This window comes from Streptomyces sp. NPDC050842 (genome assembly GCF_044456565.1).
In the GTDB taxonomy this organism is placed as follows: domain Bacteria; phylum Actinomycetota; class Actinomycetes; order Streptomycetales; family Streptomycetaceae; genus Streptomyces.
In genome coordinates this window covers 222955-276586 of the sequence record NZ_JBITGA010000001.1, presented here as the reverse complement: position 1 = coordinate 276586, position 53632 = coordinate 222955, and the positions used below count along the sequence as shown (strand labels likewise).

At 72.8% G+C, this 53632-nt stretch carries 56 protein-coding genes and 4 pseudogenes (2 of these 60 running past the window's edge); 26 read left to right on the top strand and 34 right to left on the bottom strand.

The genetic code is table 11. The annotated features are described in order from the left end of the window. Positions 1-99: the start of a hypothetical protein gene (locus tag ACIBG6_RS01320; RefSeq protein ID WP_399220401.1), read on the bottom strand. The gene continues 2349 nt to the left of window position 1, outside the view; only the first 99 of its 2448 coding nucleotides appear in the window; it begins with the start codon at positions 97-99; the stop codon falls past the left edge of the window. Positions 100-233: 134 nt separating this feature from the next. Between ACIBG6_RS01320 and ACIBG6_RS01315 the strand changes: the two genes are divergently transcribed. Next, positions 234-1061, top strand: a complete 828-nt coding sequence (locus ACIBG6_RS01315; protein WP_399220400.1) for a DeoR/GlpR family DNA-binding transcription regulator — start codon at positions 234-236, stop codon at positions 1059-1061. Continuing rightward, positions 1058-1495 (top strand): SRPBCC family protein, encoded by a 438-nt coding sequence (locus ACIBG6_RS01310; RefSeq protein ID WP_399220399.1) that lies wholly within the window; start codon positions 1058-1060, stop codon positions 1493-1495. Before ACIBG6_RS01315 ends, ACIBG6_RS01310 begins: the two co-directional genes overlap by 4 nt. Positions 1496-1556: 61 nt before the next feature. Here the strand turns inward: ACIBG6_RS01310 and bla are convergent. Next, positions 1557-2484, bottom strand: a pseudogene (bla, locus tag ACIBG6_RS01305) (class A beta-lactamase). 132 nt (positions 2485-2616) lie between these two features. Between bla and ACIBG6_RS01300 the strand changes: the two are divergent. Beyond that, entirely contained in the window at positions 2617-3117 is a 501-nt protein-coding gene (locus ACIBG6_RS01300; RefSeq protein WP_399220398.1) for an SRPBCC family protein, read from the top strand. Here the strand turns inward: ACIBG6_RS01300 and ACIBG6_RS01295 are convergent. Next, positions 3077-4252, bottom strand: a complete 1176-nt coding sequence (locus ACIBG6_RS01295; RefSeq protein ID WP_399220397.1) for a PLP-dependent cysteine synthase family protein — start codon at positions 4250-4252, stop codon at positions 3077-3079. The two genes, ACIBG6_RS01300 and ACIBG6_RS01295, sit on opposite strands and share 41 nt — an antisense overlap. Positions 4253-4424: 172 nt before the next feature. Here ACIBG6_RS01295 and ACIBG6_RS01290 point away from each other — a divergent pair, with 172 nt between their 5' ends. Then, positions 4425-4730, top strand: coding sequence for a hypothetical protein (locus ACIBG6_RS01290; protein ID WP_317593481.1), 306 nt, complete (start codon positions 4425-4427; stop codon positions 4728-4730). A gap of 177 nt (positions 4731-4907) precedes the next feature. Then, positions 4908-5540: an ATP-binding protein gene (locus ACIBG6_RS01285; protein WP_399220396.1), complete on the top strand. Its 633-nt coding sequence runs from the start codon at positions 4908-4910 to the stop codon at positions 5538-5540. A 107-nt stretch (positions 5541-5647) separates the two neighbouring features. Here ACIBG6_RS01285 and ACIBG6_RS01280 read toward each other — a convergent pair whose 3' ends face one another. The 6 genes and pseudogenes from ACIBG6_RS01280 to ACIBG6_RS01255 form a co-directional block, all read right to left on the bottom strand. After that, positions 5648-6748 (bottom strand): ABC transporter permease, encoded by a 1101-nt coding sequence (locus tag ACIBG6_RS01280; protein ID WP_399221152.1) that lies wholly within the window; start codon positions 6746-6748, stop codon positions 5648-5650. A gap of 201 nt (positions 6749-6949) precedes the next feature. Then, positions 6950-7378: an FtsX-like permease family protein gene (locus tag ACIBG6_RS01275; RefSeq protein WP_399221151.1), complete on the bottom strand. Its 429-nt coding sequence runs from the start codon at positions 7376-7378 to the stop codon at positions 6950-6952. A 114-nt stretch (positions 7379-7492) separates the two neighbouring features. Then, positions 7493-7863, bottom strand: a pseudogene (locus ACIBG6_RS01270) (ATP-binding cassette domain-containing protein); the annotation flags it as partial. After that, positions 7860-8159 (bottom strand): SHOCT domain-containing protein, encoded by a 300-nt coding sequence (locus ACIBG6_RS01265; protein ID WP_399220395.1) that lies wholly within the window; start codon positions 8157-8159, stop codon positions 7860-7862. The gene ACIBG6_RS01265 and the pseudogene ACIBG6_RS01270, both read right to left, overlap by 4 nt. Before the next feature lie 190 nt (positions 8160-8349). After that, positions 8350-8766: a hypothetical protein gene (locus ACIBG6_RS01260; protein ID WP_399220394.1), complete on the bottom strand. Its 417-nt coding sequence runs from the start codon at positions 8764-8766 to the stop codon at positions 8350-8352. Between the two features lie 82 nt (positions 8767-8848). After that, on the bottom strand, positions 8849-10264 hold the full coding sequence (locus ACIBG6_RS01255; RefSeq protein WP_399220393.1) for an IS4 family transposase: 1416 nt from the start codon (positions 10262-10264) through the stop codon (positions 8849-8851). Positions 10265-10370: 106 nt separating this feature from the next. Between ACIBG6_RS01255 and ACIBG6_RS01250 the strand changes: the two genes are divergently transcribed. Together ACIBG6_RS01250 and ACIBG6_RS01245 are read left to right on the top strand one after the other, a co-directional pair. Further along, the gene (locus ACIBG6_RS01250) at positions 10371-10955 is read left to right on the top strand and encodes a TetR/AcrR family transcriptional regulator (protein WP_399220392.1); all 585 of its coding nucleotides are present in this window, start codon (positions 10371-10373) and stop codon (positions 10953-10955) included. Positions 10956-10985: 30 nt separating this feature from the next. Continuing rightward, complete coding sequence (locus tag ACIBG6_RS01245) at positions 10986-11591, top strand: DUF4865 family protein (protein ID WP_399220390.1); 606 nt, start codon at positions 10986-10988, stop codon at positions 11589-11591. A gap of 7 nt (positions 11592-11598) precedes the next feature. On the opposite strand, the gene ACIBG6_RS01240 is transcribed toward ACIBG6_RS01245, so the two are convergent. Further along, complete coding sequence (locus tag ACIBG6_RS01240; RefSeq protein WP_399220389.1) at positions 11599-12369, bottom strand: SAM-dependent methyltransferase; 771 nt, start codon at positions 12367-12369, stop codon at positions 11599-11601. A gap of 186 nt (positions 12370-12555) precedes the next feature. On the opposite strand from ACIBG6_RS01240, the pseudogene ACIBG6_RS01235 reads away from it, so the two are divergent. Then, positions 12556-12834: pseudogene (locus tag ACIBG6_RS01235) on the top strand (5'-nucleotidase C-terminal domain-containing protein); the annotation flags it as partial. 24 nt (positions 12835-12858) lie between these two features. On the opposite strand, the gene ACIBG6_RS01230 reads toward ACIBG6_RS01235, so the two are convergent. Continuing rightward, the gene (locus ACIBG6_RS01230; RefSeq protein ID WP_399220388.1) at positions 12859-14085 is read right to left on the bottom strand and encodes an ROK family protein; all 1227 of its coding nucleotides are present in this window, start codon (positions 14083-14085) and stop codon (positions 12859-12861) included. A gap of 256 nt (positions 14086-14341) precedes the next feature. Next, positions 14342-14575, bottom strand: a complete 234-nt coding sequence (locus tag ACIBG6_RS01225; protein WP_399220387.1) for a hypothetical protein — start codon at positions 14573-14575, stop codon at positions 14342-14344. Between the two features lie 404 nt (positions 14576-14979). On the opposite strand from ACIBG6_RS01225, the gene ACIBG6_RS01220 reads away from it, so the two are divergent. Further along, entirely contained in the window at positions 14980-16215 is a 1236-nt protein-coding gene (locus tag ACIBG6_RS01220; RefSeq protein ID WP_399220385.1) for an MFS transporter, read from the top strand. Between the two features lie 60 nt (positions 16216-16275). After that, a complete protein-coding gene (locus tag ACIBG6_RS01215; protein ID WP_399221150.1) occupies positions 16276-17031 on the top strand; it encodes a maleylpyruvate isomerase family mycothiol-dependent enzyme in 756 nt (251 codons plus the stop codon). 30 nt (positions 17032-17061) lie between these two features. Here the strand turns inward: ACIBG6_RS01215 and ACIBG6_RS01210 are convergent, their stop codons facing one another. Next, positions 17062-17460 carry a MarR family transcriptional regulator gene (locus ACIBG6_RS01210; RefSeq protein ID WP_317593492.1) on the bottom strand — a complete coding sequence of 133 codons (399 nt, stop codon included), beginning with the start codon at positions 17458-17460 and terminating at the stop codon, positions 17062-17064. A gap of 87 nt (positions 17461-17547) precedes the next feature. Between ACIBG6_RS01210 and ACIBG6_RS01205 the strand changes: the two genes are divergently transcribed. Continuing rightward, the gene (locus tag ACIBG6_RS01205) at positions 17548-19041 is read left to right on the top strand and encodes an MFS transporter (protein WP_399220384.1); all 1494 of its coding nucleotides are present in this window, start codon (positions 17548-17550) and stop codon (positions 19039-19041) included. 53 nt (positions 19042-19094) lie between these two features. Here ACIBG6_RS01205 and ACIBG6_RS01200 read toward each other — a convergent pair whose 3' ends face one another. From ACIBG6_RS01200 to ACIBG6_RS01190, 3 genes are all read right to left on the bottom strand, one after another. Then, positions 19095-19760 (bottom strand): response regulator, encoded by a 666-nt coding sequence (locus ACIBG6_RS01200; RefSeq protein ID WP_399220383.1) that lies wholly within the window; start codon positions 19758-19760, stop codon positions 19095-19097. Continuing rightward, entirely contained in the window at positions 19757-20998 is a 1242-nt protein-coding gene (locus tag ACIBG6_RS01195; RefSeq protein ID WP_399220382.1) for a sensor histidine kinase, read from the bottom strand. Before ACIBG6_RS01195 ends, ACIBG6_RS01200 begins: the two co-directional genes overlap by 4 nt. 202 nt (positions 20999-21200) lie before the next feature. Next, a complete protein-coding gene (locus ACIBG6_RS01190; protein WP_399220381.1) occupies positions 21201-21896 on the bottom strand; it encodes a TetR/AcrR family transcriptional regulator in 696 nt (231 codons plus the stop codon). Positions 21897-22034: 138 nt separating this feature from the next. Here ACIBG6_RS01190 and ACIBG6_RS01185 point away from each other — a divergent pair, with 138 nt between their 5' ends. Further along, entirely contained in the window at positions 22035-22514 is a 480-nt protein-coding gene (locus tag ACIBG6_RS01185) for a nitroreductase family deazaflavin-dependent oxidoreductase (RefSeq protein WP_399220380.1), read from the top strand. An 82-nt stretch (positions 22515-22596) separates the two neighbouring features. Here the strand turns inward: ACIBG6_RS01185 and ACIBG6_RS01180 are convergent, their stop codons facing one another. Then, positions 22597-24033, bottom strand: a complete 1437-nt coding sequence (locus tag ACIBG6_RS01180) for a geranylgeranyl reductase family protein (RefSeq protein ID WP_399221149.1) — start codon at positions 24031-24033, stop codon at positions 22597-22599. Between the two features lie 317 nt (positions 24034-24350). On the opposite strand from ACIBG6_RS01180, the gene ACIBG6_RS01175 reads away from it, so the two are divergent. The 3 genes from ACIBG6_RS01175 (at position 24351) to ACIBG6_RS01165 (ending at position 26994) form a co-directional block, all read left to right on the top strand. Then, on the top strand, positions 24351-25715 hold the full coding sequence (locus tag ACIBG6_RS01175) for a dipeptidase (protein WP_399220378.1): 1365 nt from the start codon (positions 24351-24353) through the stop codon (positions 25713-25715). A 74-nt stretch (positions 25716-25789) separates the two neighbouring features. Then, positions 25790-26482, top strand: coding sequence for an MBL fold metallo-hydrolase (locus tag ACIBG6_RS01170; protein ID WP_399220377.1), 693 nt, complete (start codon positions 25790-25792; stop codon positions 26480-26482). A gap of 8 nt (positions 26483-26490) precedes the next feature. Then, a complete protein-coding gene (locus tag ACIBG6_RS01165; protein WP_399220376.1) occupies positions 26491-26994 on the top strand; it encodes a MarR family winged helix-turn-helix transcriptional regulator in 504 nt (167 codons plus the stop codon). A 101-nt stretch (positions 26995-27095) separates the two neighbouring features. Here ACIBG6_RS01165 and ACIBG6_RS01160 read toward each other — a convergent pair. Together ACIBG6_RS01160 and ACIBG6_RS01155 are read right to left on the bottom strand one after the other, a co-directional pair. Next, positions 27096-28127, bottom strand: a pseudogene (locus ACIBG6_RS01160) (NUDIX domain-containing protein); the annotation flags it as partial. Between the two features lie 99 nt (positions 28128-28226). Then, a complete protein-coding gene (locus ACIBG6_RS01155) occupies positions 28227-29210 on the bottom strand; it encodes an ROK family protein (RefSeq protein WP_399221148.1) in 984 nt (327 codons plus the stop codon). Between the two features lie 155 nt (positions 29211-29365). On the opposite strand from ACIBG6_RS01155, the gene ACIBG6_RS01150 reads away from it, so the two are divergent. Then, positions 29366-30400 carry a LacI family DNA-binding transcriptional regulator gene (locus ACIBG6_RS01150; RefSeq protein ID WP_399220375.1) on the top strand — a complete coding sequence of 345 codons (1035 nt, stop codon included), beginning with the start codon at positions 29366-29368 and terminating at the stop codon, positions 30398-30400. A gap of 143 nt (positions 30401-30543) precedes the next feature. Here ACIBG6_RS01150 and ACIBG6_RS01145 read toward each other — a convergent pair whose 3' ends face one another. From ACIBG6_RS01145 to ACIBG6_RS01125, 5 genes are all read right to left on the bottom strand, one after another. Further along, a complete protein-coding gene (locus tag ACIBG6_RS01145; RefSeq protein ID WP_399220374.1) occupies positions 30544-31833 on the bottom strand; it encodes a DUF6986 family protein in 1290 nt (429 codons plus the stop codon). Between the two features lie 153 nt (positions 31834-31986). After that, positions 31987-32949 (bottom strand): electron transfer flavoprotein subunit alpha/FixB family protein, encoded by a 963-nt coding sequence (locus ACIBG6_RS01140; protein WP_399220373.1) that lies wholly within the window; start codon positions 32947-32949, stop codon positions 31987-31989. A 100-nt stretch (positions 32950-33049) separates the two neighbouring features. After that, entirely contained in the window at positions 33050-33835 is a 786-nt protein-coding gene (locus tag ACIBG6_RS01135) for an electron transfer flavoprotein subunit beta/FixA family protein (RefSeq protein ID WP_399220372.1), read from the bottom strand. A gap of 200 nt (positions 33836-34035) precedes the next feature. Beyond that, entirely contained in the window at positions 34036-34566 is a 531-nt protein-coding gene (locus tag ACIBG6_RS01130; RefSeq protein WP_399220371.1) for a flavin reductase family protein, read from the bottom strand. 197 nt (positions 34567-34763) lie between these two features. Then, positions 34764-35090: a TlpA family protein disulfide reductase gene (locus ACIBG6_RS01125; protein ID WP_399220370.1), complete on the bottom strand. Its 327-nt coding sequence runs from the start codon at positions 35088-35090 to the stop codon at positions 34764-34766. A gap of 229 nt (positions 35091-35319) precedes the next feature. Between ACIBG6_RS01125 and ACIBG6_RS01120 the strand changes: the two genes are divergently transcribed. Next, on the top strand, positions 35320-36042 hold the full coding sequence (locus ACIBG6_RS01120; protein ID WP_399220369.1) for a lysophospholipid acyltransferase family protein: 723 nt from the start codon (positions 35320-35322) through the stop codon (positions 36040-36042). 21 nt (positions 36043-36063) lie between these two features. Here ACIBG6_RS01120 and ACIBG6_RS01115 read toward each other — a convergent pair whose 3' ends face one another. The 5 genes from ACIBG6_RS01115 to ACIBG6_RS01095 form a co-directional block, all read right to left on the bottom strand. Next, the gene (locus tag ACIBG6_RS01115) at positions 36064-36663 is read right to left on the bottom strand and encodes a transglutaminase family protein (protein WP_399220368.1); all 600 of its coding nucleotides are present in this window, start codon (positions 36661-36663) and stop codon (positions 36064-36066) included. An 86-nt stretch (positions 36664-36749) separates the two neighbouring features. Further along, positions 36750-37832: a threonine aldolase family protein gene (locus ACIBG6_RS01110; RefSeq protein ID WP_399221147.1), complete on the bottom strand. Its 1083-nt coding sequence runs from the start codon at positions 37830-37832 to the stop codon at positions 36750-36752. Further along, positions 37829-38590, bottom strand: coding sequence for an SDR family NAD(P)-dependent oxidoreductase (locus ACIBG6_RS01105; protein ID WP_399220367.1), 762 nt, complete (start codon positions 38588-38590; stop codon positions 37829-37831). The genes ACIBG6_RS01110 and ACIBG6_RS01105 overlap by 4 nt, the downstream gene beginning before the upstream one ends. Positions 38591-38634: 44 nt before the next feature. Then, entirely contained in the window at positions 38635-40041 is a 1407-nt protein-coding gene (locus tag ACIBG6_RS01100) for a DUF6421 family protein (protein ID WP_399220366.1), read from the bottom strand. A gap of 169 nt (positions 40042-40210) precedes the next feature. After that, entirely contained in the window at positions 40211-40774 is a 564-nt protein-coding gene (locus ACIBG6_RS01095) for a GNAT family N-acetyltransferase (protein WP_399220365.1), read from the bottom strand. A gap of 159 nt (positions 40775-40933) precedes the next feature. Here ACIBG6_RS01095 and ACIBG6_RS01090 point away from each other — a divergent pair, with 159 nt between their 5' ends. From ACIBG6_RS01090 to ACIBG6_RS01075, 4 genes are all read left to right on the top strand, one after another. After that, entirely contained in the window at positions 40934-41500 is a 567-nt protein-coding gene (locus ACIBG6_RS01090; RefSeq protein ID WP_399220364.1) for a DUF5134 domain-containing protein, read from the top strand. Positions 41501-41602: 102 nt separating this feature from the next. After that, positions 41603-42538, top strand: coding sequence for a M56 family metallopeptidase (locus ACIBG6_RS01085; RefSeq protein WP_399220363.1), 936 nt, complete (start codon positions 41603-41605; stop codon positions 42536-42538). 114 nt (positions 42539-42652) lie between these two features. Further along, entirely contained in the window at positions 42653-43285 is a 633-nt protein-coding gene (locus tag ACIBG6_RS01080; protein ID WP_399220362.1) for a phosphatase PAP2 family protein, read from the top strand. A gap of 129 nt (positions 43286-43414) precedes the next feature. Beyond that, positions 43415-44077, top strand: a complete 663-nt coding sequence (locus ACIBG6_RS01075) for a TetR/AcrR family transcriptional regulator (protein WP_399220360.1) — start codon at positions 43415-43417, stop codon at positions 44075-44077. Here ACIBG6_RS01075 and ACIBG6_RS01070 read toward each other — a convergent pair. Then, positions 44056-45486: an LVIVD repeat-containing protein gene (locus ACIBG6_RS01070; protein WP_384140646.1), complete on the bottom strand. Its 1431-nt coding sequence runs from the start codon at positions 45484-45486 to the stop codon at positions 44056-44058. The two genes, ACIBG6_RS01075 and ACIBG6_RS01070, sit on opposite strands and share 22 nt — an antisense overlap. A 272-nt stretch (positions 45487-45758) precedes the next feature. On the opposite strand from ACIBG6_RS01070, the gene ACIBG6_RS01065 reads away from it, so the two are divergent. After that, a complete protein-coding gene (locus ACIBG6_RS01065) occupies positions 45759-46409 on the top strand; it encodes a DUF305 domain-containing protein (RefSeq protein WP_399220359.1) in 651 nt (216 codons plus the stop codon). A gap of 22 nt (positions 46410-46431) precedes the next feature. On the opposite strand, the gene ACIBG6_RS01060 is transcribed toward ACIBG6_RS01065, so the two are convergent. Further along, the gene (locus ACIBG6_RS01060) at positions 46432-46791 is read right to left on the bottom strand and encodes an ArsR/SmtB family transcription factor (RefSeq protein ID WP_399220358.1); all 360 of its coding nucleotides are present in this window, start codon (positions 46789-46791) and stop codon (positions 46432-46434) included. 121 nt (positions 46792-46912) lie between these two features. Here ACIBG6_RS01060 and ACIBG6_RS01055 point away from each other — a divergent pair, with 121 nt between their 5' ends. Together ACIBG6_RS01055 and ACIBG6_RS01050 are read left to right on the top strand one after the other, a co-directional pair. Next, positions 46913-47995 carry an NADH:flavin oxidoreductase/NADH oxidase gene (locus ACIBG6_RS01055; RefSeq protein ID WP_399220357.1) on the top strand — a complete coding sequence of 361 codons (1083 nt, stop codon included), beginning with the start codon at positions 46913-46915 and terminating at the stop codon, positions 47993-47995. 145 nt (positions 47996-48140) lie between these two features. After that, entirely contained in the window at positions 48141-49223 is a 1083-nt protein-coding gene (locus ACIBG6_RS01050) for a WD40/YVTN/BNR-like repeat-containing protein (RefSeq protein ID WP_399220356.1), read from the top strand. 69 nt (positions 49224-49292) lie between these two features. Here the strand turns inward: ACIBG6_RS01050 and ACIBG6_RS01045 are convergent, their stop codons facing one another. Next, positions 49293-49970, bottom strand: a complete 678-nt coding sequence (locus ACIBG6_RS01045) for a uracil-DNA glycosylase (RefSeq protein ID WP_383381986.1) — start codon at positions 49968-49970, stop codon at positions 49293-49295. 140 nt (positions 49971-50110) lie between these two features. Between ACIBG6_RS01045 and ACIBG6_RS01040 the strand changes: the two genes are divergently transcribed. Both ACIBG6_RS01040 and ACIBG6_RS01035 read left to right on the top strand, forming a co-directional pair. After that, the gene (locus ACIBG6_RS01040; RefSeq protein WP_399220355.1) at positions 50111-51172 is read left to right on the top strand and encodes an N-acetylglucosamine kinase; all 1062 of its coding nucleotides are present in this window, start codon (positions 50111-50113) and stop codon (positions 51170-51172) included. A gap of 103 nt (positions 51173-51275) precedes the next feature. Continuing rightward, complete coding sequence (locus ACIBG6_RS01035; protein ID WP_399220354.1) at positions 51276-52199, top strand: sirohydrochlorin chelatase; 924 nt, start codon at positions 51276-51278, stop codon at positions 52197-52199. Positions 52200-52346: 147 nt separating this feature from the next. Here ACIBG6_RS01035 and ACIBG6_RS01030 read toward each other — a convergent pair whose 3' ends face one another. Beyond that, on the bottom strand, positions 52347-53402 hold the full coding sequence (locus tag ACIBG6_RS01030; protein WP_399220353.1) for a lactonase family protein: 1056 nt from the start codon (positions 53400-53402) through the stop codon (positions 52347-52349). 123 nt (positions 53403-53525) lie between these two features. After that, positions 53526-53632: the final stretch of an FUSC family protein gene (locus tag ACIBG6_RS01025; RefSeq protein WP_399221146.1), read on the bottom strand. The gene runs 1387 nt beyond the window's last position; the window shows 107 of its 1494 coding nt (coding positions 1388-1494); the start codon falls outside the window, past its right edge — the gene reads right to left on this strand; the stop codon is at positions 53526-53528.

The window sequence follows — 53632 nt, the reverse complement described above, 5'->3', positions numbered from 1 at the left end:
GTCGTCGAGCATGGACTGCGGGGTGGCTCCGCCGACTCCGTGGACGAGGAGTTCGAGCGCCGCGCCCCCGGTCTCCGGGGCGGGTGTGGCAGGGGACACTTAGGGGACTTCCTCTCTGGGTGGGAGGATGCGACGTCGGAAACAGGATCGCGGACGGCCGTACGCCGGCGCACGGTCCCTCACCGAATCCGACACTGATCCCCTCGTCCCCTGCGGAAGGACCGGCCCCGGCGGTGACTGACAACCAGAACCTCCTCGCGGAGCAGCGGCGCGCCCTGATCCTCGACGAGGTCCGGCGGCGCGGTGGTGTACGGGTCAACGAACTGACCCGTCGACTGAACGTCTCGGACATGACGATCCGCCGCGACCTGGACGCCCTCGCCCGGCAGGGCATGCTGGCGAAGGTGCACGGCGGGGCCGTGCCGGTGGTCGAGGCGAGCACCCATGAGCCGGGCTTCGAAGCCAAGTCGGTGCTCGAACCGAGCGCCAAGGACGAGATCGCGCGGGCCGCGGCGGCCCTGGTCGCGCCGGGCACGGCGATCGCCCTGTCCGGCGGGACGACGACGTACGCGCTGGCCCGGCATCTGCTCGACGTACCGGATCTGACGGTGGTGACCAACTCGGTGCGGGTCGCGGACGTGTTCCACGAGGCGCAACTGTCCGGCGGCGGGAGCGAGGTGCGCCGCGGGGCGGCGACCGTCGTCCTCACGGGCGGGGTACGCACGCCGTCCGACGCGCTGGTCGGGGCGGTGGCCGACCGGGCGATCCGCTCGCTCCACTTCGACCTGCTGTTCCTCGGGGTGCACGGCATCTCGGTCGAGGCGGGGCTGTCGACGCCGAACCTCGCGGAGGCGGAGACGAACCACTGTCTGATGCGGTCGGCACGCCGGGTGGTGGTGGTCGCCGACCACACCAAGTGGGGGACCGTGGGCCTGAGTTCCTTCGCCGACCTGGGCGAGGTCGACACCTGGGTGACGGACCGCGGGATGGGCGAGGACGTACGTAGCGAGGTGGCGGAGCACCTGCCGGGGCTTGTGGTGGCGGGCGAGGAAACGGCGTGACTCTGTTCCGGGTCGAGCGGACCGTCCCGCTGACACCGGACGAGGTGTGGCGGCGGCTGACGGACTGGCCGGCGCACGGCCGCCAGGTGCCGCTGACCCGGACGAGCGTCCTGACGCCGGGGCCGAGCGGGGCCGGTACGCGGTTCACGGCGCGGACCGGGATCGGCCGGCTGGCCTTCGACGACCCGATGGAGGTCGTGCGCTGGGAGCCGCCGGAGGCCGGGCGCCCGGGCGTGTGCCGCCTGGAGAAGTCCGGCCGGGTCGTACGGGGTTGGGCGGAGATCGCGGTGACGGGGCCCGCGGACGGCGGCTGCCGGGTCGAGTGGACGGAGGAGCTCGCGGTACGAGGGCTCCCCCGCGCCTTCGACCCGGTCCTGGCGCGTGCGGGGCGGGCCCTGTTCGGCCGGGCCGTGGACGGCTTGCTCCGCACCTAGGGCCTGTCCGGCGGATCATGATCGGACCCCGGCCATGATCCGCCGGACAGGCCCTGGTGTCCTAAGGGCGGAGTTCCGCCGCCACCAGGGCCGCCGCCCTGGCCACGAGCGGGTTGTCGGCCGGTGCGTCCTCCTCGGGCTTGGCCGTCAGGACGGCCAGCAGGACCGGGCCGCCGGTCGGTGGCCAGGCGATGCCCGCGTCGTTGTTGCCGCCGTACCGCCCGCCGCCGGTCTTGTCGGCGAGGATCCAGTCGGCGGGCAGTCCCTTGCGGAACCGTTCGCCGCTGGTGGTGTTGGCGAGCATCCAGCCGGTCAGCCGGTCGCGGTCCCGGGGCGTCAGCGCGTCGCCGAGGACGAGGCGCCCGTAGGCCCGGCCGATGGCGCGCGGGGTGGTGACGTCGGTCTCGCGCCAGGGTTCGGCGGAGTTCAACTCGGGCTCCCAGCGGTCCAGTCGGGTGACGCCGTCCCCGATCGACCGGGCGAACCGGGTGACGGCCGTCGGCCCGCCCAGTGCGCGCAGCAGCAGATTCGCGGCGGTGTTGTCGCTGTAGCGCAGGGTCGCGTCGCAGAGCCCGGCGACGGTCATCCCGTCGGCGAGGTTCTCCGGCAGCCCGGTCCTCGGCGAGAAGCCCGACCGCTCGACCAGCGCCTCCGTGTAGCGGACGCGCTTCGCCAGGAACGTGCCGTCGTGGTCGAGGTCGCGCAGGACGGCAGCGGCGGCGAGGGTCTTGAACACCGAGCACATCGGGAAGCGCTCGTCGGCGCGGTACGCCACCGTCCGGCCGGTGCGGACATCGTGCGCGAACACGCCCAGCCGGGCGGAGTGCTCGTCCTCAAGCTCCCGCAGCCGGGTGGTGAGACGGTCCCGTCGGCCTCGGCCCGTCGAAGCGTGGGCCGTCCCCCCCGAGTGGGAGGACGGAGGTGAGTGCGGTGCCGGCGCCGAGTGCGAGTGCGGTGCGGCGGGACGGGCGTGGTGCTGTGGTGGACAAGGTGGTTCCCCTTCCGGTCCGGCGAGATCCCCTGCGCAGGCCATCATGCGCGGAGGCCGCCGCCACCCTGTGCCATTGACATGCCGTCAGCTAGGGTTCACTTCCACATCCGTCCCCGGGGAGGTTCGGTCCATGGCACGCCGACTGAGGCCGGTGGAGCTCGACTTCACCGCGAGCGCACCCGTCCGTCTCGTCCACACGGCGACGCTGGCGGCACCCCCGTCGGCCGTCTACCGGTCCGTGGCCGTGGAGGTGGGCAGCATGCCGTCCTGGTTCACGGCCGTCACCTCCGCCGTACCGACGGGGGACGGGGCGGGCCGGACGATACGGCTGCGGGGCGGGATCGTCTTCGAGGAGACGATCCTCGCCGCCGAGCCCGACGTCCGCTACGGCTACCGGGTGGACCTGACGAACGCCCCGGGCGTCACGGCGCTCGCGGAGGAGTGGGTCCTCTCCCCCGCCGGGAAGGGCACGCGCCTGCGGTGGACGATGGCCGTCGACGGCGCGGCCGCGGTCCGGCTCGCGCTCCTCCTCGCCCGCCCCGGCGTGGGCCTGTCCTTCCGGGACGCGGCCCGCCGCCTGGACCGGCGGCTCACTCCGGCCAGGCCCCCGTCGCCAGGAACCGCTCGATAGCGGCGCTGTACGGGGTGATGTCCAGGCCCTGGGCGGCCAGCCAGTCGTCGGAGTAGTACTTGTCGAGGTAGCGCTCGCCCGGGTCGCAGATCAGCGTGACGATGCTGCCGGTGCGCTCCTGCTCGACCATCTCGGCCACGATCTTGAAGGCGCTCCAGAGGCCGGTGCCGGTGGAGCCGCCCGCCTTGCGCCCTATGGCCGTCTCCAGGGCGCGGACGGCGGCGACGCTCGCGGCGTCGGGGACCTTCATCATGCGGTCGATCGCGCCGGGGACGAAGCTCGGCTCCATGCGGGGGCGGCCGATGCCCTCGATGCGCGAGCCGCAGTCGGCGGTCGCGTCGGGGTCGTTGTGCGTCCACCCGTCGAAGAAGCAGGAGTTCTCCGGGTCGGCGACACAGATCCGGGTGTCGTGCTGCATGTAGTGGACGTAGCGGGCGATGGTCGCCGAGGTACCGCCGGTGCCCGCGGTGGCCACGATCCAGGTGGGCTCCGGGTAGCGCTCCAACGTCAGCTGCTGGTAGATCGATTCGGCGATGTTGTTGTTACCGCGCCAGTCTGTGGCCCGCTCGGCGTAGGTGAACTGGTCCATGTAGTGGCCGCCGGTGCGCGCGGCGAGGGCCGCGGACTCCTCGTAGATGGTCCGCGCGTCGTCGACGAAGTGACACTCCCCGCCGTGGAACTCGATGAGCCGGCACTTCTCGGGGCTGGTCGTGCGGGGCATGACGGCGATGAAGGGGACGCCGACGAGCTTCGCGAAGTACGCCTCGGAGACGGCCGTCGAGCCGCTGGAGGCCTCGATGACGGGCTTGCCCGGCCGGATCCAGCCGTTGCAGAGTCCGTAGAGGAAGAGGGAGCGGGCGAGGCGGTGCTTGAGGCTGCCGGTGGGGTGGGTCGACTCGTCCTTGAGGTAGAGGTCGATGCCCCACTTCTCGGGGAGCGGGAAGCGCAGGAGGTGGGTGTCGGCGGAGCGGTTGGCATCGGCCTGGACCTTGCGGACGGCCTCCTTCAGCCAGGCTCGGTAGGCCGGATCGCTGTGGTCGACGTCGATGGTCGCCGGTGCCGTGGCCACCGGTGCCGTGGTCTCCGGCCCCGCGGTTGCCTGCGCCTCGGTCGCGCTGTTCTCCGTGGTGCTCATCCGTCCCACTCCTCGCTTGCCAACACTGCTTCCCGATGCCGACGATACCCCTCCCACCTGGGCAAACGTTCCCTTTGATGTCCCATAGGCTTCCCTTGTGGCGGGGCTACTGGTGCGGTCGCGGGCCGCCCGGCACACTGGTGGGGCAACCGGGTGAAAGGGGTGGACCGGCATGGCGGAACCCGAGTTCAGCGCGCGGGGGGTACGGATCGCACGCTGGCCGCGCGCCCTGACGCGCGCGGGAGAGGTACGGATCGAGGACGGCCGGCTCGCGCTGCTCACGAGCTACGGCAGCGAGATCGACAGCGCGCCGGTGACCGCCGTACGCGCCGGGCGGCCGTGGTTCGCCAAGGCCGACGAGGCGGTGGCGACGGTGAACGGGACCCGGTACCGGCTGACCCTGCACCACGGGGACGGCGACGGGACCAAGGAGTCGGGGAGCTTCCTCGCGGCGCTGAGGCGGGCTGCCGGGCGCTGACCTGCCACGGATCGCGGCGAGTTGCGGCCCGGTCACCACTGGTTCACGCTGGAACCACCTCACCGAGGGTTCACAGGTGGTGACGTTGTGCTTGGGTCGCCACCCCGCCGTACCGCTGTACCGCATGAGAGATCCGAATCTTCGTCTTCTTCCGGACTACTTCGGGGAGTCGCAGCCGTGATCAGCGAGCCGAGCAGGTATTACGCGGTGGAGCTCCACGCCCTGCCGTCGCGGATCGGACAGGTCCGCAGAATCGTTTCCGCGCATCTGCGCCACTGGCATCTCGACGCTTTGATCGACCATGCCGCGCTCGGTGTCACCGAGCTTCTGACCAATGTCCATCGACACGCGCAGCCGGACAAGCGCTGCACGGTCGAGATCGAGCTGCTGCTTGACCGGCTCACGGTCTCGGTCAGGGACCACGACCCCCGAATACCGAAGGCCGGAACCCTGCACGGCGCCGACATCGACGGTGATGTCGACGGCGTCGGCGACGGACTCGAGGCGCTAGAGGCGCTCGCCACGTGCGGTCGGGGCCTCGCCATCATCGGCGCGGTCAGCGAGAGTTGGGGCGTCCGCCCGTGCGGCGCCGACGGGAAGGTCGTGTGGTTCACGCTCGTGGCCCCGGCTCCCCCGGTCCCGGTCGAGGTGTGCCGGGTCGCCGTGCGGGACGTCCTGCCGGCGAGCTCCTTCCCGCGGTACGACCGGTTCCCCGGCGTCCCGCTCAGCATCCCCGCCGATCCGCTCTCCGGCGATCCGCTCACCGTCCCCGCCGCCGATCCGACGCGCGCGCCCGCGGTGGCCCTCTAGCGGGTGCCCCGCCGCGAGGCCGGACACGACCGAGGGCCGGGCCGCCGGAGTGGCCCGGCCCTCCGGAGCGGCCGGTCCCTCCGGAGTAGCCCGGCCCACCGGTGTCCTCACTCCGTGGCGATGGCCCTGAGGATCTCCAGGCGGCCCGCCCTGCGCGCCGGTCGCCAGGCCGCCGCGACCCCGGCGGCGACGCCGGCCAGGGCCACGGTCGCGAGCGGTACGAGCGGCACCGCGAAGGCGAGCGCGCTGTCGCCCGATCCCGCCGAGGAGCGGACGAGGACCCAGCCGAGGAAGGCACCGAGCGTGAGCCCGCCGAGCGTGCCGAAGGCGGCGACGAGGACGGACTCCCAGCGGACCATGGCCCGCAGCTGGGCGCGGGTCTGACCGACGGCCCGCAACAGGCCCAGCTCGCGGGTGCGTTCGTGGACGGCGAGGGTCAGCGTGTTCGCGATGCCGAGCAGCGCGATCAGGACCGCGAGCGCGAGGAGCGCGTAGACGAGGGTGAGCATCATGTCGATGCCGCCCGCCGAGGCCGCCGCGTACTCCTCCCGGGTCTGCACCTCCGGCTGGCCGTACCGGTCCGCGACCGCGGTCACGGCCGCCTTGCCGTCCGCGACGGACACGCCGTCCGCGAAGGCGACGGCGACGAACCGGTCGGCGTCCTGGGTGCGGTGCGGGGCCCAGGCCTCCCGGGTGACGAGGTAGTCGCCGGCGAGGTCGGCGCGCTCGTACACGGCCCGGACGATGAAGGACTGCCGGGTGCCGTCCGTGAACGTCAGCTCGGCGGTCCGCCCGGGCGCCAGGCCGGAGGCGGCGGCCTCGTCGGCGGCGACGGCGAGCCCGTCCGTACCGAGTCCGGCGAGGGAGCCCCGTACGTCCCCGAGGTCGAGGGTGCGGGCGAGCGCGGCCGGGTCGGTGACGGTCAGGGCGCGGCCCCGGCCGTCGACCTCCGCCACGCCTCGCCCCAGGCCGACAGCGGTGTCGACCTCGGGCAGCGCCGCGACCGCCGGGGCGAGCCGGGGGCTGAGCCCTCTGCCGCCCGCGCCGAACGAGGGTGCGCCGATGGCCACGTCGCCCGCGAAGGAGCGGTCCACGGTGCGGTCCATGGTCGCCTTGAGGGAGGCGCCGAAGACCGTGAAGAGGGTGACGACGGCGACGCCGATCATCAGGGCCGTGGCGGTCGCGGCCGTACGTCCGGGGCTGCGCAGCGCGTTGCGGCGGGCGAGGCCGCGGTTGGCGCCGCGCAGGGGCCGGCCGAGCGCCTACGGCGACCGAGGCGGCCACCGGGCCGAGCACCACGAAGGCGGCGACGGCGAGCCCCGCGCCGGTCGCGGCGAGCCACAGCGAGGACTCGCCCAGCACTCCGGCGAGGACCGTGGCGACGGCGGCGACCAGCAGGGCGCCGCCGGTCAGCGCGCGGGCGCGGGAGGTGCCCGATCCGTCGACGTCCGTCTCGCGGAGCGCGGCGAGCGGGGCCGTGCGTCCGGCCCGTACGGCGGGAAGGAGCGCCGAACCGGCGCAGACGGCGAGCCCGACGCCGAGTGGGAGGGCGAGGGAGCCGGCCGTGATGACGAGGCCGCCTTCGGGGAAGGGGAAGCCGATCGCCGGTAAGAGGGCCTGGAGGCGGCGGCCACGCCGATCCCGGCGAGGAGTCCGGCGGCGGAGGCGAGCAGTCCGACGGCGAGCGCCTCGGCGAGGGTGCCGGTGACGACCTGACGGCGGGCGGCGCCGACGGCGCGGAGCAGGGCGTTCTCGCGGGTCCGCTGGGCGACGAGGACGGCGAAGGTGTTGTGGATGGTGAAGACGGAGACGAGCACCGCGTCCCCGCTGAAGACCAGCAGGAAGGTGGTGAAGAGGTCGAGGAAGCGGCCGGAGACGGCTTCGGTGTCCTCCTCGGCCGCGCGCTGCCCGGTGATGGCCTCGACGCCCTCGGGCAGGGCGGGGGCGAGTGCGGCGAGGTCGAGCGGGAGGGTGATGTTCTCCGCGACGGTCAGGGTCGACAGCAGGTTGAAGCCCTGGAAGACGAAGCCGACGCGGTCGCGGCGCAGGAGCGTCAGGCGTCTGTCGTCGAGCGTGGAGAGGTCGGTGCCGCCGACGAAGGCGGCGCCGGAGGTGAGGGTGTCGAGCCCGGCGGCGCAGTGCAGGAGAGTGGACTTGCCCGAGCCCGAGGGGCCCATGACGGCCGTGAAGCGGCCGGCCGGGAAGTCGACGCTCACCCCGTCGAGGGCCCTGACCTCGGTGTCGCCGCGCCCGTAGACCTGACGGCGTCCAGGACCCGGGCGGCGTCGGCGTACGTGGCGGGGGTGCGGGTGGCGGTGGTCATGCCCGACGCCCCTTGGTGGTCGGGGCGCGGCCGAACTGCTCCTCCAGGACGGTGAGCCGCCGCCAGTACTCGTCCTCGTCGATCTCGCCGGCGGCGAAGCGGTGGCCGAGCAGGGCGATCGGCGAGTGCTCGTCCGGCCCGCCGTCGCGGTACGGGCGGCCGGCGCGTCCCGGGCGCCGGCCGGCGCGGCGGGCGACCGTGACGATCCCGGCGATGACGACGGCCCAGACCAGGGGGAAGAGGAGGATCCACGGGCCGGGGCCCGCGTGGGCGAGTGTGGTGGCGAGGGTGTTCATGAGGGTTCAGCTCCTCGGTGCGCTGAGGTGATGTGTCCGTGGTTCGAGACTCGCCCCGAGAGGGGGTCCGGGGCGTCGTACGGGCAGCGGCTTCGCGCGTACGACAGCGGGAGTACGGCGGGCTGGTCCGGGGGCCGTCGCGGGCCAATGCAGTTGCCTTAACGACCGTGCCGCTGACGTCGGCACCTAGCTAGGGCTTGTCTGCTGGGTCAGACGCGATCGCCCTGTCCCGAAATACTTGGAAGGCGTTCCAGCTGGCCGGAGCATCGTCCGTGAGCAGCTCGCCGGTCGAGCAGTCGAAGGCGCGGCAGTCGAGGGCTCGGGAGATGTGGAAGATCACAGGGAGCACGTCGTCTCCCCCGCCCCGGACATGGAGCATGACGGACTCGACAGGGTCGTGCTCACCGATGCCGAGTTCGATCACCCAGGTCGGACCGAGCAACTCGCCCCAGGCGGGATCGGTCAGGTCGACCTCGCCCACGGCTGACCTGAGTGCCTCGTGGACGCTGGACCGGCTTCCGATGGGAGGCGGCTCGTGATCAGCGGGAAGGTCGTCGATCGACGTGAGGTCCGCAGGTAGCGGCAGCAGAAGAATGTCCCAGCTCATGGCGCTCCCAACCCGAGATTCGCGAGAGACGCTATCTGCTGGCACTGACGCTCCCCCGCCCCCGGGGACAGCATGCAGATGGTTAGGGCGGCGGGGTTTGCCTTCCCTTGAGTGCCGGCCTTCCGGCCCGGCGGGTGCTCTTCGGTTTCGAGGTCGGGTTGTGGGCCCAGCGGCCGGGTTGCACGCTGCCGCGTCTGGCGCGGGTTCTCAGCACGGGCCAGCGGTTCGGCTTCTTGATCGCGCGTGGGCAGTCCCTACTGCGCCGGGCCGGGAGGAGGCGTGCGCGTGCCTCCCGCCTGGCCTCGGTGAAGGAGCGGGTGAGCTTGGCGGTGGTCCCTCCGAGCTGGGACGGGATGCTGCGGCGGATGATACGGACGCACTTCAGGTAGGAGACACGGTCGGCGTCCACGGCCGGGCGGGCGAGCGCCGCTGTGTGGGCGAACTGGCGGATTGCGTGGTGGACCGCGAGGTAGGCCCACAGTTCCTGCCGGACGCCCTCTGGTGTCCGCGACCTGATCGGCCCGCCGGGGCCGAGGTGGTTCTTGATCTCGTCGAAGGCGAGCTCGATCTCCCAGCGTTCCCGGTAGAGCGCAACCAGTTCGGCGGCCGGGTACTGCCCGGGGTCCAGCACCGTCGTGCCCAGGTAGGCGACTTTGCTGTCCTTCTCGAAGGCGATGACGCGGTAGATCGTGTGCTGCGGCAGAGTCCGGCCTTCCCTGGCGGCCCGGAGCCGGACCTCCTGGCCTGGTCGCGCCATCGACAGGTACGAGCCGTCCGGAAGCTCTTCCTGAGCTGTGCCGAGGTGATTGGACTGGAGTCTGACCAGCAGGTTCGCTCCGGTCGCAGTGAATCTGTGCGCGAACTCGACCGACCAGAAGCCGCGGTCGGCGATAACCAGGTCGCCAGGGCCGGTGGAGCCGGCCAGCGGGTAGGCGAGACTGCGTTCGCCGTCGCGGTAGCCGCCCAGGCGGGCATCAAGAACCCCGTGCGTCCCGATCTCGGCCAGCACCACCGCCCTGACCTGGGGGAACCCGAAGGGGACACCGCCGGTGGTGGAGGGGCCGTCGAAGGTGTCGCCGTTGCTCGTCGAATCCGGAAGATCGAACTGGGTGCCGTCCAGGGCGAGGAGCCGCAGGCCCCGCCACCACGCGCCGGGCGTGGCCGGGGTGGCGAGCGGGCCAGCGACCTGCCGGAACACGGTCTCCAGCACCTCTTCACCAAGCCGGGAACGCGCTCGGCACAACGAGGACCGGTTCACGCTCGCCAGGGTCCGGCTGCCCGGGATGCCGCTGGTCAGCACACGCAGCACCTCCTCGTACGACTCCCGGGCGAAGAGACACAGAGCAAGGACGAAGTACACGATCAGCCGCGCAGGCAGGAGGCGACGCCGCCGCTCGGCACGGTCGTGCTTGGCTATCGCCGCGTCGACCAACTCGGCGGTGAACACCTTCGTCAGGATCCCGATCCGAACCCGCTGCCCCGCACCCCACCCCGTCACACGAGGGGCAACGACCTCAGCAGCTCAAAAGCAACTGCATTGGCCTTCCCCCCCGGCGGCCCTCCGGCGGCCCTCCGCTGGGGCCTTCCGTTCTGTACCTACTGGTATGTACAGTGCGCTCATGAGCACTCCGAAGACCACCGCCGAGCGGCTCGTCGAAGCCACCCGCGAGCTGCTGTGGGAGCGCGGCTACGTGGGCACCAGCCCCAAGGCCGTCCAGCAGGCGGCGGGTGCGGGCCAGGGCAGCATGTACCACCACTTCGCCGGGAAGCCGGACCTGGCGCTCGCGGCGATCCGGCGCACCGCCGACGAGATGGGTGCGGCGGCCGAGGCCGTGCTGGGCGGCGAGGGATCGGCGTACGCGCGGATCGAGGCGTACCTGCTGCGCGAGCGCGAGGTCCTGCGCGGCTGCCCGGTGGGGCGGCTGACCATGGACCCGGAGGTGATCGCCCATCCGGAACTGCGCGCCCCCGTCGAGGAGGTGCTCGGCCGGCTGCGCGGCCGACTCGCCGAGGTGGTCCAGGAGGGTCTGGACAGCGGCGAGTTGAGGGAGTCCCTCATTCCCGAGGAGATCGCGGCGACGGTCGTGGCGACCGTGCAGGGCGGCTACGTACTGGCCCGCGCCACGGGCTCACGGGCGCCGTTCGACAGCGCCGTACGCGGACTGCTGACGCTTCTCGCCGCTGCCTGATCCCCGTCCGACGTCACCGGAGGCCGTTCCGTGCACGCCATGCAGTACGAGATCACTCTGCCCGCCGACTACGACATGGGGATCATCCGCGAGCGGGTCGCGACGAGGGGCCATCTGCTGGACACCTTCCCGGGGTTGGGGCTGAAGGCCTATCTGATCCGGGAGCGGGAGGCCGGATCGCCGGTCAACCAGTACGCGCCGTTCTATCTCTGGGCCACCCCCGCGGGCATGAACTCCTTCCTCTGGGGGCCGGGCTTCCAGGGCATCGTGAACGACTTCGGCCGGCCGGTGGTGCAGCACTGGACGGGTCTGTCGTACGAGGAGGGGCCGGCGGCCGCGTCGGCTCCCGGTACGGCGACGCGACGCAGGACCCCGCTCGGTGAGGCGGTGCCGCCGGGCGCGGCCGTGGCGGAGGCGGTGGACCGGCACGCGCGGGAGGCGCGACGGGACGGTGTGGTCGCCTCGGCCCTGGCCGTGGATCCGCGCCACTGGGAGCTGCTCACGTTCACGCTGTGGGCGGCCGATGGGCCGTTGGGCGATGGAGAAGCGCCCGCCGGTGAGGGCGAGCGCTTCCGGGTCCTGCATCTGTCGACCCCCGGTCGCGAAGCACTGGGGGCCGGACTGCGGCGATGGTGACGCGGCCTCAGGCCACGGCGACGAGGGTGAGGTACGCGATGCCGAGGGCCCGGCGGTAGCCGTTGAGCCAGCTCGACCGCTGGCGGTCGACGCGCTCGCGGGTCTCGGCGGCGAGCGGGTGGTCCGGGTGGGCGGCGAGCCAGACCTCGGTGTCGTACCGGTAGCCGGACTCGAACTCCTCCCATTCCTCGGCGCTCGCCGTCTCGATCCACGCGGGGCGGAAGCCCGCCTCGATCGCGAGGTCCACGAGGGCGCCGAGGGAGAGGTGTTCGCCGGTGTGCGCGCCGGGCCACATCCCGGCCAGCTCCTCCTGCGTCGGCGTGCGCTCCCAGAAGCCCTCGCCGAGCACGACGCGGCCGCCGGGGCGGACCAGTCGGCGCAGTTCGCGGAGGGCGACGGCGGGGTCGTGCGGCTGCTCGGGGTCGCAGAGCGCCTGGCTCGACCCGAGGCAGAGGATCGCGTCGACGGGGCCCCGGTCGGTGCCGAGCGCCGACTCCTCGACGAAGAGCACGCGGTCGGCGAGACCGCGCTCCTCGGCGAGCGCCCGGCCGCGGGCCAGGTCCTCGGCGTTGATGTCGATCCCGATCCCCTTGGCGCCCGGGGCGTCGTCCAGGGCGCGGAGGAGCAGCTCGCCCCAGCCGCAGCCGATGTCGAGGACATCCGCTGGCTGTTCGGCGGCGAGCCGTTCGATCATGCGGGTGGCGCGGGCCTCGGAGAGGGGCCCGTGGAAGGTGAGGCTGCCGAGGCGTGGGGGAAGACTGGAATCGGAAGTGATCATGAGGCGGAACGCTACGCCGTGCGCTCTCCTGCGCCCATCGGTTTTCGGCCGGCACGGCACTGGATACGACGGCGGTAGGTCATCCGCCCATCCGGCCGAATTGCTTGACCGTTTCTGTGGTGACATTCCGCGCCGCGCCGGTGTGGCAGGCGACGGGCCGGCGGGCACGCGAAGGAGCTCTCGTACGCGGTCGACATGAGCAGGACCGGCGCGGAGCGTCTCCTCGCGGACACGGTCCGGGTCGACGGACAACCGCTGGGGCGCGAGGCCACGTACAAAGTGGCCCTGAACGAGTTCCTCGCGAACGGGGAGAACGGCTTCACCGTCTTCGCGGAGGTCACCGCGCGCCAGGGCGGTGAGACGACCGACCTGGAGGCGCTGGTCGCCCATCTGGAGGCCACGACGTCCGCCACGGCGCCCGCTACTCCCCCGGCCCCGGGCCGCATCACGTTCGCGTCCCGCTGAGCGAGGACGGGTCCAGGGGGACGCTCAGGCGGGCTCCCGGCCGAGGGCGGCCAAGGGGTCGTCGAGCACCGGCTGCCAGGCCAGTTCGGCGGCCCCCACCAGGCTGTTGTGGTCCAGGGTGCAGGGCAGGATCGGGACACCACCGCTGCGGCCCCAGAGGCTGCGGTCGGCGACGACCGCGCGGAGGCGCTCGGGGTCGGCGTCGAGGAGCTCGCGGTGGAGTCCGCCGAGGATGATCCGGTCCGGGTTGAGGATGTTCACCAGTCCCGCGAGGCCGAGACCGAGGCGGTCGATCAGCTCCCCGACCGCCACCCGGACGCCCGGGTCGTCCCGGCTGGTCCGCAGCAGGTCACGGGACTGCTGAAGCAGGGAGACCTCGGGTCCGGGGTCCCGGCCGGCGACCGTGAGGAAGGCGAGCGGGTCGGTCTCGACGTCGAGGCAGCCGCGGCTGCCGCAGTGGCAGGGGCGCCCTTCCGGATTGACCGTCAGATGACCGACTTCCAGGGCGAGGCCCGCGCTGCCGGTGTGCAGGCGCCCGTCGAGGACGAGCGCGCCGCCGACGCCCCGGTGGCCGGTGGCGACGCAGAGGAGGTCGCGGGCGCCGCGCCCGGCGCCGTGGCGGTGCTCGGCGAGGGCGGCGAGGTTGACGTCGTTGCCGGTGAAGGCCGGGCCCTCGATCCCGGCGGCCCGTACCCGCTCGGCGAAGATCTCCCGGACCGGCGCACCGGCGGGCCAGGCGAGGTGGAGCGGGTTGAGCGCCGTGCCTTCGGGCTCGGCCACGGCGGAGGGCGCGGCGAGTCCGGCGCCGACGCAGCGGCGGCCGCTCTCCCGGAGCAGTGCGGCTCCCGCGTCGACGACGGCGCCGAGGACCTGGGCCGGGTCGGCGGAGACGGTGACGCAGCCGGGGGCCGTGGCGACGATGGTGCCGCCGAGGCCGACGAGCGCGGCCCGGAAGCCGTCCGCGTGGACCTGGGCGGCGAGGGCGACGGGGCCCTTCTCGTCGACGGCGAGCCGGTGGGAGGGACGCCCTTGGGAGCCGGCGGCGGCACCGGGGTTGGAGTCGACGCGGATGAGGCCGAGGGCCTCCAGCTCGGCGGCGACCGCACCGGCGGTGGCCCGGGTGACGCCGAGCTCGGCGGTGAGGACGGCCCGTGTCGGCGCCCTTCCGGTGTGCACCAGCTCCAGCGCGGGGCCGAGCGCGTTGCGCCCCCTGTCCAGCCGTGTCCGGATCGTCGTCGCCTTGCCGTTCATGGGGGCGAGTCTCCCATGATCGGGAGGTGGGGTGTTCCCTGGACGGGGTGCGGGGTACCCGCCGGCCGGGGGTGTGTGTCCGCTGGGCGGTCGGGCGGGCACCTCGTCGGTCCAGCCGGGGGGGCGCTCCGGGACCGGATGCGGGGCTGCATGACGTACGGAGGGGGCCGGCTCGGGATGCGGGGCTGCATGACGTACGGAGCGGGCCGGCTCGGGCGAGGGCTGCGTCCCCGCCCGAGCCAGGGGTGGTGTCAGGTCAGTGGGCGCCGAGGAAGGCGCCCTCCGGGCCCTTCTCCCAGCCCTTCTCCGAACACGAGCCGGTGAAGATCGTCCCGTACACGGACGGGACGCCCGTCGCCGCACAGTGCGAGGCGAAGCCCGCGCTACCGGCGGAGAAGTAACCCGCCCCGACTCCGTCGTTGGCGAGCGCGGCACCGGCGCCGCCCAGCAGGATGCCCACGGCCAGGACAGACGCGGCCAGAGAACGCATGACTACTCCTCGAGATCTCGGAATGACGTGCCAGAAGGTGCTCGTCTGCCGGTCAAACGCCTCCCGAAAAGGCGGGACACGGCGTCTCACTCCAATGCCGGGCAGTCGGATCCCGGGGTCACGCCGGCGCAGAAACGATGCTCTCCAGTGGCCCGTTGGGGAGCGCCCTCACTGCGATGAGCTGGCCTTTGTCACCCGATCAGCGTGCACGGCCGTGGGCATCACCGTTCGGCGCGGGGGGTGCGGCCTCGTCGGCGCCGCCTTCAGGGGACGGGTGGTCACGAGGTCGTCGGCGGGCTCGCAGCGTCGGCCGTCGGTCGGCGGCCGCCGATGATCAAGAGCCACCTTCGGATTCGCCCGCCGCTCGCTTGATTGCGGCCGGGGGATCCCCCTATCCTGAGTTTGTGCCGCTACTAAACAAAGTACGGACGGCCGCATCGGGGGGCTTCGGCGAAAACACCGCCACCCGCTCCCTGTCCCGCCTCCGCATCGCCCTGACCCTCTTCTTCGCCCTCGACGGATTCCTCTTCGCCGGCTGGGTGGTCCGCATCCCCGCCGTCAAGCAGCAGACCGGGGCCTCGGCCGGCGACCTCGGACTCGCCCTCCTCGGCGTCTCGGCTGGCGCCGTCGTGACCATGACGCTGACCGGGCGGCTCTGCCGCCGCTTCGGCAGCCACGCCGTCACCGTCGCCACCGCCGTCCTGCTCTCCCTCTCGGTCGCCCTCCCTGCGCTCACCCGGTCCCCACTGGCCCTCGGCCTCGTCCTGCTGGTCTTCGGCGCCGCGTACGGCGGGATCAACGTCGCCATGAACAGCGCCGCCGTGGACCTGGTGACCGCCCTGCGCCGCCCGGTGATGCCGAGCTTCCACGCCGCGTTCAGCCTCGGCGGCATGCTCGGCGCCGGCATCGGCGGGCTCCTCGCCGGAGGCCTGTCCCCCGCCGTCCACCTCCTCGGCCTGACGGTCGTCGGCCTGGCCATGACGGCCGCCGCCGGGCCCGTACTCCTGCGCCACACCGCTCCCGGCCGACCGGAATCCCTCCGGGGAGAGACGGGGACGTCGTCGAACGCCGGGAGACCGTCGCGGGCGGCCCGCCGTACGGTCCTCGTCTTCGGCGTGATCGCGCTCTGCACGGCGTACGGCGAAGGGGCACTGGCCGACTGGGGCGCGCTCCACCTCGAACAGGACCTGGGCGCCCACCCGGGCGTGGCCGCCGCCGGCTACTCCGTCTTCGCCCTGACCATGACCGCCGGCCGACTCTCCGGCACGCTCCTCCTGGAACGGCTCGGCCAGACCCGTACCCTCGTCGCGGGCGGGGCCACGGCCGCCGCCGGTATGCTCCTCGGCGCGCTCGCCCCGACCGTCTGGGCCACCCTCCTCGGCTTCGCGGTGACCGGCCTCGGCCTCGCCAACATCTTCCCCGTCGCCGTCGCCCGCGCGGGCGCGATCGCGGGCCCCGGCGGGGTGGCGACGGCCTCCACCCTCGGTTACGGGGGCATGCTGCTCGGCCCGCCGTCCATCGGGTTCCTCGCCGACTGGTTCTCCCTGCCGGTGGCGCTCACCACCGTCGCGCTCCTCGCCGCCGGTGCCGCGGCGATGGGCTACTGGGCGCGGAACGCGGGCGCCAGACCGGTGAGTTGATCACGCGCACGCACGCGGGCTGCGAGAATCCGCCCCATGGAAACGATCAACGGGGGCACGATGAAGGTCGCAGAGCACATCACGGCGCTGGAGACGGCCGGGCGGGCGCTCGCGGAGGCGGCGGCCGAGGCCGGGCCGGACGCGGAGGTCCCGACCTGCCCGGGGTGGCGGGTCCGGGACCTCCTGCGGCACACGACGATGGTGCACCGCTGGGCCACGGCCTTCGTGGTCGAGGGTCACACCACGTACCACCCGGACGGCGGCGAACCGGCCCTCGACGGCGACGAGTTGCTCGCCTGCTACCGGGAGGGCCACGCGGGTCTGGTCGCCGCCCTGCGCGCGGCGCCGGAGACGCTGGAGTGCTGGACCTTCCTCCCCGCTCCCTCGCCGCTCGCCTTCTGGGCGCGGCGGCAGGCACACGAGACGATCGTCCACCGCGCGGACGCCGAGTCGGCGCTCGCGACCGGGCCGGGGCCCGTCGACCCGGTGTCGGCCGCCGACGGGATCGACGAGCTGTTGCGCGGCTTCCACGGCCGCGAGAGCAGCCGGGTGCGTACGCCCGGGCCGCGGATCCTGCGGGTGCGGGCTACGGACACCGGCGACGTCTGGACCGTTCGCCTGTCGGCCACGGAACCGCCCCGGACGGAACGGGGCACCACCCAAGCCACGACGGCGGCGGACGTGGAGTTCAGCGGGACGGCCGGGCGGCTGTACCTGGCCCTGTGGAACCGATTGCCGGCCGACGCCGTGACCCTCACCGGGGACGACGAGCTCGCGCGGCTGTGGCGCGAGAACTCGGCGGTCACCTGGAACTGAGAACAGGGCCCCACCCGGGCCCGACGCGCTTCAGGAGCTGCGGTCCAGCATCCTGATCAGCACCTCGCGCTGGAGCGGCCGCACCTCGGCATGGCGCGCGAGGCCCTTCTCCGTGAGCTTCACCTGGACACCACGCCGGTCCTCGGCGCACATCCCCCGCAGGACCAGGCCGTCCTTCTCCAGGCGCGCGACCGTACGCGACAGCGCGCTCTGGCTGAGGTGGACCCGCCCGGCGAGCTCCTGGACCCGCCAGGAGCCCGGGCCGTCGTCGGCCGCGCCCTCGGCGAGGACGTCGAGGACCTCGAAGTCGCTGGCACCGAGCCCGTACGGATGGAGGGCCCGGTCGAGCTCACAGGTCGTACGGGCGTGCAGGGCGAGGACGTCACGCCACTCGTCCACGAGCGCGCGTTCGGACTGGTTCGCTGCCATGCCCGCACGGTAGCAGAAACGACCCATATTGTTGCACAGGAATTAAATGCGCTTGCATTCAATGCACGCGCATGTACCGTGCTGCGCATGACCTCTCCGCTCACCGCCACACCCAAGGCCGCCCCGCAGGAACGCTGGAGGCCGCGGCTCTGGGGCACCCTTCTCGTGCTCTGTGCCGCGATGTTCCTCGACGCCCTCGACGTCTCCATGGTCGGCGTCGCCCTGCCCTCGATCGCCACCGATCTCGGCCTCTCCACGGCCACGCTCCAGTGGATCGTCAGCGGCTACATCCTCGGATACGGCGGCCTGCTGCTCCTCGGCGGCCGCGCGGCCGACCTCCTCGGCCGCCGGCGCGTCTTCCTCATCGCCCTCGCCGTCTTCGCGCTCGCCTCGCTCCTCGGCGGACTCGTCGACTCCGGCCCGCTCCTGATCGCCAGCCGGTTCATCAAGGGCCTCAGCGCGGCCTTCACCGCCCCCGCCGGCCTGTCGATCATCACGACCACCTTCAAGGAAGGCCCGGAGCGCAACCGCGCGCTGTCGATCTACACCACCTGCGCCGCCACCGGCTTCTCCATGGGCCTGGTCCTGTCCGGCCTGCTCACCGAGCTCAGCTGGCGCTGGACCATGCTCCTGCCCGCCCCCGTCGCCCTGATCGCCCTCGTCTTCGCGCTCCGCCTCATCCCGCACAGCCCCCGCGAGGACTCCTCCGGCGGCTACGACCTGCCGGGCGCCGTCACCGGCACGGCCGCGATGCTGCTCCTCGTCTTCACCGTCGTCCAGGCCCCCGAGGTCGGCTGGACCTCCGCCCGGACCCTGCTGTCCTTCCTCGTGGCCGCCGCCCTCCTCGTCACCTTCGTCCTCGTGGAACGGCGGAGCGCGAGCCCGCTCGTGCGGCTCGGGGTGCTGCGCTCGGGCTCCCAGGTCCGCGCCCAGCTCGGCGCGGCGGCCTTCTTCGGCTCGTACGTGGCCTTCCAGTTCATCGTGACCCAGTACATGCAGTCCCTGCTCGGCTGGTCCGCGCTCCAGACGGCCCTGGCCTTCCTCCCGGCCGGCGTGCTCGTCGCGCTCTCCTCCACGAAGATCGGCGGAATCGTGGACCGCTTCGGCACGCCCCGGGTGATCGCCGTCGGCTTCACGCTGCTCGTCGTCGCGTACGCGCTGTTCCTGCGGATCTCGCTGACCCCGCAGTACGCGGCCGTGATCCTGCCCTCGATGCTGCTCCTCGGCGCCGCCTGCGCCCTGGTCTTCCCCTCGCTCAACATCCAGGCCACCAACGGCGTGGACGACCGCGAACAGGGCATGGTCTCCGGACTGCTCAACACCTCGATCCAGGTCGGCGGCGCGCTCTTCCTCGCCGTCATCACCGCCGTCATCACCGCGGACGGGGAGGCGTCGCCGTCTCCGCAGGCCGCCCTGGACAGCTTCCGCCCGGGCCTCGCCGTGGTCACGGTCATCGCCCTGGCCGGACTCCTGATCACCCTGCCGGGCCTCCGGAGGAAGCGGCGGAGCACCACCGAATCGGTCGTCGTCGCCCGCTCGGCGTCCACGGACTCCAAGGAGAAGGTCGCGGTACGCGACTGAGCGGGCCCGCCGGAGGCCGTCAGGAAAGCGGGGGGCGGCCTCCGGCCCTCCGCTCAGCCCAGCCAGCCCGGGCGCACGAGGCCCGACTCGTAGGCGAGGACCACGAGTTGGGCCCGGTCCCGGGCGCCCAGCTTCACCATCGCACGGCTCACATGGGTCTTCGCGGTGAGCGGGCTGACGACCAGCCGGCGGGCGATCTCCTCGTTCGAGAGGCCGATCCCCACGAGCGCCATCACCTCCCGCTCCCGTTCGGTCAGCGCGCCGAGCTCGGCCGTGGCCGCGGGCGCCTTGGAGCGGGCCGCGAACTCCTCGATCAGCCGCCGCGTCACCCCCGGGGAGAGCAGCGCGTCCCCGTGGACCACCGCCCGCACCGCCCGTAGCAGCTCCTCCGGTTCGGTGTCCTTCACGAGGAAGCCGGAGGCACCGGCGCGGAGCGCCTCGAAGACGTACTCGTCGAGTTCGAAGGTGGTCAGCATCACGACCCGGACCTCGGCGAGGTCCGGGTCGTCCGTGATGCGCCGGGTGGCGTCGAGCCCGTCGATCCCCGGCATCCGGATGTCCATGAGGACGACGTCGGGGCGCAGCGACCGCACCCGCTCCACGGCCTCGCCGCCGTCCGAGGCCTCCCCCGCCACCTCGATGTCCGCCTGGGCGTCGAGCAAGGCCCGGAACCCCGCACGGACCAACGCCTGGTCGTCGGCGAGCAACACACGGATCACGGGGTCTCCTCGGAGCTGAGCGGACTGGCCGGACCGAGCGGGAGGACGGCGTGCACGCGGAAGCCGCCGTCCGGCCGGACGGCCGCCTCGATCGTGCCACCGAGCGCGGCGGCCCGCTCCCGCATTCCGGCAAGTCCGTTGCCGCTGCCGCCCGCCTCGGTGCCGGTGGCCGGGCCGTCGTCGTCGACGCGCAGGTCGAGACGGGCGGGGCCGTGCGCGATCTCCACCCGGGCGGTGCGGGAACCGGAGTGCCGGACCACGTTGGTGAGCGCCTCCTGCACGATCCGGAAGGCGGCCAGGTCGGCGCCGGGAGGCAGGGCCGCGGCGGGCGGGCCGCTCGCCGTGACGGTGACGGTGAGACCGGCGGCGGCGGCCTGCTCGACGAGTTCGGGGAGGCGGCCGAGGCCGGGGGCCGGGGCGCGCGGGGCGTCGCCGGGGGCACGGAGGGTGTCGAGGACCTGCCGCACCTCGCCGAGCGCCTCCTTGCTGGCGGCCTTGATGGTGGTCAGGGCGGTGCGGGCCTGCTCGGGGTCGGCGTCGAGCAGGGCGAGACCGACCCCCGCCTGCACGTTGATCACGGAGATCGAGTGGGCGAGCACGTCGTGGAGTTCGCGGGCGATACGGAGCCGCTCCTCGTCGGCGCGGCGCCGCTCCGCGGCGGCACGCTCGGCCCGCTGCTGCGCCCACTGCTCGCGCCGCACCCGTACGAGCTCGGAGGCGGCGAGCACGGCGACGGCGAAGGCGCCCGCGGGCAGCTCCTGCCCCCAGGGCGCGGGGCCGTCGCCGGCCGGGGGCAGCCACCGGTACAGCCAGTGCGAGAGCAGCAGATGGCCCAGCCACAGCAGGCCCAGGGCGCACCCGGCGGCGGTCCGGTGGCCCTGGACGACGGCGGCGAAGCAGGCCACGGCGATCAGGACGAAGACCGGGCCGTACGGGTAACCGGCCGCCAGGTAGCCGAGGGTGACGGCCGCGACGCCGAACACCACGGGAACGGGCCACCGGTGACGGAGCACCAGCGGCGCCGTGCCGAGGAGCAGCAGGGCCCGCCCGAGGGCGTCGAGGGTCTCCCGGTCGGGCTGGTTCCGCGCGGCGAAGCCGGTCCCCGCCATGACGAACACGGCGATCACCAGCGTGGACCGCCACGGCAGTCCGGCCGGGCCCCGCTCGCCGGCCCACCATCCCCACGGCGCCCGGCCAGCTCCTCCGACACCGCGCCCGGCGGTCCGCTCCTCGTCCATACCCGCCACGCTAGCCGCGCCCGCCGCACGAGGACGTCAGCCGGGCGGATTGGCCGCCCGTACTCCCGCCGGAGTACGCGGGTGGGTAGGGGGCGGGGTACGGGGGCGGGGTACGGGGGCTGGGTTCGGGGGCGGGGTGCGAGTGCGGCGCGTACGGGAGCGGCGTACGGAGCGGGTCCGGGCGGGGTCGAAACGGGGCCGCTCAGGCGCGGGGAAGGAGGCCCACGTCCTGGCCCAGGCGGCGGGCGGCGGTCGTGAAGAAGGCGTCGCGGTCCTCGACGAGGCGGTGGAACTGGCCGAAGACCTCGAAGGAGACCAGACCGAAGAGCTGCGACCAGGCCGCCACCAGGGCGACGACGAGCGCCGGGGGCAGGTCCGGGGCCATGTCGGCGGCGATGCGGACGGCTTCGGGACGGACGGCGTCCGGCAGCGGAGGGAGCGCTACGCCCTCGCCCTCGTGGGCCTCGCGGGCGATGCCCACGAGCACGAGACCGACGCGGGCGGCGGGGGCGTTGGTGTCCTGGGGTGCGGTGTAGCCGGGGACGGGCGAACCATAGATCAGGGCGTACTCGTGCGGGTGCGCGACGGCCCAGGCGCGGACGGCCCGGCACACGGCGGTCCAGCGGACGAGCGGGCGCTGCCCGACGGTCTCTCCGGCGGCGGCTTCGGCGGCGGCTCCGACGGCGTCGTAGGCGTCGACGATGAGGGCGGTCAGCAGATCGTCGCGGCTGGGGAAGTACCGGTAGAGCGCGGAGGACACCATGCCCAGCTCACGGGCGACGGCGCGCAACGACAGTTTGGCGGCGCCCTCGGCGGCGAGCTGGGTACGGGCCTCGGCCTTGATGGCCGCGGTGATCTCGACACGTGCGCGGGCGCGGGCTCCTCTAACGGTTGTCATGGTGAGCAGTGTGCCATTCGCAGAGCACCGACCCGAAACGAGAGCACTGCTCTTGCGCGAGAGCGCCGCTCCGTGCAGACTGGAGGCAAGCGAGAGCAGTGCTCACGCTTCACTCTTACCGTTCCGCAGGAGGAACCCATGTCCGCTCAGCCCGCCGCCCACGTCATGAAGCCCGGCTGGTTCACGGTCAACGTCCTCAACCGCGCCGTCTCCTGGATGACCCGTCGGGGCATCAGCGTCTGGGGCTCCCGGGTCCTCGCGGTCCGTGGCCGCAAGAGCGGCGAATGGCGCCGCACCCCCGTCAACCTCCTGACGGTGGACGGCGCCCAGTACCTGGTGGCCCCGCGCGGCCACGTCCAGTGGACCCACAACATGCGGGCCGCCGGCGGCGGACAGCTGCTCCTCGGCAAGCACGCGGAGGGGTTCACCGCCGTGGAGCTGGCCGACGACGACAAGCCCGCGCTCCTGCGCGCCTACCTCAAGCGCTGGAAGGCCGAGGTCGGCGTCTTCTTCGGCGGGGTCGGCCCCGACTCCTCCGACGAGGAACTCCGTGCCATCGCGCCGAAGCACCCCGTCTTCCGCATCACGACGACGGGCCCCGCCGCCCCGGCCGTGTGAACCGGCCGGGGCAGCGGAGCCCGTACGCGTCGACGGCACCGGTGATGCCGATGCCGCCGATGATCGTGCTGGTGGCGATCCGTCAGATCTGCTCCGCGGTCTCCGAAGCCTCCGAGGTCGCATGGCCGTCCGCCGTCGGCTCCGGCACCGATCCCGACACCGACTCCGACTCCGCCCCCGACTCGATCCCCGTCTCCGCCTCGGACTCGGAGGCGGACTCGGACTCTGCCTCGGACTCCGCGCGCTCGCGCGCGGTGACGCCCCGGCCGGCGGGGCCGACGCCGGAGGAGGTGTCCATCCGCTTGTCCAGGATGTCCAGCGCCCGCCGGGCCAGGCCGTTCGAGCGGACCATGCCGCCGAGGGTGGCGGAGCCCCGGGTGATGTCGGCGAACGCGTTCCACGCGGGGCGGAACCCCGTGATCGTGGCGTGCAGGAGCCCCGGGCGCCGCTCGAAGAGCGCGAGCATCCGCCGCCCGACCGCCATCTCCACACCGAGACCGGCCTTGATGGCGAACGCGTAGTTCAGGGCCTGCCGCCGGGCGTCGACCGCGTCGTTCGCCTCCGCGACCCGTACCGCCCACTCCCCCGCGAGCCGTCCCGAGCGGAGCGCGTACGAGATGCCCTCGCGCGTCCACGGCTCCAGGAGCCCGGCCGCGTCGCCACAGACGAGGACCCGGCCGCGGGAGAGCGGCGAGTCGTCGGCGCGGCAGCGCGTCAGGTGCCCCGAGGAGATCGTGGGCTCGAAGCCGGCGAGGCCCAGGCGGGCGACGAAGTCCTCCATGTACCGCTTGGTGGCGGCGCCCTCGCCGCGCGCCGAGATGACGCCGACGGTCAGCGTGTCACCCTTGGGGAAGACCCACCCGTAACTGCCCGGCATCGGACCCCAGTCGATGAGGACGCGGCCCTTCCAGTCCTCGGCCACGGACGGCGGCACCGGGATCTCCGCCTCCAGACCCAGGTCGACCTGACCGAGCTTCACCCCGACATGCGCTCCTATGCGGCTGGCGCTGCCGTCGGCACCGACGACCGCGCGCGCGAGGACGGTCTCGCCGTCGGCCAGGACGACGGCGACGGTCCGCCGGTCCGGCACGGCGGGGCCGTGCTGCTCCACCCGGCTCACCGTGGCGCCGGTGCGCAGCTCCGCGCCCGCCTTCTGCGCGTGCTCGACGAGCTGCGCGTCGAACTCCGGGCGGTTGATGAGCCCGAAGAGCATCCGGCGCGAGCGACGGGTGCGGGCGAAGCGGCCGTCGAGGGAGAAGGTGACGGCGTTCACCCGGTCCTGGAGGGGCAGTTCGAAACCGGGCGGGAGGGAGTCCCGGGAGGGGCCGATGATGCCGCCGCCACAGGTCTTGTACCGGGGCAGCTCCGACTTCTCCAGGAGCAGGACCCGGCGGCCCGCGACCGCCGCCGCGTAGGCCGCGGAGGCGCCGGCCGGGCCCGCGCCGACCACGACCACGTCCCAGACCTCCGCCTCCTCGTGCGCGCCGGTGCCGGCGGCAGCGTCGGCGGCCGTGGCCAGGACGTCGGGCGTGGGGGTGCCGAGGGGGGCGGCGGTATCGGCGGCGGTGGCGATGTCGTCGGCGGCAGCGTCGGCGGCGTCGACAAACTCGGCGGCGTCGTCAGCGTTGGCGGCGTTCTCGGGACCGGCGTTCTCTGCGTGCTCGCTGCTCACGATGTGCTTCTGCTCCTGATCCGACCGGTGGTCTGCTCTCGACGCATCCTACGGCTCGGTAGCCGAAGCCCCGCGCCGTAGGATCTACGGTGCGTTCGCCGTACCACGACATACGACGAACGCCCTCCCTACGTCGTAACGTCGCACCCACCAGGAGCGTGCCCATGACCGCGAATCCGATCGCCGAGACCGTCCGGTCCCTGATGCCCCGGGCGAAGGCCGAGCTCGCGGAGCTCGTGGCCTTCGAGTCGGTGGCGGACGAGGCCGTGGCGCCGCGCAGCGAGTGCGAGGCGGCGGCGAACTGGGTCGCGGACGCGCTGCGCGCCGAGGACTTCCAGGACGTGGCGCTGCTCGACACTCCTGACGGTTCGCAGGCGGTGTACGGCATCCTGCCGGGTCCGGCCGGGGCGCCGACCGTCCTTCTCTACGCGCACTACGACGTGCAGCCGAAGCTGGACGAGTCCGCCTGGCTCACCCCGCCGTTCGAGCTGACCGAGCGGAACGGCCGCTGGTACGGACGCGGCACGGCCGACTGCAAGGGCGGCTTCATCCTGCACCTGCTCGCGCTGCGCGCCCTCAAGGCGAACGGCGGCGTCCCGGTGACGGTCAAGGTGATCGTGGAGGGGTCGGAGGAGCAGGGCACCGGCGGTCTGGAGCGGTACGCGGAGGAGCACCCCGAGGTGCTGACCGCCGACACGATCGTCATCGGCGACGCGGGCAACTTCCGCGTGGGCCTGCCGACGGTGACCGCGACGCTGCGCGGCATGACGATGATCCGGGTGCAGATCGACACCCTGGAGGGCAATCTGCACTCCGGTCAGTTCGGCGGCGCCGCGCCGGACGCGCTGGCCGCGCTGATCCGCGTCCTCGACTCGCTGCGCGGCCCCGACGGCTCCACCGTCATCGACGGCCTGCCGGGCGACAAGGCGTGGGAGGGCCTCCAGTACCCGGAGGACGACTTCCGCAAGGACGCCAAGGTCCTCACGGGCGTGGCCCTCCCGGGCGCCGGCACCGTCGCGGACCGGATCTGGGCGCGCCCTGCCGTGACCGTCATCGGCATCGACTGCCACCCGGTGGCCGGGGCGACCCCGTCGATCCCCGCGTCGGCCCGCGCCCAGATCAGCCTGCGGGTGCCGCCCGGTCAGGACGCGGTCGAGGCGACGAAGCTGCTCTTCGCGCACATCGAGAAGCACACGCCGTGGAACGCCCGGGTGTCCCTGGAGCAGGTCGGCCAGGGCCAGGCCTTCCAGGCCGACACGGCGAGCCCGGCGTACGCGTCGATGGCCGAGGCGATGAGGATCGCGTACCCCGGTCAGGAGATGCAGGCGGCGGGCATGGGCGGCTCGATCCCTCTGTGCAACACGCTGGCCTCGCTGTACCCGGACGCGGAGATCCTGCTGATCGGTCTGAGCGAGCCGGAGGCGCAGATCCACGCGCCCAACGAGTCGGTCTCGCCGGAGGAGCTGGAGCGGCTGTCGGTGGCCGAGGCGCACTTCCTCGTCAACTACGCCCGCTCGAAGCAGGTCTGAATTCCGCGCTCGGCGAAGCTCGCCGAGAGCGTATAAACATACGGCGGACCTGCGGGGATGCGTAGGTTCGCCGTATGGAACTCATCTCGATCACTCAGCGGCTGTATCTCCTCGACTACTCCATCGGTCAGGCCTATCTCTGGCGGGACGAGGAGGAATTGACCCTCGTCGACGCCGGATGGGCGGGTTCGGCGGACGCGACGACGGAGGCCATCCGGGCGGCGGGCCTCGACCCGGACCGGCTGCGGCGGATCGTCCTGACCCACTGTCACCGGGACCACGTGGGCGCGGCCCAGGAGTTGGCGGACCGGCACGGTGCCGAGATCCTCGCCCACCGTCTGGACGCCCCGGTGGTCCGGGGTGAGGCCCCGGTGCCCGAGCCGGACCTGCTGGACTGGGAACTCCCGCTGTACGAGCACGGGTTGACCGTGCCGGCGGCGCCGCCGACCCGGGTGGACCGGGAGGTGGAGGACGGCGAGGAGCTCGACTTCGGCGACGGCGCGGTGGTGGTGCACACTCCCGGCCACACGCCCGGCTCGCTCGCGGTCCATCTCCCCCGGCACGGTGTGCTGTTCACGGGTGACACGGTGGCGTCGGTGCCGGACGTGATGTTCGGCGTCTTCCACGTCGACCGCGCCCTGGCCATGGAGTCGATGCGCCGCTTGGCGAAACTGGCGCCTTCGGTGCTGTGTTGCGGGCACGGGGCTCCGGTGACCTCGGACACGGCGGCACGGCTCGCCGCCGCCGCAGCCGGACTGGAAGGATGATGGCGATCATGGAATCTTCGCCTCGTCCGAGGACCGACCAGGCGCCCGCCGACCCGGCGGCCGTCGACGGCGCCCTCGCCACCCAGCCCATCGGCTACTGGAGCGGGCTCGCGCATGCGGCCGTCACCCGGCACCTGCGGGACGCCATGGCCAGGATCGACGTCACGCAGCCGCAGTACTGGGTGCTCAACCGTGTGAACGGCGGGCCCGGGGCGCCGAGCCGCGAGGAGGTCGTCGGTCAGCTGACGCCCCTCGCGGACGGGCCGCACGAGATCGCGCGCGTCGTCGAGCAGTTGCTGCACCGCGGCTGGCTCCGGGCGGACGACGCGCGGCGCCTGCACCTCACCGAGGTGGGCGAGGCCGCCCGCGTACGGCTCCGCGAGCTGGTGACCGAGGTACGCGCCGAGGTCCACGAGGGCATCAGCGACGAGGAGTACGTGGCCGCCCTCAAGGTCCTGCGCCGGATGGTCGCCAACGTCGAGGGGGACGGGGCCTCTTCGGACAGGCCTTAGGGCCCGTCCTGGCCCACGGGGACCCCTGTGGGCCCGCCCTGCCCCACGGGAACCCCTCTGGGACCGTCCTGCCCCACGGGAACCCCTCTGGGACCGTCCTGCCCCACCGGGACCCCTGCCTCCAGGTTGAGCACCGTGCCGCGTTCGCGGGCGCGCAGTGCCCAGCGGAGGCGGTCGTAGCGGACGGGCGGCAGCAGGCCCGCGGCCTCCTCCTCGGTGACGAAGCGCCACTCGCGGAGCTCGGCGCCGGGGAGGCGGAGGCGGGCGGTGTCGTCGGCACGGAGCGTGCCTCCGTCGAAGAGGAGCCGGAGGCCGCCGTATCCCGGGGGCTTGGGCCTCTCCCAGTCGACGAGCAACAGGCGGGGTACGGTGTCGAGTTCGAGCCCGAGCTCCTCCGCCACCTCGCGCACTCCGGCGCGGGCCGGTGGTTCGCCCGGTTCGACGACGCCGCCGGGGAACTCCCAGCCGGGCTTGTACGTGGGGTCGACGAGCAGGAAGCGGTCCTCGTCGTCGAAGAGCAGGACGCCCGCGGCGAGGGTCTCGCCCGTCGGTTCCGGCGTCTGGACGATGCCGCAGGACGCGGCCCGGTCGGCCAGGACCGCGTCGGCGACGGTCCGGGCGGCCTCGGCCACGGTGAGCTCCGAGGTGTCGACGACGTACGCGTCCCCCACCAGCCAGTCGAGAGCGGCGCGGTACGGCGGGATGTGGCCGTGACACCACTGCCGGACGCGGGCGTCGGCCTCGGGTTCGCCGTGCTCGGTCCGGCCGTCGATCCGCTGCCGCAGGATCGTTTCCTCCGGAGCGAGCAGGACATGCCGCACCTCGATCCGGCGGGCGGCGAGCGCGCCGAACATCTCGTCCCGGTACTCCTGCCGGAGCAGGGTCATCGGGACGATCAGCACCCCGCCGACCTCGGCCAGCAGGGCGGCGGCGGTGTCGACGACCATGCGCCGCCAGATCGCCAGGTCCTGGAAGTCCTCGACCTCGGCGAGCCGCTTGGCCGGGAGCAGCCAGGTCATGGCCCCGCCGACGAGTTCGGGGTCGAACAGAGTGCTGTGCGGGATCAGATCGACCAGTTCGCGCGCGGTACTGGACTTCCCCGCGCCGAACGTACCGTTGATCCAGACGATCACGATTCCCCCTCTTGGGTAGCCCCCTGTGGATTGCCCGCAACACCCTGCCACGAAAACCACGAACACATGTCCGGCACATGTCCGGGCGGGCCGACGCCGTCAGGAGCCGGGGCGGGACCACGCTCCCCCGCCCCCGCCGCATCCGGCCGCCGCGGCGGCGCCGAGGAGGCCGGCGTCGGTACCGGTGACGGCCGGGACGACCGTGAGGTTCCGTACGAAGGAGAGCGTCGCGTAGCTCCCGAGGCTGCGCCGCAGCGGACCGAAGAGGACCTCGCCCGCGCCCGCCACCCCGCCGCCGACGACCGCGATGTCGATCTCGACGAGCGTCGCCGTGGCGGCGATGCCCGCCGCTAGGGCCTGCGCGGCCCGCTCGAAGGAGGCCACGGCGACCGGGTCCCCGGCGCGCGCGGCGGCGGCCACCGCCGCCGCGGAGGCGTCGCCGTCGGGCCCCGGCCGCCAGCCGTTCTTCAGGGCGCGACGCGCGATGTGCGGGCCGCTGGCGAGCCGTTCGACGCAGCCGCGCCCGCCACAGGCGCAGGGATCGCCGTCCAGGTCCACGGAGATGTGGCCGAGGTGGCCGGCGTTGCCGGTGGGTCCGGGGTGGAGCCGGCCGTCGAGGACGAGACCGCCGCCGACGCCGGTGGAGACCACGAGGCAGAGGGCGTTGTCGTGGCCGCGGGCGGCGCCGAGCCAGTGTTCGGCGGCGGTCATGGCGACGCCGTCGCCGACCAGGGTGACCGGGCGCCCGCCCGTCGCCCGGCGGACCCGTTCGACGAGCGGGAAGTCGCGCCAGCCGGGCACGTTCACCGGGCTCACGGTCCCCCGCGAGGCGTCCACCGGGCCGGCGCTGCCGATGCCGACGGCCCCCGCGGCCTCCCACAGTGGGGTGGCGGCGAGCTCCCCGAGCACCGCCTCGACGGCCCTCATCACGGTCTCGCCGTCCTCCCGCGCGGGGGTGGGCCGCTGGGCCCGCACCCGGACCTGTCCCTCACCGTCGACCAGCGCCCCGGCGATCTTGGTGCCGCCGATGTCGAGCGCGACGACAGGACCCGGCACGGGGCGGGTGGCGGGCGCGGTGTGCAGGGGCACGGATCCTCCAGTCGGCGGCCGGGAGCGGCCGGGGTCATCCGTACAGTCTGCCCAGTCCTCCGTCGTCTGACAACGTTGTCCAGGCTCTATGCTCGATCCGAGAGACCGAGAACAGGACCGGAACCGACACGACGGAGGAACCCCGCACCGTGGCCGACATCGCCCGCCGCACCGATCACCGCTACGGCAACCGGCCCACGATGAAGGACGTCGCCGCCCGCGCGGGTGTCGGCCTCAAGACGGTCTCCCGGGTCGTGAACGGCGAGCCGGGCGTCACCACGGACACCGAGCGCCGCGTCCAGGAGGCCATCGAGGCCCTCGGCTTCCGCCGCAACGACAGCGCGCGGGTCCTGCGCAAGGGCAGGACGGCCACCGTCGGCCTCGTCCTCGAAGATCTCGCCGACCCCTTCTACGGGCCGCTCAGCCGCGCGGTCGAGGAGGTCGCCCGGGCACACGGCGCGCTCCTCATCAACGGCTCCAGCGCCGAGGACCCGGACCGGGAGCAGGAGTTGGCGCTCGCGCTGTGCGCGCGCCGGGTCGACGGCCTCATCGTCATCCCCGCCGGCGACGACCACCGCTATCTGGAGCCGGAGATCCGGGCGGGCGTCGCCACGGTCTTCGTCGACCGGCCGGCCGGCCGGATCGACGCCGACGCCGTCCTCTCCGACAGCTTCGGCGGGGCGCGCGACGGCGTGGCCCATCTGATCGCCCACGGCCACCGCCGGATCGGGTTCGTCGGCGACCGGCCGCGCATCCACACCGGCGCCGAACGGCTGCGCGGCTACCGCGCGGCGATGGAGGACGCGGGCCTGCCGGTCCGGGAGGAGTGGGTCTCGCTCGGGTCGACACACCCGGAGCGGGTGGGCGCGGCCGTACGGGAGATGCTGGCCGCGCCGGAGCCGGTGACGGCGCTGTTCGCGGGGAACAACCGGGTCACCGTGACGGCGGTGCGGGCCCTCGCCGGGCATGCGTCCCCGGTCGCGCTCGTCGGTTTCGACGACATCGAACTGGCCGACCTGCTCGGCATCACGGTCATCGCGCAGGACGCCGCCGCGCTCGGCCGGACGGCCGCGGAGCGGCTCTTCCGCCGCCTCGACGGGGCGGGCGGGCCGCCGGAGCGGGTGGTGCTCGGGACGACGCTCATCGCCCGCGGCTCGGGCGAGATCGCGGCGCCGGCCGGCTGAGCACGCCCTCCTCGGCGACAGCACTGCCCCGCTGACGTCCTCGACGACAGCGGCGCCCCGCACCCCTGTCGAGCACGTGCGCGCGGAGCACACGAACGCGTACGGGGTACGGGGCGGTTCGCCGGACCGGGAAGGCGGCGAGGCTACTCGGCCGAGGCGGTGAGGTCGCCGCGGCGCGGGGCGGCGAACCGGTCGAGGGCCGCGCGGCTCATGCCCGTGAGGGCGTCGACCTCGGCCGTGTCGAGGGCGCCGCAGTCGATTCCGCGCAGCAGGTACGAGGAGAGCGCCTTGGCGGTGGCGGGCTCGTCCATGACGTCGCCGCCGGCGTGGTTGGCGTACGCGGAGAGGCGCTTGGCGGCGGCCTCGAAGCCCTCGCGGTAGAAGGCGAAGACGGCGGCGTAACGGGTGGGGATGTGGCCGGGGTGCATGTCCCAGCCCTGGTAGTAGGCGCGGGCGAGGGCGCGGCGGGTCAGGCCGTAGTGCAGGCGCCAGGCCTCGTGGACGTGCTCCTTGGAGCCGACCGGGAGGACGTTGGTGGAGCCGTCGGAGACGCGGACGCCGGTGCCGGCGGCGGCGACCTGCATGATCGCCTTGGCGTGGTCGGCGGCGGGGTGGTCGCTCGCCTGGTAGGCGGCGGAGACGCCGAGGCAGGCGCTGTAGTCGAAGGTGCCGTAGTGCAGGCCGGTGGCGCGACCCTCGGCGGCGCCGATCATGCGGGCGACGGCGGCGGTGCCGTCGGTGGCCAGGATGGACTGGCTGGTCTCGATCTGGATCTCGAAGCCGAGGCGGCCGGCGTCCAGGCCGTGGGCCTTCTCGAAGGCCTCCAGGAGACGCACGAAGGCGGACACCTGCTCGGGGTAGGTCACCTTGGGGAGGGTGAGGACGAGGCCGTCGGGGAGGCCGCCGTTCTCCAGGAGCCCGGTGAGGAAGACGTCGGTGGTGCGGATGCCCCGGTCGCGTACGGCGGACTCCATGCACTTCATCCGGATGCCCATGTACGGGGCGGCCGTGCCGTTCGCGTACGCCTCCGAGATCAGCCGGGCGGCGCGGGCCGCGTCCTGGTCCTCGTCCCGGCCCGCGTAACCGTCCTCGAAGTCGACCCGCAGGTCCTCGATCGGCTCGCGCTCCAGCTTGGCGCGGACGCGGCCGTAGACGTCCTCGGCGAGGTCGTCGGCGAGGCCGAGGACCGCGGCGAAGGAGGCGGCGTCCGGGGCGTGCTCGTCGAGGGCCGCGAGGGCCTGGTCGCCCCAGGAGCGGACGGTGTCGGCGTCGAAGACGTTGCCGGGGACGTAGACCGTGTGGACGGGCTGGCGGGTGCCGGGGTCTCCCGGGTAGCGGCGGTCGAGCTCTGCGTCCACCGCCGCCAGGGAGGCGCTGATGCCCTCGCTGACCGCGCCCGCGAGGCTCGTCGACACCTTCTCCTGCTGACCCATCCCACATCCTCCTGTTTTCCGCTTCACGGAATCAACAATCCGTATAGCGAAGTTAATAGTCGGTCGGGACCCACGTCAATGGGTGTCCGAAACGGCCGGGGGCCGCGCGGCGACGAATCGCCACGCGGCCCCCGGACCGGATAGAACCGCAGGTCAGCCCTTGCGAGCCTGAACCTCGGCGGTCAGCTGCGGGACGACGTCGAAGAGGTCGCCCACCACGCCGTAGTCGACGAGGTCGAAGATCGGAGCCTCGGCGTCCTTGTTGATGGCGACGATGGTCTTCGAGGTCTGCATGCCCGCGCGGTGCTGGATCGCACCGGAGATGCCGGACGCGATGTACAGCTGGGGCGAGACCGACTTGCCGGTCTGGCCGACCTGGTTGGCGTGCGGGTACCAGCCGGCGTCGACCGCGGCGCGCGAGGCGCCCACGGCGGCACCGAGCGAGTCGGCGAGCGCCTCGATGATCGCGAAGTTCTCGGCACCGTTGACGCCACGGCCACCGGAGACCACGATCGCGGCCTCGGTCAGCTCCGGGCGGCCGGTCGACTCGCGCGGGGTGCGCGCGGTCACCTTGGTGCCGGTGGCCAGCGGGCCGAAGGAGACCGCGAGGGCCTCGACGGCACCGGCGGCCGGGGCGGCCTCGACCGGAGCCGAGTTCGGCTTGACCGTGATGACCGGGGTGCCCTTGGAGACACGGGACTTGGTGGTGAACGAGGCGGCGAACGCGGCCTGCGTCGCGACCGGGCCCTCGTCACCGGCCTCCAGGTCCACGGCGTCGGTGATGACGCCGGAGCCGATGCGGACCGCGAGGCGGGCCGCGATCTCCTTGCCCTCGGCGGAGGACGGGACGAGCACGGCGGCCGGGGAAACGGCCTCGTACGCGGCCTGGAGCGCGTCGACCTTCGGGACGACGAGGTACTCGGTGAACTCGGGGGCGTCGGCGGTGAGGACCTTCACGGCACCGTGCTCGGCGAGCGCGGCGGCGGTGTCGGCGGCGCCGTTGCCGAGGGCGACGGCGACCGGGTCGCCGAGGCGGCGGGCGAGGGTCAGCAGCTCCAGGGTGGGCTTGCGGACGGCACCGTCGACGTGGTCGACGTAGACGAGGATCTCAGCCATGGGACTTCAGTCTCCTGCGAACGAAAGGGGGCGGACGGAACGGCTCGCGCGAGCCTTAGATGCTGTGCCGGCCCGGGGGCGACCCCCGGACCCCCGGCAACTAAATGAACTTCTGGCTCGCGAGGTACTCGGCGAGCTGCTTGCCGCCCTCGCCCTCGTCCTTGACGATCGTGCCCGCGGTGCGCGCCGGACGCTCGGCGGCCGAGTCGACCTTCGTCCAGGAGCCGTCGAGGCCGACCTCGTCGGCGTCGATGTCGAGGTCGTCGAGCTCCAGGGACTCCACCGGCTTCTTCTTGGCGGCCATGATGCCCTTGAAGGACGGGTAGCGCGCCTCGCCCGACTGGTCCGTCACGGACACGACGGCCGGAAGCGAGGCCTCCAGCTGCTCGGAGGCGGTGTCGCCGTCACGGCGGCCCGTCACCTTGCCGTCCTCGATCTTGACCTCGGAGAGCAGCGTGACCTGCGGGACGCCCAGGCGCTCGGCGAGGATCGCCGGCAGGACACCCATGGTGCCGTCGGTGGAGGCCATACCGGCGATGACGACGTCGTAGCCGGTCTTCTCGATCGCCTTGGCGAGCACGAGCGACGTCGCCATGACGTCACTGCCGTGCAGGTCGTCGTCCTCGACGTGGACGGCCTTGTCGGCGCCCATGGACAGCGCCTTGCGCAGCGCGTCCTTGGCGTCCTCGGGGCCGACCGTCAGCACGGTGACCTCGGCGTCGTCCGCCTCTTCGGCGATCTGCAGGGCCTGCTCGACCGCGTACTCGTCGAGCTCCGACAGCAGGCCGTCGACGTCGTCGCGGTCGACCGTCAGGTCGTCCGCGAACTTCCGGTCTCCGGTCGCGTCGGGCACGTACTTCACACAGACAACGATCCTCAAGCTCACGCCGGCTCTCCTACTGCATCGTCATAACTTGGCTGCCTTGTTGCTCGCAGCATAGGCGCCTGAAGGGCGGGTTTCCGGTCGGGGCGCCGGACGCCCCGACCGAAATATTACTCGTCAGTACACCCAGTTCGTTACGGGTAAGCAAGCGCTCAGCAATGTGACCTTGACAACGCGCGGAGAGAGGCGCGTCACGGGAACTCTCAGTCGCGCAGCGCGTTGAAGCGCCCGTGGTGGTACAGGAGCGGCCTGCCCACGCCGTCCGGGTCTCCGGCGACGGCCTGCGCGATCACGATCCGGTGGTCGCCCGCGGGCACCCGGGCCACCACGCGGCAGACCAGCCAGGCGAGGACGCCGTCCAGGACGGGCACCCCCTCCGGCCCCACGCTCCAGCGGGTCGACCCGCCGAAGCGGTCGGCACCGCTGCGCGCGAAGGTGGCGGCCAGCTCCTGCTGGTGCTCGCCGAGTATGTGCACGCCGATGTGCTCGGCCTCGGCCACCACGGGCCAGCTGGAGGAGGTGGTGCCCACCCCGAAGGAGATCATCGGGGGCTCGGCGGCGACGGAGTTGAGCGAGGTCGCGGTGAAGCCGACGGGGCGCTCGCCGTGCGCGGTGATCACCGCGACACCGGCGGCGTGCCGGCGGAAGACGGAGCGGAGCAGATCGGGAGAGGCCTGCCGGGGTGCGCCGATCGTGGGAGCGGTACTGAGCTGGAGGTCCGGCGTAACCGTCATGGAATTGTCCTTCTGCGAGGGCGTCATGAGGGGAGTCCTGGGGTGGTCAGACACCCGGACAGCGCGCGCTCGCGTTGCGGGCCAGGTCCACATGGACCCGGCCGTAGAGAAGGAGTTCTGGGGGCACTCCGTCAGGGTGACGATCGGTGGCGGGTGCAGTCAAGTGCGTACCGGGATATGGGAGAAGTGTCACCGCGTCAGACCGCCCGCCCCAGCGCCGCGATGACGTCCGCCCTGCGGGGCTGTCCGGCCGCCCGGCGGACGACCCGGCCCGTGCGGTCGAGGACGAGGACGGTGGGCGTCCGGGCGATGGCCAGTTCCCGTACGAGGTCGAGGCGTTCCTCGGCGTCGATCTCCACGTGCGCGACGCCCGGCACCATGGCGGCCACCTCGGCGAGGGTGCGGCGGGTGGCGCGGCATGGCTGGCAGAAGGCGGTCGAGAACTGCACGAGGGTCGCCCGTTCGCCCAGCTCGGCGCCGAGCACCTCCGGCCGCAGGACCTCCGCCCCCAGGGCCTCCGACATCCTTCTCCCCTTTCCCATGCGTCTCTCCTCCCCCACCAGCAGCGTCGCACGGGACCGTTCGATTCCCGCCACGGCCACCAGGGGTGACGAGAATCTCCCTGCACGAAGCCGCCTGGACTGGTCACGGCGCCCCACATGGGGCACGATCTGCCCAAAGCCGAAAACCTACGGCCGCGTAACTTCGCCGGGAGAACCCGCTCCGGGCACACGAAGAAGAGGTTCCTCTCCGATGGCAGAACTCGTCTATCGACCGGTCGTCGGTGCCGCGCTCACGCTGTTCAAGGCTCTCGACCTGAAGATCGACACGCAGGGTTCCGAGAACATCCCGCGCACGGGCGGCGCGGTGCTCGTGAGCAACCACATCAGCTATCTGGACTTCATCTTCACGGGTCTCGCGGCCCTGCCGCAGAAGCGTCTCGTCCGCTTCATGGCGAAGGACTCCGTCTTCAGGCACAAGGTGTCGGGGCCGCTCATGCGCGGCATGAAGCACATCCCCGTCGACCGCTCGCAGGGCGAGCACGCCTACCAGCACGCGCTCGAGTCGCTGCGGGCCGGCGAGATCATCGGTGTCTTCCCCGAGGCGACCATCTCCCAGTCCTTCACCCTCAAGAGCTTCAAGACGGGTGCGGCGCGGCTGGCGCAGGAGGCGGGCGTCCCGCTGATCCCGATGGCGCTCTGGGGCACCCAGCGGGTCTGGACGAAGGGCCGTCCCCGGAACTTCAAGCGGAGCCACATCCCGGTGACGATCCGCGTCGGCGAGCCCCTCGAGGCCCCCTCCGACCAGTACGCGGGCGCGATCACGCGGCGGCTGCGCGAGCGCGTCCAGGAGCTCCTGGAGGCCGCGCAGCGCGCCTACCCGGTCCGCCCGAAGGACGCGAACGACACGTGGTGGGTGCCCGCGCACCTCGGCGGTACGGCTCCGACGCCGGCGCAGGTCAAGGAAGCGGGCTGACCCGACGGCCGGTCGGCGGGGTCAGAGCTCCGTAGGGAGCGTCCGCCAGAGGTACGGCCGGTCCGGGGCCGCCTTCAGCGCGCCCAGGACGGCCGGGTGCGGTTCGGCGTACAGCTGCGGGTAGTCGACCTCGCCGAGCTCCGGCCGTACGGTCCAGGCGAGGCGCTCCTCCCCCAGCGAGAACCGGGCGTCGACGCCAGGCTTGTTGCCCCGCACGTCCTGCCGGGCCCAGTGCCGCTCCCCGGGCAGCAGGACGGCCACGAGGCCGTGGATCACCGGGTTCGCGCCGTCGTCGTCCGCGAGCCGCTGGTAGCAGAGGGCGGCCGGGATGCCGCGGGCCCGCAGCAGCGCGGCGTACGCGAGGGACTTGGCGTAGCAGATGCCGGTGCGCTGCTCCAGGACGTCGGAGGCGCGCCAGGTGACGCGGAGGTCGCCCGAGTCCTGGGAGTGCGGGATGGTGTCGCGTACGTGGGCGTAGGCCGCCTCGGCGTATGAGTATGCGTCTGGATGATCGTCAGCGAGCCGGGCCGCCACCTCCACGACCTGGGGATGGTCATGGTCGACGGCCTCACCGACTGCCAGGTAGGCCGCGATATCGGGGTGTTGCTGCACGAGTTCCATGCGGTGAGAGCGTAAGGAAACGGCCGGACGGAAGTCAATGACTTTCCGTCCGGCCGTATATTCATGCAGTCACGGTCGAGTAACCGCTACTGGCGCGCCATCTCTTCCTTCAGCGCCTGGAGGAAGTCGTCCACGTCGTCCTCCGTGGTGTCGAAGGCGCACATCCAGCGCACATCGCCGGCGGCCTCGTCCCAGAAGTAGAAGCGGAAGCGTTCCTGCAGCCGCCTGCTCACCTCGTGCGGCAGCCGCGCGAAGACCGCGTTGGCCTGCACCGGGTAGAGGATCTCCACCCCGTCGACCTCGCGCACGCCGGCCGCGAGCCGCTGGGCCATCTCATTGCCGTGGCGGGCGTTGCGCAGCCACAGGTCCTTGGCGAGGAGCGCCTCCAGCTGCACCGACACGAAGCGCATCTTCGAGGCGAGCTGCATGGACAGCTTGCGCAGGTGCTTCATGTGGCTGACGGCGTCCGGGTTGAGGACGACGACGGCCTCGCCGAAGAGCATGCCGTTCTTCGTACCGCCGTACGAGATCACGTCCACGCCGACCGCGTTGGTGAACGCGCGCATCGGCACGTTCAGCGAGGCGGCGGCGTTGGCTATGCGGGCGCCGTCGAGGTGCACCTTCATGCCCTTGGCATGGGAGTGCTCGACGATCGCGCGGACCTCGTCGACCGTGTAGACGGTGCCCAGCTCGGTGTTCTGGGTGATCGAGACGACCTGCGGCATCGCCCGGTGCTCGTCCTCCCAGCCCCAGGCCTGCCGGTCGATCAGCTCGGGGGTGAGCTTGCCGTCCGGGGTGGGCACGGTGAGCAGCTTGAGGCCGCCCATCCGCTCCGGCGCCCCGCCCTCGTCCACGTTGATGTGCGCGGACTCGGCGCAGATGACGGCGCCCCAGCGGTCGGTGAGCGCCTGGAGGGCGGTCACGTTGGCGCCGGTGCCGTTGAAGACCGGGAAGGCCTCGGCACTGGAGCCGAAGTGGCTGTGCATGACGCGCTGGAGGTGCTCGGTGTACTGGTCCTCGCCGTAGGCGACCTGGTGGCCTTCGTTGGCGAGGGCGATGGCCGCGAGGACCTCGGGGTGGGCGCCGGCGTAGTTGTCGCTGGCGAAGCCCCGGACCGACGGGTCGTGGTGACGACGCGCGTCGGTCCGCGGGCCGAGGGCCCCTGTCACGGCTTGGGTGTCAGCCACAGGCGCTGTCCGTTCACTTCCTGGGCGGGCTTGGTCCACAGGCCGACGATCTCGTCTGCCAGGTCCTTCACGTCGGTGAAGCCCGCGAACTTCGCGTTGGGGCGCTCGGCGCGCATCGCGTCGTGCACCAACGCCTTGATCACCAGGATCGCAGCAGCCGCCTGCGGGCCGTCGTCGCCCCCCAGCTTGCGGAACGAGTCCGCCATGGCGAGGGTCCACGCCTCGGCCGCCGCCTTGCCGGCGTTGTACGCGGCGTTGTTGGCGAGCGGCTTGTGCGCGCCGACCTGGCTGATCAGGGCGTACCGGCCGCGTCCGCCGGCGCGCAGCAGCCCGTCGTGGAAGGCGAGCGAGGTGTGCTGGACGGTGCGGATGAGGAGCTTCTCCAGGAAGTCCCAGTCCTTGAGGTCGGTCTCCGTGAAGGAGGCGCTGCCGCGCCAGCCGCCGACGAGGTGGACCAGGCCGTCGATCCGGCCGAACTCCTTCTCCGTCTTCTCGGCCCAGTCACGCGTGGCGTCCAGGTCGAGCAGGTCGACGGTGTCGCCGATGACCCGGGCGCCGCCGTGGGCGTAGCGGGCGGCGTCGACGGCCTCCGCGAGGCGCGCCGGGTCGGCGTCGGAGCCCACGACGGTGGCGCCCGCCTCGGCGAGGCGCAGCAGAGCCGCGCGGCCCGCGGGGCCGGCCGCGCCGGCGACCGCGATGACGGCGCCGTCCAGCGGCCCGCCGTTTCCGTTGGCGTTCATGGGCGACGCCTCCTCCGTGGTCTCCGTGCTGTCGGTCGGGTCGCTCACGCGGCGGCCCGCTCGTGGCGCGGGACGTCGGCGGCGGTGATCCCCTTGGTGTCGGCGATCACGCCCTTCAGCTTCTTGGAAAGGGCCTCAAAGAACATGCTGAGCGGAAACTCGTCCGGAAGCACGTCGTCGACCAGCTTGCGCGGCGGGAGGGACAGGTCCAGGGCGTCCGGACCCTTGGCCCACTTCGATCCCGGGTGCGGGGAGAGGTAGGTGGAGACGAGCTCGTACGCCTTGAACCAGTGGACCAGCTTGGGGCGGTCGATGCCGTCGCGGTAGAGCTTCTCGATCTCGGCGCAGAGCTGGTTGGTGACCTCGGGGGCCCGCTGCCAGTCGATCTTGAGGGTGTTGTCCGTCCAGCGCACCACGTCGTTCTTGTGGAGGTACGCGAAGAGGAGCTGGCCGCCGAGACCGTCGTAGTTGCGGTTGCGGTCGCCGGAGAGCGGGAAGCGGAACATCCGGTCGAAGAGCACCGCGTACTGCACGTCACGGCCGTGCGCGTTGCCCTCGGCCTCCAGCTTCACGGCCTCCTTGAAGGCGGTGAGGTCGCAGCGGAGCTCCTCCAGGCCGTACATCCAGAAGGGCTGGCGCTGCTTGATCATGAAGGGGTCGAAGGGCAGGTCGCCGTGGCTGTGGGTGCGGTCGTGGACCATGTCCCAGAGCACGAAGGCCTGCTCGCAGCGGGTCTGGTCGTCGATCATGGCGGCGATGTCCGCGGGCAGCTGGATGCCCAGGGTGTCGACGGCGGCCTCGGTGACCTTGCGGAAGCGGGCGGCCTCGCGGTCGCAGAAGATGCCGCCCCAGCTGAAGCGCTCGGGGGCCTCGCGGACGGCGATGGTCTCCGGGAAGAGGACGGCCGAGTTGGTGTCGTACCCGGCGGTGAAGTCCTCGAAGGTGATGCCGCAGAAGAGCGGGTTGTCGTAGCGGGTGGCTTCCAGCTCGGCGAGCCACTCCGGCCAGACCATGCGGAGCACGACGGCTTCCAGGTTCCGGTCCGGGTTGCCGTTCTGCGTGTACATCGGGAAGAGCACGAGGTGCTGGAGCCCGTCCACGCGGTCGGCGGCCGGCTGGAAGGCCAGCAGCGAGTCCAGGAAGTCCGGGACCGTGAAGCCGCTCTCGGCCCACTTGCGCAGGTCGGAGACGAGCGCGCGGTGGTAGGCGCCGTCGTGCGGGACGAGCGGGGAGAGCTGCTCGACCGCGGCGGTGACCCGGTCGAGGGTCAGCTCGACGAGGGCGCGGGCGGGCGCACCCTCGGGCTCGAAGTCGATGGAGCCGTCCGCGCTCTGCCAGGTGCGGATCTCCTCCACGGCATTCTTGAGCTCGGCCCAAGCGGGGTGGTCGATCACCCGAGCGTCGGTGGATATCCCCCCACCGGTCACGTCCTGCACAAGAATTTCCGTCATGCCTCTTCCTCCACAGGAGAACCTCGCGTTAAGACACCGTAACCATTCACGGTTCCCCGACACAAGGGGAGCAAGAGAAATTATCCTGTGCGACCCCCATCGCAACCGAAGTTTTTCCTGTCAGTCAGCCTTGAGGCCACCCTTCCGCCGTGCGGGCGGCTGTACCGCGTCAGCTCAGCGGCTTGACGAGCAGCTCGAACTGCAGATCGTCACGCTGGGGCAGACCGAAGCGCTCGTCGCCGTACGGGAAGGGGGTCATCCGCCCCGTACGCCGGTAGCCGCGCCGCTCGTACCAGGCGATGAGCTCCTCGCGCACGGAGATCACCGTCATGTGCATCTCGCGGACGTCCCACAGCTCGCGCACGCGCCGCTCGGCCTCCTCGATGATGCGCTTGCCGAGGCCCGCGCCCTGGAGCTCGGGACGGACCGCGAACATCCCGAAGTAGGCGGCCTCGCCCCGGTGCTCCAGCTGGCAGCAGGCGACGACCTCCCCGTCCTGCTCGACGACCAGGAGGCGGCTGCCCGGGGCGGTGATGACGGCGGCCACCCCCTCGGGGTCGGTGCGCTGCCCCTGGAGGATGTCCGCCTCCGTCGTCCAGCCGCCCCGGCTGGCGTCGCCCCGGTAGGCCGACTCCACGAGCGGGACGAGCACGGGGACGTCGTCCAGGACCGCCTCGCGGTACTCGATCCGGCTCTTGATCCGGCCGGTCTCCTGGGACGTGGCGGTGTCCATGCGTACGGGCTCCCCTCGGGCGCTGACGATCGGCGTGCGCGATCGTCCCGAGCCTAACGCGCGCGCCTTTCACTCCCCCTCGTACACCTGTGCGCGCCCGTGCGCCCGCGTGGGGCCTTCGGGCGACGGGCACTTCTCTCGGTGAGGGGGGTGTGTGCCGTGCACGGAGGGGCCCTGTCCGGGTGGCTGCTGGTCGCGCTGTGCGCGGCCACGGGCACGTACTGCCTGCTGCGGATGCGCGTGTCCGACGGGGAGGAGCGGCGGGCGGCGGGCGGCGAGGCGCTGATGGGGTTCGGGATGGCCGTCATGGCGCTGCCGGCGACGGTCGTGGCACAGCCGGGCTGGAGCTGGGCGGTGTACGCGGCGGTGTTCGGCGGGGCGGCACTGGTCGGCATGGCCGGTGCGGCCCGGCGCGGCGGGCACCATCTGCATCATCTCGTCGGCTCGCTCGCGATGCTCTACATGGCGGTGGCGATGGCCGCCCCCGTCGCGCAGGGGGCGCACACGGGGCACGCCATGGGGGCGGCGGGCGGCACACCGGTGCTGACGGGCGGGCTGCTCCTCTACTACACCGTGTACGTCCTGCGTGCGGGGGCGCGGCTCGCACCGGCGGCGGTGGCGGCCGCGGGCGGCCCCGGACCGGCCTGGGCGACCCGGCCGGAGCTCACCCTCACGTGCCGCCTCTCGATGGCCCTGGCGATGGTGGCGATGCTGGTGACGCTGTGAGGGCGGGTGATCCGCACTTCCCTCACAACGAAACCGTGTCGTACGTCACTTGACGTCCGGGGCCATACCCCCGACCAGTACCGCGCTCATAGGGTGGCGTTCATGTGGGTCTCCCTCGCACTCCTCCTGCTCGGCTTCCTGACCGCCGTCGCGGCCCCCCGGCTGCTGGCGCGGGCCGACTGGGTGGAGCGAGAACCCGTGGTCGCGCTCTGGGTGTGGCAGTGCGTGGTGGCGGCGGTGCTGCTGAGCTTCGCGCTGTCGATGACACTCAGCGCGTCGGCGGCCTGGCAGGCGGTACGGGGGCAGCTCTTCGCGCCCGCGCCGCGCGCGGTGGTCGACGCGTACGAACTCGGCACGACCGGCCCGTGGTCGGGGGTCCTCGCGGTCGCCCTGGCCTGCGGCGGCGTCTGGTCCGGGGCGATGCTCGGCCGGGAGATCGGCCAGGCGCGCGCCCGGCGCAGACAGCGCCGCTGCGATCTCCTCGTCCGTGCTCCCCTGCTGCCCGGGGAGGAACCCGGCAGCGAGCGGCTCGTCGTCCTGGAGGGCGAGCGGGCGGACGCGTGGTGGATGGCGGGGACCACGCCCCGACTGGTCATCACCACGGCCGCGCTCCGGCGCCTGAAAGGCCGGCAGCTGGACGCGGTCCTGGCCCACGAGCAGGGTCACGCCCGGGCCCGGCACGACTGGCTGCTGCACTGCTCGGCCGCGCTCGCCGGCGGGTTCCCGGGGGTCCCCGTCTTCACGGCCTTCCGCGAGGAGATGCACCGGCTGGTGGAGCTGGCCGCCGACGACGTGGCCTCGCGCCGGTTCGGGCGGCTGACGATCGCGCTCGCCCTCGTCGAACTGAACGAGGACCGGGGGGTGTTCGGCCCCGGCCCGGCACCGGACGCGGATCTGCCGCAGCGGGTGCACCGGCTTCTCACCGCGACCCCGCGGCTCACGGCGGGGCGCCGGCTGCGGCTGACCGCCGTCGCGTCCCTGGTCCCCGTGGTCCCGGTCCTCGTGGCCTTCGTCCCGGCGCTCTCCGCGCTGGGTTAGCGGAGGCGGACCGCGCACGGAGGGTGGCGAGGATCACCGCCTGCGGCGGGGCGGAGCACCGCCCGGGGCGGGGCGGATCACGGCCCCGGGCGGGGCGTCGGGCAGGATCGGCGCATGCGATCCTCCGCCGTGGTCTCCGGAGTCCTGTTCGTCCTCCTGCTGGCGCTCGTCGCCGCAGGGTGGTCCCCCTTGCTCTCCTTCGACCGGTCGGTCGCCGAGGAGTTGCACCGCGACGCCGTCGCCGAGCCCGGCGTCACCGGCATCAACCGCTTCCTCAGCGACTGGGTGTGGGACCCCTGGACGATGCGCGCCCTGGCCGCGGTCACCGTGGTGCTGCTGTGGTGGCGGCGGGAGCGGATGCTGGCCCTGTGGGTGGCCGGCACGAGCTTCGCCGCGGTCGGGCTTCAGCAGGGCCTGAAGTACCTGGTGGGGCGGGACCGGCCCGCGTGGCCCGACCCGGTCGACTCGGCGCGGTACGCGGCCTTCCCGTCCGGGCACGCGATGACCGCGATGGTGACCTGCGGCGTGCTCCTGTGGGTGCTCGCGCTGCACTGGCGGGCGGAGTGGCGCGGCTGGAGCGTCCTCGCGAGCGTCGCGGTCGTGTCGGTGCTCGGGGTCGGCTGGACGCGGATCTACCTGGGCGTCCACTGGACCTCGGACGTGCTCGGCGGCTGGCTGCTCGGCTGGTGCTGCGTGGCCGTGGCCGTCCTGACGTACCGCAGGAGGACAATGGGAGAAACGCGATGAAGCCGCCTGTTCTGGACGATCCCCCGTGTCGCCCAGAACAGACGGCCTCCCCGTCGGCCTGCCACGGGGGCGCGGCGACGGGATGCGCTGAGTATATTGGCCGGCAGCCAGTCAACGCAGGAGCCAAGCATGTCCCCGCGTAGCCCATCGGTCAATGAAGAGCTCAGGCGCCGCTCACGTGAGCGGATTCTGCGGGCGACCGTGGAACTGGTGTCGACGCGCGGCTACGAGGCGACCACGCTCGGCGACATCGCGGAGCGGGCCGGTACGGCGCGCGGACTCATCTCGTACTACTTCCCGGGGAAGCGGCAGCTGCTGCAGGCGGCGGTGCACCGGCTGATGCACCTGACGCTGGAGGAGGCGCTGGAGCGCGAGCCGCGCACGGAGGACGGCCGGGAGCGGATGGCCCGGGCGATCGACGCGGTCCTGGGCCTCGCGGTGGACCGGCCCACCCTGATGCGGACCCACATGGCGGGAATCCTCCAGGCGGAGGGCTTCGTGCAGTGCGAGGAGCAGCAACGGCTCGCGTTCCTGCTGCGGGACACGGTCACCCGGTACGGCTCGCAGGACGTGGACACGGACTACCCGCTGCTGCGCGCGCTGTTGATGGGCGCGGTGGTGGCGGTCCTGCTGCCGGGCGCCCCGATGCCCATGGCGCGGCTGCGGTGGGAGCTCTTCCAGCGGTACGGGCTCGACTGGGAGCAGGGCGCGCCGCCGGACGGGGGTCCGCCCGACGGCGCGCCGGTGGTGCACCTCGATCAGTCCTCGACTCAGTCGTCGAAGTCGAAGTAGTCCGGCTGCGTCTGGACGTTGAGCTCGTCCATCCGGATCCGCTTCGCGGGGTCCGTGCGGCGGTCGGAGAGCTTCAGGACGTCGAAGCCCTTGGCGATGTCGTTCGAGTAGATGTAGCCGTTGTAGTAGTACGCGGACCACGAACCGCCCGTGGAGATCGTGGTGGCGGACAGCGGGCCGCGCTCGAAGTAGCCGATCTCCTTCGGGTGGGCGGAGTCGGTGAAGTCCCAGACGGAGACGCCGCCCTGGTACCAGGCCTGGACCATGAGGTCCTTGCCCTTGACCGGGATGAGCGAGCCGTTGTGGGCGACGCAGTTCTCGGTGTCGGCCTGGTGGCGCGGGATCTTGAAGTAGCTGCGGAAGACGAGCTTGCGCTTGTCGCCCTTGCCGACGATGTCGTAGATGCCGTCGGCGCCCCGGTTCGGGCCCACCACGGCGTTGCAGGTGGCGCCGCCGCCACCGCCGAGCTCGTCGGTGAAGACGACCTTGTTGGCCTTCTGGTTGAAGGTCGCCGAGTGCCAGAAGGCGAAGTTGACGTTGTCCTGGACCTGGTCGATCACCCTCGGGTGCTCGGGGTCCTCGATGTCGAAGAGGATGCCGTCACCCATGCAGGCACCGGCGGCGAGGTCCTTCTCCGGCAGCACGGTGATGTCGTGGCAGCCGGTGGTCTTGGAGACGCCCGGGTTGGTGGGACCGCCCGGGTTGCCGCCGCCGTCCGGGCCCTCGCCCGGGAAGAGGACGGGGAAGCTGACGATCGCGGCCTTCTCGGGCGCCTTGCGGGGCACCTTGATGACCGAGATGCCGTCGTGCGGAGGCTGGCAGTCCGGGAAGGCGGCGTTGGGCGAGTAGGAGGAGACGTACACGTACACGTTCTTGCCCTTGGGCAGGAGCGTGTGGGTGTGCGAGCCACAGGCGGTCTCGACGGCGGCGACGTACTTCGGGTTCCTGATGTCGCTGATGTCGAAGATCTTCATGCCCTCCCAGGATTCCTTCACCGAGGCGGGCTGCGACGTGCTGGTGCACGAGTTGTCGCTTCGGGAGGAGTCGGTGGAGAGGAAGACGAGGTTCCCGGAGACGGAGATGTCGTTCTGGGAGCCGGGGCAGAGGACCTGGGCGACGGTCTTCGGGGCCTTCGGGTTGCTGATGTCGAAGATCCGGAAGCCGTCGTAGTTGCCCGCGAAGGCGTACTTGCCCTGGAAGGCGAGGTCCGAGTTGGTCCCCGGGAGCGCGTCCTTGGGGATGTTGACGAGGTGCTCGATGTTCTTGCTGTGGACGATCTCGTCCACGCCGGGGATCTCACCGCTCTGGATGGCGGAACGCGCTTCGGCCGCCTGCTCCGCGGAGACCGTGCCCTGGGTCAGGGCGTCTCCGGGATCGGGAGTGGCGACCGAGGGTCCGGCCGCCAGCATCGTGGCCAGCAGTCCGGCCGCGGCGGTCGCCACGCCCAGGCGTCTGATCCGTGCACGCGGGCTACGCGGTGTACGCGGTATTCGCAACGCAGTCACTCCGTCCTCGCTGGTATCCGTTCAGCCTTGAACGGATGTTGGACCCCGGCAGTATGGTCCTTGGCGTGCGCATCTCAACAGATGGCAACACAGACGTAATGAAGGATTTTGATCGATCCCCCCGAGAAAAGTGCTAGGAACGGTCACTGTCCCCGCAAGAACATCTGGAGGTCGCGTTGTTGATCCGCCGTCAGCGTGCCGTCGTCGCCGTGGCCCTGTCCGCCGTCGCCGTACTCGCCCTGGGCGCCTGCGAGTCGGGGTCCGGCACGGACGCGCCGCGGGCCGAGGCCTCGGCCGGAGGCTCGGTGGTGGCGCCGGGGAAGCCCGGCGAGCCGGCCAAACGGATATCGCCCGAGGAGGCCGCCCGCCTCCTCCCCGACGAGCGCCCGAACGGCGCCGACTTCCGGTACGCGCAGATGATGATCGTCCACCACCGCCAGGCGCTGACCATGACGGAACTCGCGCCGCAGCGGGCGGGATCCGCGCAGGTCAAGAAGGTGGCCGAGCGGATCTCGGCCGCACAGCTCCCGGAGATCGCCGCGATGGAGGGCTGGCTGAAGAACAACGGCGGGCCACGCGAACAGAGCGGCCACGACCATCACTCGATGCCGGGCATGGCGACCGAGGCCCAGCTCAAGGAGTTGAAGGGCGCGAAGGGCGCGGCCTTCGACGAGCTGTTCCTGAAGCTCATGATCACGCACCACGACGGGGCCGTGACGATGGCGGCCGAGGTGCTGAGCGAGGGCAACAACGTCCTGGTGGAGGAGATGGCCAATGACGTGATCGCCCAGCAGACCTCGGAGATCAACCGCATGCGGTCGCTGTAGGGACCCGCACGCGGTTGACGGGTCACGCCCCTTCGGCGCCGTCCTGACGACCGGCCTGCGCCTCGGCCGCCGTCAGGACGGTGTCCAGGAGGCCGGGGAAGAGGGCGTCCAGGTCGTCCTTGCGCAGGGCGTTGAGCTTGGCCGTGCCCTGGTACGTCTGCTGGATGACACCGCTCTCGCGCAGGACGCGGAAGTGGTGTGTCGTCGTGGACTTGGTGACCGGGAGGTCGAAGTACGAGCAGCTCAAGGCATCGCCCTCGCGCGCGAGATCCCGGACGATGCGCAGCCGCACGGTGTCCGAGAGCGCGTGGAGCACCCCTTCGAGGCCGATCTGCTCCCGCGTGGGGTGCTCGAGCGCACGAGGGCTGGTGGCGATCGTCATGACGGCGGCTCCACTTCATCCGGGTGACCCCATTGTACGAGACCTCTCGTAGTTTGACAGATGCCGTACTACGATGAGTATCGTACGAGCATCCTTCGAGGTCCCCGAAACGGAGTCCGTCATGAGCGCCGCCCTGTTCCAGCCCTTCACCCTGCGTTCGCTGACCGTGCCCAACCGGGTCTGGATGGCGCCCATGTGCCAGTACTCGGCCGAGATGACCGGGCCGAACGCGGGTGTGGCCGGCGACTGGCACTTCGCCCACTACGCCTCCCGGGCCACCGGCGGCGCCGGGCTCATCCTCGTCGAGGCGACCGCCGTCGCCCCCGAGGGCCGGATCAGCCCGGCGGACCTCGGTCTGTGGAACGACACCCAGAAGGAGGGGCTGCGCCGGATCGCGGGCTTCCTCAAGGAGCACGGCACCGTGCCCGGCATCCAGATCGGTCACGCCGGGCGCAAGGCCTCGACCAACCGCCCCTGGCAGGGCCGCGGCCCCGTCGCGCCGGGCGGGCCCGGCTGGCAGCCCGTCGCTCCCAGCCCGGTCGCCTTCGACGAGGGGCACCCGGTGCCGACCGAGCTGACCGTCGAGCGGATCCACGAGATCACCCGGCAGTTCGCGGACGCGGCCCGCCGCGCGCTGGACGCCGGCTTCGAGGTCGTCGAGGTGCACGGCGCCCACGGGTACCTCATCGGCGAGTTCCTCTCCCCGCACAGCAACCACCGCACGGACGAGTACGGCGGCTCCTTCGAGAACCGGACCCGGCTCGCCCTGGAGGTCGTCGACGCGGTGCGGGCCGTGTGGCCCGAGGAGCTGCCCGTCTTCTTCCGGATCTCCGCCACCGACTGGCTGGAGGAGCAGGGCTGGACGGCAGACGAGACCGTACGGTTCGCCGCGCTGCTGCGCGAGCACGGCGTCGACCTCCTCGACGTCTCCAGCGGCGGCAACGGCGGTCCTGCGCGGATCCCCGTGGGTCCGGGCTACCAGGTGCCGTTCGCCGCCCGGGTCAAGGCGGAGACCGGCCTGCCGGTGGCCGCCGTCGGCCTGATCACCGAGAGCGCCCAGGCCGAGAAGATCCTCGCCAACGGCGAGGCCGACGCGATCCTCCTCGGCCGCGAGCTGCTCCGCGACGCCTCCTGGGCCCGCCGCGCGGCCCGCGAACTCGGCGCGGAGATCCAGGCCCCGGCGCCGTACGCCTGGGCGATCTGAGCCGACCTCGGCCGACCTCAGGCGCCCTGCGGCAACCTGGGGCGAGGGTCTCCCGGGGCGGCGCGGGTGTGTCCGGGGGCCGTTGTCAGTGGCCGGGTGCAGACTGGCCCGTATCCGCGACAACGGCGTCCTGGAGGTACCAGTCATGCCTGACGTACTCCTCACCGTAGGCACCCGCAAGGGGCTCTTCATCGGCCACCGGCACGACGGCCGATGGGAGTTCGACGATCCGGCCTTCCCCGCGCAGGCCGTCTACTCGGTCGCGATCGACACCCGGCGGCCGGCCCCACGCCTGCTCGTGGGCGGCGACAGCGCCCACTGGGGACCGTCCGTCTTCCACTCCGACGACCTCGGCAAGAGCTGGACCGAGCCGGCACGGCCCGCGGTGAAGTTCCCCGAGGACACCGGGGCCTCGCTGGAGCGCGTCTGGCAGCTGCACCCGGCGCCCGCGCACTCCCCCGACGTCGTGTACGCGGGGACGGAACCGGCGGCGCTGTTCCGCTCCGCGGACGGCGGGGAGTCCTTCGACCTCGTCCGCCCGCTCTGGGAGCATCCGACCCGCTCGCGCTGGGTGCCCGGCGGTGGCGGCGAGGCCGTGCACACCGTCGTCACCGACCCTCGCGACCCGGACGCGCTGACCGTCGCGGTGTCGACCGCGGGGGTGTTCCGGTCACGTGACGGCGGCGCCGCGTGGGCGCCGTCCAACCACGGGGTGTCCGCGGTCTTCCTGCCCGATCCGGACCCGGAGTTCGGGCAGTGCGTGCACAAGATCGCCCAGGACGCCGGTGACAAGGACCGGCTGTATCTGCAGAACCACTGGGGCGTGTTCCGCAGCGACGACGCGGGCGGCAGCTGGTCCGACATCGGCGCCGGGCTCCCCTCCGACTTCGGCTTCGCGGTCGCCGCCCACCCGCACCGCCCGGACACCGCCTACGTCTTCCCGATCACGGCGGACTCGGACCGCGTCCCGGCGGGCCGCCGCTGCCGGGTCTACCGGACGCGCGACGCAGGGGCGACCTGGGAGCCGCTGACCCGCGGGCTGCCCGAGGGCGACCATTACGGCACGGTGCTGCGGGACGCGCTGTGCACGGACGACGCGGACCCGGCGGGCGTCTACTTCGGCAACCGCAACGGCGAGCTGTACGCGAGCGCCGACGACGGGGAGAGCTGGCGGCTCCTGGCGGAGCACCTTCCGGACGTCCTGTGCGTGCGGGCCGCGGTGATCTGACTTCCGGGGCCCGTTCGCCGCGTACGGATCAGGGATCAGGGTCAGCGATCAGGAATCAGGGATCACGGATCAGGGCAGACGCCAGTCCACGGGCTGGGCGCCCTGGTTCAGGAGGAGTTCGTTGGCGCGGCTGAAGGGGCGGGAGCCGAAGAAGCCGCGGTCCGCGGACATCGGGGACGGGTGCGCCGACTCGATCGCCGGGAGGTTCCCGAGGAGCGGCCGGGCGTTGCGGGCGTCCCTGCCCCACAGGATGGACACCAGGGGCTTGCCGCGGGCGGCCAGGGCGCGGATGGCCTGCTCGGTCACCTCTTCCCAGCCCTTGCCGCGGTGGGCGGCCGGCTTGCGCGGGGCCGTGGTCAGCGCCCTGTTCAGGAGCAGGACGCCCTGACGGGTCCACGGGGTCAGATCGCCGTTCGACGGCCGGGGCAGACCGAGGTCGGTGTTCAGCTCGCGGTAGATGTTCTCCAGGCTGCCCGGCAGCGAGCGGATCTCGGGTGCGACCGCGAAGCTGAGTCCGATCGCCATCCCCGGTGTCGGGTACGGATCCTGACCCACGATCAGGACGCGTACGTCGTCGAAGGGCTGCTGAAAGGCCCGCAGGACGTTCGGCCCGGACGGCAGGTACGTCCGGCCCGCGGCGATCTCCGCGCGCAGGAAGTCGCCCATCTCCGCCACACGGCCCGCGACGGGGCTCAGGGCCTCCGCCCAGCCGGGCTCCACCAGTTCGTTCAAGGGTCGCGCTGTCACGGTCCGTCACTCTACCGGCCTACAGTGACAGCCCGGTCCGGCCCGATCCGCAGGACACCCCCTAGACTCCCGCCACTCGCCCGCCCCTTGTCCCCCTCACGCCAGGACGGTGCACCGTGGATTCCGAGAACGAACGCTCCATGGACGAACCCCCCGTGGACGATCCCTCCGAGGGCCTGGTCGTCGGCGTCGACTCCGGCGGCTCGGGGCTGCGGATCGCGCTGGCCGAGGCGGCGGACGGCACCGTCCTCGACACCCTCACCTCGCGGGAACCGGTCCGGACCGGACCGGGCGGAATCTCGGCCGCCCACTTCCTGGAGCAGGTCGTGCCCGCCGTCCAGACACTGCGGGAGCGCGCCGCGACGGGGACCACCGCCGGCCGGCCGGTCCTCGCCGCGGCCGTGGGCGCCGCCGGGATGGCGACGCTCGGGGACGAGCTGCGGGCGGAACTCCCCGGCGCCTTCGCCGCGGCGTGGGGCGTGCGACGGCTCGCGCTCGCGGCCGACGCCGTCACCGCGTACGCCGGGGCGCTCGGGCAGAAGCCCGGCGCGGTCGTCGCGGGCGGCACGGGCATGATCGCGCTCGGTACGGATCTGGTGGCCTGGCGCCGGGCCGACGGCTGGGGGCACCTCCTGGGCGACTGCGGCAGCGGCGCCTGGATCGGCCGGGCGGGCCTGGAGGCGGCGATGCGCGCCCACGACGGGCGACGCGGCGGTTCGGCGGCGCTCCTGGCGCGGGCCGAGAAGCTGTTCGGGCCGGCGGTGGGCCTGCCGGGCACCCTGTATCCCCGCACCGACCGGCCCGCCGTGCTCGCCTCCTTCGCGCCGGAGGTGGGCGCCTGCGCCACCGCCGGCGACCCGGTCGCGGCGGACATCCTGGTCCGGGCCGCGGGGCACGTCGCGGACGCCGCCGAGGCCGTGTGCCCGGCGGAGCCCGGGGCCCTGGTCGCCCTGACGGGTGGCCTCTTCAAGATGGGCGACCCCCTCCTCGTACCGCTGCGGGCCGCGCTCGCCGAGCGGATCCCGCAGGCCCGCGAGGTGGCGCCCGCGGGTGATCCGTCGGCCGGGGCGGTCGCCCTCGCCTCGGCGCTCGCCACCGGCACGCTGCGGCTGCCGGAGGACGCGTCGCTGCTGCGCCTCTTCGGCGGCGAAACGACGGAGGCGACGGCATCCGCCCAGGTCGGGGGTGGTGCGGAGGCATGATCCGGCCGGGAGCGGACACGGAGACCGGACATAGGGGGACAGACGGCGCGCGATCGCACCTCACCGAACAGCGTGGCCGACGAAACCAGTAGCATGCGGCGCCATGAGCTCCCCCACTGGGCCTGCTTCCGGCCTGCCTGTACGAATGCCTCGACCCCGCCAGTCCGGGCGGCACCGTCGCCCCGAACCCGCGGCGGCGCCCGAGGGCGCTCCCGCGCTGGTTCTCGCCGTTCCCGGTGCGCCGTCGGCCGCCATACGCTCGCTGGCCGAAGAGGTCGTGAGCATCGCCCGCTCGGAGCTGCCCGGCCTGGAGGCCGTGATCGGTTTCCTGGACGGCGACGACATCGAGTACCCCGCGCTCGCGACCGTGCTCACGGGCGCGGACGCGCTCCGCACCCAGCGGTACCAGCTGGCCGTGGCCGCCGGCCGTGAGGTCGCCGCCCCGACCGGTCCCGCCGCGGTCGTGGTCCCGCTGCTCGCGGGCCCGGACAGCGCCCTGATGCGCCAGGTGCGCCAGGCGGTCATGGACAGCGGCAACACCGCCGAGCTGACCGAGGTCCTCGGCCCGCACCCGCTGCTCGCCGAGGCGCTGCACGTGCGCCTGTCCGAGGCGGGGCTCGCCCGTGCCGACCGCGCCCGGCTGTTCACGGTGGCGACGGCCGCCGACGGCATCATCCTGGCCACGGTCGGCGGCGAGGAGGCCGTGCAGGCCGCCGGGATCACCGGCATGCTGCTCGCCGCGCGCCTCGCGGTGCCGGTGATGGCCGCCGCGCTCGACCAGGAGGGCTCGATCGCCTCCATCGCCGAGCAGCTGCGCGGCTCGGGTTCGGTCCAGCTGGCCCTCGCGCCGTACCTGATCGGCCCGGAGCTGGCCGAGGGTCTGCTCGACGAGGCCTCGAAGGAGGCCGGGTGCGCCGCCGCCGAGCCGCTGGGGGCCTACCCGGCGATCGGCAAGCTGGTGCTCTCGCAGTACAGCTCGGCGCTGGGGATCCCGCCGCAGCAGCCGCAGGGCCCGCCGTCGCTCTGAGGCGCAGCACACAGGGAAAGGGCCCGCGCCGGAAGCATCCGGTACGGGCCTTTTTCACGTACGGCGTGGCCGCGGCCTCATGTACGACCTGGCCGTCGCTCGCGTACGACCTGGCCGCAGCGTCGCGCACGGTGCCTCGCGTACGGCTCAGCCGAAGACGACGCAGGAGGCCGCCGGGGCCTCGATGGCGCCCGCTCGGACCGGTACGCCGGTCTCCGGGTCGACGTCGAACCAGGTGACGTCACCGGAGCGCTCGTTGGCCGCGTACAGCCGCCGCCCGGAGGGGTCGAGCGTCAGGTCACGGGGCCAGGCGCCGCCGCAGGGCACGGTGGCGACCAGAGCGGCCTTCGCGCCGTCCGGGTCGAGAGCGAGGACGGCGAGGGTGTCGTCGCCGCGGACGGCGGCCCACAGGAAGCGGCCGTCGGGCGCCGCGACGACCTCGGACGGGTAGCTGGGGCCCGTGGTGCCTTCCGGGACGACGGGGGTCTCGCCGAGCGGTTCGAGGACGCCCGCCTCGGCGTCCCAGCGGCAGACGGTGAGGGTGGGCTCCAGCTCGTTCAGGACGTAGGCGTGGGTGCCCGCCGGGTGGAAGGCGAGGTGGCGCGGGCCGGTGCCGGGGCGCAGCGCGGTCTCGCGGTGGAGGGTGAGCACGCCGGTCGCGGGGTCGAGGGCGCAGATCCGTACGGAGTCGGTGCCGAGGTCCACGCTGACGACCCAGCGGCCGGAGGGGTCGGGAAGCACCTGGTGGGCGTGGGGGCCGCTCTGGCGGCCGGGGACCGTGCCGCGGCCCTCGTGCCGCAGGACGTCCGTGGCGGGGCGGGGGGTGCCGTCCGCGGCCAGCGGCAGGACGGTGACGCTGCCGGAGGTGTAGTTGGCCGTGAGGAGGTGGCCGGCGGCGTGGGCGAGGTGGGTGGGGGCCGCGCCGTCGACGGACACGGGTTCGCCGAGCGGCCGGGGTACGGGGCCGGTGACGTCGAAGGCGGCGACGGCGCCGGGCTCGGTCTCGGAGACCGCGTGGAGCACGGGGCCGGCGAGGGCGAGGAAGGAGGGGTCGGCGACGGCGTCGCTGGCGCCGGTGACGGTCAGCGCGCCCGTCGCCGCGTCGACGTCGGCAGCGAGGACGCCGAGACCGCCCGCCGAGGTGAACGACCCGATGTACGCCCGCGGCGCGCTCCGGCCCTGTACCGCCTCTGTGTCGCCCATGGCGCCTCCCCTGTCGCGGGGCCGGTCACGGACGACCGGCCGTCGTCCGGCCGACGGTAGCAGGCGGTCTAGACCAACTTCCGCTGGTCCCGGCGCGGACGTCCGGCTGGGTGCGCAACGGTGTCAGGAACGGGCCGTCCAGGCGCTCGGCTGGGTCCGCAACGGAGCGTCCAGCTCCGTAAGGACGCGCGCGAGCCCGCGCGCGTGCACGAGAGCGGGCACACCCACGT

What these genes read in the sequence shown, in the direction of transcription:
- ACIBG6_RS01125 (WP_399220370.1), bottom strand. Translation starts at nt 35,090, where the DNA reads ATGTCGGAGGCCCTGGGGGCGGAGGTCCTGCGGCCGGAGGTGCTCGGC.
- ACIBG6_RS01030 (WP_399220353.1), bottom strand. Translation starts at nt 53,402, where the DNA reads ATGGGCGACACAGAGGCGGTACAGGGCCGGAGCGCGCCGCGGGCGTAC.
- ACIBG6_RS01145 (WP_399220374.1), bottom strand. Translation starts at nt 31,833, where the DNA reads ATGGGTCAGCAGGAGAAGGTGTCGACGAGCCTCGCGGGCGCGGTCAGC.
- ACIBG6_RS01290 (WP_317593481.1), top strand. Translation starts at nt 4,425, where the DNA reads ATGGCGGAACCCGAGTTCAGCGCGCGGGGGGTACGGATCGCACGCTGG.
- ACIBG6_RS01075 (WP_399220360.1), top strand. Translation starts at nt 43,415, where the DNA reads ATGTCCCCGCGTAGCCCATCGGTCAATGAAGAGCTCAGGCGCCGCTCA.
- ACIBG6_RS01070 (WP_384140646.1), bottom strand. Translation starts at nt 45,486, where the DNA reads ATGCTGGCGGCCGGACCCTCGGTCGCCACTCCCGATCCCGGAGACGCC.
- ACIBG6_RS01195 (WP_399220382.1), bottom strand. Translation starts at nt 20,998, where the DNA reads ATGGACGAGGAGCGGACCGCCGGGCGCGGTGTCGGAGGAGCTGGCCGG.
- ACIBG6_RS01210 (WP_317593492.1), bottom strand. Translation starts at nt 17,460, where the DNA reads ATGGCAGCGAACCAGTCCGAACGCGCGCTCGTGGACGAGTGGCGTGAC.
- ACIBG6_RS01225 (WP_399220387.1), bottom strand. Translation starts at nt 14,575, where the DNA reads ATGCGTTCTCTGGCCGCGTCTGTCCTGGCCGTGGGCATCCTGCTGGGC.
- ACIBG6_RS01115 (WP_399220368.1), bottom strand. Translation starts at nt 36,663, where the DNA reads ATGGAACTCGTGCAGCAACACCCCGATATCGCGGCCTACCTGGCAGTC.
- ACIBG6_RS01215 (WP_399221150.1), top strand. Translation starts at nt 16,276, where the DNA reads ATGAAGGTCGCAGAGCACATCACGGCGCTGGAGACGGCCGGGCGGGCG.
- ACIBG6_RS01190 (WP_399220381.1), bottom strand. Translation starts at nt 21,896, where the DNA reads ATGACAACCGTTAGAGGAGCCCGCGCCCGCGCACGTGTCGAGATCACC.
- ACIBG6_RS01205 (WP_399220384.1), top strand. Translation starts at nt 17,548, where the DNA reads ATGACCTCTCCGCTCACCGCCACACCCAAGGCCGCCCCGCAGGAACGC.
- ACIBG6_RS01185 (WP_399220380.1), top strand. Translation starts at nt 22,035, where the DNA reads ATGTCCGCTCAGCCCGCCGCCCACGTCATGAAGCCCGGCTGGTTCACG.
- ACIBG6_RS01105 (WP_399220367.1), bottom strand. Translation starts at nt 38,590, where the DNA reads ATGAACGCCAACGGAAACGGCGGGCCGCTGGACGGCGCCGTCATCGCG.
- ACIBG6_RS01040 (WP_399220355.1), top strand. Translation starts at nt 50,111, where the DNA reads ATGGACGAACCCCCCGTGGACGATCCCTCCGAGGGCCTGGTCGTCGGC.
- ACIBG6_RS01260 (WP_399220394.1), bottom strand. Translation starts at nt 8,766, where the DNA reads ATGAGCTGGGACATTCTTCTGCTGCCGCTACCTGCGGACCTCACGTCG.
- ACIBG6_RS01230 (WP_399220388.1), bottom strand. Translation starts at nt 14,085, where the DNA reads ATGAACGGCAAGGCGACGACGATCCGGACACGGCTGGACAGGGGGCGC.
- ACIBG6_RS01120 (WP_399220369.1), top strand. Translation starts at nt 35,320, where the DNA reads ATGGCAGAACTCGTCTATCGACCGGTCGTCGGTGCCGCGCTCACGCTG.
- ACIBG6_RS01175 (WP_399220378.1), top strand. Translation starts at nt 24,351, where the DNA reads ATGACCGCGAATCCGATCGCCGAGACCGTCCGGTCCCTGATGCCCCGG.
- ACIBG6_RS01130 (WP_399220371.1), bottom strand. Translation starts at nt 34,566, where the DNA reads ATGACGGTTACGCCGGACCTCCAGCTCAGTACCGCTCCCACGATCGGC.
- ACIBG6_RS01080 (WP_399220362.1), top strand. Translation starts at nt 42,653, where the DNA reads ATGCGATCCTCCGCCGTGGTCTCCGGAGTCCTGTTCGTCCTCCTGCTG.
- ACIBG6_RS01140 (WP_399220373.1), bottom strand. Translation starts at nt 32,949, where the DNA reads ATGGCTGAGATCCTCGTCTACGTCGACCACGTCGACGGTGCCGTCCGC.
- ACIBG6_RS01295 (WP_399220397.1), bottom strand. Translation starts at nt 4,252, where the DNA reads ATGAGCACCACGGAGAACAGCGCGACCGAGGCGCAGGCAACCGCGGGG.
- ACIBG6_RS01100 (WP_399220366.1), bottom strand. Translation starts at nt 40,041, where the DNA reads ATGACGGAAATTCTTGTGCAGGACGTGACCGGTGGGGGGATATCCACC.
- ACIBG6_RS01265 (WP_399220395.1), bottom strand. Translation starts at nt 8,159, where the DNA reads ATGAACACCCTCGCCACCACACTCGCCCACGCGGGCCCCGGCCCGTGG.
- ACIBG6_RS01240 (WP_399220389.1), bottom strand. Translation starts at nt 12,369, where the DNA reads ATGATCACTTCCGATTCCAGTCTTCCCCCACGCCTCGGCAGCCTCACC.
- ACIBG6_RS01170 (WP_399220377.1), top strand. Translation starts at nt 25,790, where the DNA reads ATGGAACTCATCTCGATCACTCAGCGGCTGTATCTCCTCGACTACTCC.
- ACIBG6_RS01095 (WP_399220365.1), bottom strand. Translation starts at nt 40,774, where the DNA reads ATGGACACCGCCACGTCCCAGGAGACCGGCCGGATCAAGAGCCGGATC.
- ACIBG6_RS01250 (WP_399220392.1), top strand. Translation starts at nt 10,371, where the DNA reads ATGTACAGTGCGCTCATGAGCACTCCGAAGACCACCGCCGAGCGGCTC.
- ACIBG6_RS01035 (WP_399220354.1), top strand. Translation starts at nt 51,276, where the DNA reads ATGAGCTCCCCCACTGGGCCTGCTTCCGGCCTGCCTGTACGAATGCCT.
- ACIBG6_RS01085 (WP_399220363.1), top strand. Translation starts at nt 41,603, where the DNA reads ATGTGGGTCTCCCTCGCACTCCTCCTGCTCGGCTTCCTGACCGCCGTC.
- ACIBG6_RS01165 (WP_399220376.1), top strand. Translation starts at nt 26,491, where the DNA reads ATGGAATCTTCGCCTCGTCCGAGGACCGACCAGGCGCCCGCCGACCCG.
- ACIBG6_RS01055 (WP_399220357.1), top strand. Translation starts at nt 46,913, where the DNA reads ATGAGCGCCGCCCTGTTCCAGCCCTTCACCCTGCGTTCGCTGACCGTG.
- ACIBG6_RS01300 (WP_399220398.1), top strand. Translation starts at nt 2,617, where the DNA reads ATGGCACGCCGACTGAGGCCGGTGGAGCTCGACTTCACCGCGAGCGCA.
- ACIBG6_RS01060 (WP_399220358.1), bottom strand. Translation starts at nt 46,791, where the DNA reads ATGACGATCGCCACCAGCCCTCGTGCGCTCGAGCACCCCACGCGGGAG.
- ACIBG6_RS01050 (WP_399220356.1), top strand. Translation starts at nt 48,141, where the DNA reads ATGCCTGACGTACTCCTCACCGTAGGCACCCGCAAGGGGCTCTTCATC.